Origin of the sequence: Lentzea kentuckyensis (assembly GCF_002150765.1) — a bacterium.
GTDB lineage: Bacteria > Actinomycetota > Actinomycetes > Mycobacteriales > Pseudonocardiaceae > Lentzea > Lentzea kentuckyensis.
Genome location: NZ_MUYM01000016.1, coordinates 1 through 56,325, shown reverse-complemented (window position 1 = coordinate 56,325; position 56,325 = coordinate 1). Strand labels below are relative to the sequence as shown.

The following is a 56,325-nucleotide window of genomic DNA, read 5'->3' as shown; positions in this document are numbered from 1 at the left end:
TAGTCGAGGCCCATCCGGGTCAGCGACTGGTCGAGCGAGCTCAGCAGGTACTTCCGGCTGCCCCACTCCCCGTACGGCCCCGGCCACATGTCGTAACCCGCCTTCGTCGAAATGACGAGCTCGTCCCGGTAAGGCCTGAGATCATCCTTCAGGATCTGCCCGAACGTGATCTCGGCCGAGCCGTACGGCGGGCCGTAGTTGTTGGCGAGGTCGAAGTGCGTGACACCGAGGTCGAACGCCCTCCGCGCAATCCCGCGGCCCGACTCGTATGGCCGGTCGCCGCCGAAGTTGTGCCACAGACCGAGCGAGATGGCCGGCAGCTTGAGGCCGCTGCGGCCCGTCCGCCGGTACGTCATCTGGTCGTAGCGCGCGCTATCCGCGAGGTAGGACATGGTGCCCACAATGTCACGTCCTAGTGAGACAGAGCAGGACATGAAACGCGCCGCCGAGGCGGGCGAAGTCCTCGATCTCTCACGTCGTGGGAACAACGTGCTGCGCGCCGAGGCGATCCGCGACCTGCTGGTCACCGGGAAGGTGGACCCGTCAGGGCTGAGACTTGACGGAGCCAGGATCGTCGGCGTGCTCAACCTGGACGAGATCACCTGCCAGGTACCTGTCATCTTCCGGAAATGCGTGTTGACCGCACCCGTTGTGGCGCGCCGGGCAACGATCCCGCTGTTCTGCCTGGACTCCGCGCATCTGGCAGGCCTGAACGCGACGGGCCTCCGCGCAGACAACCTGCTGATCCGGGACTCCAGGTGCACCGGCACGGTTCGGCTGGCCCACGCCGACATCGCGGCCGTGTGCGATCTCAGCGAAACGAGCATTCGCACCGGCGAGCACGGGTCGCTGTGCGCATCTGGCCTAGGGTTGGCCTGAACGTGCTGATCTACGGATCCCAGCTGCGCAATGCTCGCGGCGTCGCACTCAAAGCGGACCGCATGCATGTCGGCGGTAGCTTCCACCTCCGCGCAGGCACAGAGATCGTGGGCGCCGCAACCATCAGAAGCACCACTGTCGCCAGTCAGCTCAGCATCGTCGACACGACGATCACCAGCCCCGGCCCCACCGACTCCCTCTGTCTGGCACGCACGAGGATCGGCCGTTCCATCCAGTTGCCGTTCGAACCTCTGACCCGCAGCGAGGGCTTCACCGCCCACGTCGAGGGACTGTCCTATCCGGACCCGCCGATCGGGGACGGCGACTGGCTGCAGCTGCTCGACACCTACAGCCACGCCTATCAGCCGCAGGCCTACCAGCAGCTCGCGGCCGTGCACCGCGCCGCAGGGCACGAGGCGTACTCGCGCAAGGTCCTGATCGCCCAGCAACGGGACCTCCGCCGCAGAGGCGACCCCGGCAACAAGCTCTGGCACCGGATCCTCGGCCTCACCCTCGGCTACGGCTACAAGCCGTCCCGAGCGTTGATCGGGCTGCTGGCGACGTTCGTGCTCGCGCTCTGTCTCGTGTGGACAGCCGCCGCCCACAACGGCCTGACCCCGGCCAAAGATCGCCCAGCTGACGCCTGTTCACCGGTGAACAGAATCAGTCTTGCGGCCGATCTCGCGATCCCGCTCGTCAAGCTCGGCGGCACACCGAGATGCGAACTGGCGAACGGACCAGCCGGGCAGTGGGCGACCGGGGCAGGCTGGGTCATCCAGATCCTGGGATGGAGCTTCGCCACGCTGAGCGTCGCGGGCTTTACCGGGCTCGTTCACAAAAGCTGACGAAGTGTCACGTCGAATTGAGACGGGGGCCCGCCCACCTGGGCGAACCCCCGTTGCAAAAGAGCCGGCGAGGGGAATCGAACCCCTAACCTTTCGCTTACAAGGCGAGTGCTCTGCCAATTGAGCTACGCCGGCCTGGCTCGTGTTCGCGAACATGGTAAGCGTCCCTTGCGGTTGCTACCTGCGGCGAACGGTCTGCTCTCAGTGTGATCGGATTGCTCCGACCGGAGTCAGACCAACCAACTGAGTGGATCAATGCGCCGGACAGGCCGCCTTGACCAGGTCAGGAGGGTAATCGACGGACAGTGATCATGTCCTCCGTTTTGGGTCGCCCGATCGGAGGTGGCAGACGACACAGCAACAGTCGAACGACTCCTCACGATCACACGACGGAGGTGCGCGAGATTTCCACGAACAACCTGCACGGCCCCGCTCTGCCCGACGACACCACGGTTCACCTGGTACTCGATCTCGCTCTGAAGATCGGCGAGGTCCAGATGTCCAGCGGGGCGGGCGCGGCGGACGTAACAGCCACGATTCTCTCAGTCACCGAGAGCTATGGACTTCCGCACACGGAGGTCGACGTGATCTACACCTCTATCAGCGTGTCGTGCCACCGCGGGACAGAGGCGCCACCGATCACCGCGGTGCGGGTCGTTCGCCAACGCAGTCTCGACTACACGCGACTCGCGGCGGTCGAACACCTCGTGCGCAATCTCGGTCCCATTGAAGGCGCGCATGCCGAGCTCGAAGACATAACCAACGCGAAGCACCCGTACCCGCGCTGGGTCGCCACCGCCGCGTGGGGCGGGATGGCCGCGGCGGTCGCGTTCCTCGTCGGCGGCGGGTGGGAGCTCGCGATCACCGCCATGATCGTCACCGCCGTGATCGACCGGGTCGGCCGGGTCCTCAACCGCCGTGCGCTGCCGTTCTTCTTCCAGCAACTCGTCGGCGGTGCGCTCGGCACGGGTGCTGCGCTGACGGTCTTCGCCACGGGGTTGCTGCCCAACGTCCGGCCGAGCCTGCTGGTGGCCGTCGGGATCGTCGTGCTGCTGTCCGGGCTCGCGCTGGTGAGCACCGTGCAGGACGCGATCTCCGGCTACAACGTCACCGCCGCCGGCCGCACCGTCGAGACCGTGCTGCTCAGTGCCGGTCTCATCGCGGGTGTCGCCATCGCGATCCGCACTGCCGTCCACTTCGGACTGGACATCAGGCTCAGCGACCCGTTGCCCGCGTTGATCTCCGCGGTGCCGATGCAGTTCGCGGCCGGCGCGGCGACCAGTGCGTTCTTCGCGCTCGCCTGCTACGCCCAGCCACGCGCGCTCGTCGCCGCCGCCATCTCCGGCGCGATCGGCACCGCCTCGTACGGCCTGGTCACGAGCTTCGGCCTGGACGCGCTGCTCGGGTCAGCCGTGGCCGCCGCCATCACCGGGTTCGGCGGCGCGACCATGACCCGCCGGCTGCGCATCCCGACGCTCGTCGTCGTGCAGGCCGGGGTCGTCCCGCTGCTGCCCGGCTGGACCACGTACCGGGGTCTGTTCCAGCTCACCGCGGAGGGCGATCCGGCCGGTCTGAGCACGCTGGTGTTCGCGAGTGGTATTGCTCTCGCCCTGGCCGGCGGGGTGGTGTTCGGCGAGTATCTGGCCCAGCCGGTGCGGACCGGACTCGGTCGCCTGGAGCGGAAGTTCGCTGGTCCGCGCATGTCCGGGCCGCTCAAACCCACCAATCGTCGGTTGGAGTGAACCTCGCTGTGACGGGGGTTACACGAAACGCAGGGGCCACGCGACCGCACTAGCCTGGGCTTTTGTGAGCATGGACATTGGCGAGAACGGGGCGGAATTCGTAGTCGTGGCCAACCGGCTGCCGGTTGACCTGGAGCGCTTGCCGGACGGCACAGAGCGGTGGAAGCACAGCCCTGGAGGGCTGGTCAGCGCGCTGGAACCGTTCCTCCGCTCACACAGCGGCGCATGGGTCGGCTGGCCGGGTGTGGCCGACGCCGACGTCTCGCCGTTCGAGGACGACGGCCTGCTGCTGCACCCGGTGCCACTGTCGGCCAAAGAGGTCGAGGACTACTACGAGGGCTTCTCCAACGGCACCCTCTGGCCGCTCTACCACGACGTCGTCGCGCAGCCCGCGTTCCATCGGCACTGGTGGAACTCCTACGTACGGGTCAACCAGCGGTTCGCCGACGCGACCGCGAAGATCGCCGCGCAGGGCGCGACCGTCTGGGTGCAGGACTACCAGCTGCAGCTCGTTCCGGCGATGCTGCGCGAGCAGCGGCCCGACCTGAAGATCGGCTTCTTCCTGCACATCCCGTTCCCGCCGGTCGAGCTGTTCATGCAGCTCCCGTGGCGCACGGAGATCATCCGCGGCCTGCTCGGCGCCGACCTGGTGGGCTTCCACCGGCCCGGCGGCGCGCAGAACTTCCTCTGGCTGGCCCGCCGGCTCGTCGGCCTGGAGCCCAGCCGCGGCACTGTCGGTGTCCGGACCCGGCCAGGTGTCGTGCAGGTCGGCGACCGGACCGTGCGCGTCGGCGCGTTCCCGATCTCGATCGACAGCGCCGGGCTCGACGCGGTGGCGCGGCGCAAGGAGACGCAGACCCGCGCGAAGCAGATTCGAGCGGATCTCGGCAACCCGAAGCGCATCCTGCTGGGCGTGGACCGTCTCGACTACACGAAGGGCATCGACGTCCGGATCCGGGCTCTCTACGAGCTGATCGCGGACGGACGCGTTGACCCCGAGGACGTCACGATGGTCCAGCTCGCCACCCCCAGCCGGGAGCGGGTCGACCACTACAAGACGATGCGCCAGGACATCGAGCAGTCGGTGGGCCGGATCAACGGCGAGTTCGGACGGGTCGGCAAGCCCGTCGTGCACTACCTGCACCAGTCGGTGAACCGCGAGGAGCTCGTCGCGTTCATGAGCGCGGCGGACGTCATGGTCGTCACGCCTGTTCGGGACGGAATGAACCTCGTGTGCAAGGAGTACGTGGCCTGCCGATATGATCTTGGTGGAGCTCTGGTGCTCAGCGAGTTCGCCGGCGCTGCCGCAGAACTGACCAGTGCGTTCCTGGTGAACCCCCATGATCTGGACGGTGTCAAGAACGCACTGCAGGCCGCCCTCGACATCGATCCCGCAGAGGGCCGCCGTAGGATGCGCGCGCTGCGCCGACAAGTCCTCACCCACGACGTTGACCGCTGGGCAAGGTCGTTCCTGGAGGCGTTGGGCACGCAGACCTCGGTCTGAATCCTTTCAGATCCCATTGACCCCACGAGTGCTCCAGGAGGGGCGTTGACCGCCGAGGCCCTCCCCGCCGAACTGCGCCGAGCGATCTGTCAGCTCGCCAGGACCCCGCGACTGCTGGTCGCCAGCGACTACGACGGAACACTCGCGCCGATCGTGAGCGACCCGGAGCAGGCTCGCCCGCTTCCGGAGTCGGTGAACGCGCTGCGTTCGCTCGCGAGCCTGCACGAGACCACGTCAGCCGTGATCTCCGGCCGTGCGCTGCGCGATCTGGCCACCCTTTCCCGCCTGCCGGGCGAGGTCCACCTGGTGGGCTCGCACGGCTCTGAGTTCGATGTCGGCTTCGTCCACGCGCTGGACGCGAACGCCAAGGCGTTGCACCGCCGCATCGAGGCCGAGCTCGAAGAGATCGTCGACGGCCACGAGGGCGTGCACCTCGAGGTCAAGCCCGCGTCCGTCGCCGTACACGTGCGCCGCGCCGCGAGCGAGGCCATCGGCGAGGCCGTGCTCTCCGCCGTCCGCTCCGGTCCGTGCACCTGGGAAGGTGTGCAGGTCACCGAGGGCAAGGCGGTCATCGAGCTCGCCGTCGTCGAGACCGACAAGGGCCACGCCCTCGACATCCTGCGTCACCAGGTCGGCGCCACCGCGGCGATCTTCCTGGGCGACGACGTGACGGACGAGAAGGCGTTCGCCCGCCTGTCCGGCCCTGACCTGGGCATTCGCGTCGGTGCCGGCGAGTCGCTGGCCGAGCACTACGTGAACGACCCCTCGGACGTCGCCACCGTGCTGGCGTTCCTCCTGGAGGAGCGCCGGGCGTGGCTGCACGGCGACCAGGCCGTGCCGATCGAGCGTCTGACCATGCTCGCGAACGAGCGTTCGGTCGCGCTGGTCACGCCGGACGCCAAGGTCAACTGGCTGTGCCACCCGGAACCGGACTCCGCGGCGATCTTCGCGGACCTGCTGGGCGGTCCTGCCGCGGGCCACTTCTCGATCAAGCCGGAGCACGGGTCGCTGCCGCTGGGCCAGCGCTACCTGCCGGGCACGATGATCGTGGAGACCCGCTGGTCGCGGCTCCTGGTGACGGACTACCTGGAGCACGACCTCGCCTCGCACCGCACGGACCTGGTGCGCCGGATCTCCGGTTCGACCAACGCGGTGATCACGTTCGCGCCGCGGCCGGAGTTCGGTCAGGTGCCCGTGCGCTTCATCCGCGAGCGCGAGGGCCTGCGCGTCGTCGGCACCTCGGACCCGATGGTGCTGCGTTCGCCGGGCGTCGACTGGGAGATCACCTCCGACGGCGTCCAGGAGACCGCGCGCGCCGTGGTTCGTCCGCGTGAGGGTGCGCCGGTGTTGCTGGAGCTGCGTTGCGGCACCGACGACATCTCCGAGCACGCTGCCGCGGAGTCGGTCCGCCGTGACCGCGCGGCCGGCTACTGGTCGGACTGGGCGGCGGGGCTGAAGCTCCCGACCGTGCAGACGGACCTGGTGCTGCGCTCGGCCCTGACGCTGCGCGGCCTGGTGCACAAGGACTCCGGCTCGATCATGGCGGCGGCCACCACGTCGCTGCCCGAGGAGCTCGGCGGTGTCCGCAACTGGGACTACCGCTACTGCTGGCTGCGCGACGGCGCGATGACCGCCGCCGCACTGGTGTCCGTGGGCTCGTTCGCGGAGGCCGACGGCTTCCTGGCGTGGCTGCACGGCGTCCTGGAGACCATCCCCGGCCCGGAGCGCCTGCACCCGCTGTACACGCTGCACGGCACCCAGCTCGGTGCCGAGGCCGTGATCGACACGCTGCCCGGCTACGCGGGCTCGCGGCCCGTGCGCGTCGGCAACCTCGCGAACCAGCAGGTGCAGCTCGACGTGTTCGGTCCGGTCGTGGATCTCGTGGTGCAGCTCGCGTCCGCCCGCGGGTCGTTGTCGGACGCCGACTGGGCGATGGTCCAGGCGATGGCCGAGGCCGTCTCCCGGCGCTGGCACGAGCCCGACCACGGCATCTGGGAGGAGCGGCACGCGCCGCGCCACCACGTGTACTCGAAGGTCATGTGCTGGCTGACCATCGACCGCGCGATCAAGCTCGGCGAGCAGTTCGGCCGTGAGCTCGACCAGTCGTGGGTGCCGTTGCGCGACACCATCGCCACGGACGTGCTGAAGAACGGCTGGAACGACGAGGTCCAGTCCTTCACCACCGCGTACGACGGCGACGACCTGGACGCGGCCTCGCTGTTCGTCGGCCTGTCGGGTCTGATCGACCCGACCGACGAGCGCTTCCAGTCCACCGTGACGGCCATCGAGGCGGAGCTGCGGTCCGGCTCGACCGTGTACCGCTACCACCGCGACGACGGCCTGCCGGGCGACGAGGGCGGCTTCCACCTGTGCGCGGCGTGGATGATCGAGTCGTACCTGCTGACCGGCCGGCGCACCGAGGCCGAGGAGCTCTTCGGCCAGATCGTCGCGGCCGCGGGCCCCACCGGCCTGCTGCCAGAGGAGTACGACCCGGTCGCCGAGCGCTCGCTGGGCAACCACCCGCAGGCGTACTCGCACCTGGGCCTGATCCGCTGCGCCCAGCTGCTGTCGCAGTGATCTGACCGCACGCGGGGAGCTTTCGTGCACTTGGAGTGCACGAAAGCTCCCCGCGTGCACTTCAGGGGCGCGGCGGTACGCGCTCGATGATCGTCGCGATGCCCGGCGAACTGCCCTGCAGGGCGATCACGTCGCCTCTGATGAGGTGCGCCCACGCCGGCGGCACGAACGGCCGCAACCGGGCCGTGGCACGTTCACCCGGCCCCAGCACGGGCTTGGACTCGATCCACAACGCCGCCACCCGCTGGTACCTCCCGGTCACGTCCCACGTCGGCCGCTCTCCCCTGGCCTGCAACGGTTCCGCGTCGAGCCCGAGCACCAGCTCGACCCGCAGCACGCCCTGGATCGACTCGACGCACCGCCACTGGAACCACGCCTCGTCCTGGTCCATCTGCGTCGCCGCCTCGGTCAGCAGGGCCCAGTAGCGCGGCGTCTGCCAGGTGTGGCCGTCGAACTCCCCCAGCAGCTGGAGCACCAGCTCCCACTCTTCGAGCTCCAGGTAGTCGAGCAGGTCGGAGCTCCGCACCTCTGAAGGCGCCATGGCCGCCGCGAACCGCAACAACTCACCGATTTCGCGGTCGTGTCTCCCCAACACCCGCCTATTCGATCACGGTCGCGCAGGGACGTCGCAGCGGCTCACTCTTCGCCGCCGCGGGGATGGACCAGCGGCGAACTGGGTGGAGGCGGCGACGTCACACAGCGACGGGTTGAGGCGCAACAGCGGATCCGGCGCAACAGCCCGATCGGGCGCGCGAGGTGGTGGCTGCGGCACCACAACCTCCAGCCCAGCCACAACTGTTGCGAGCCGCCCAGCCCCCAGCCCGATCACCGCCAGGCCCGCCAAAGCAGCCCAGCCTCATCGCCCGGAGCGACCTCGGCAACAGCTCACTCCTCCTCGGTCTTGACCACCCGCATGTGCCGGTTCAACCCCAGCACCTCCAACGCCGACACCAGGTCGTTCGCCACCAGCGCCCGCACCCCGTCCGGCAGCGGCCCGTGGTCCGGCGGCACCAGTGCCTTCTTGAACCCCAGCCGCGCGGCCTCGGCCAACCGCTTCCCCACCCCGTTGACGCGCCGGATCTCCCCGGCCAGCCCCACCTCGCCCAGCACCACCAGGTCGGCGGGCAGCGCGATCTCCCGTTCCGCGGACGCCACCGCCAGCACCACGGCGAGGTCGGCGGCAGGCTCCACCAGGCGCATGCCGCCCACCGTGGCGGTGAAGACGTCCTTCTGGAACAGGTTGACCTTGCCGCGCTTCTCCAGCACCGCCAGCGCCATCGAGATCCGCGCGGAGTCGAGGCCGCTGACCGCGCGCCGGGGCGCCGGCAGGTTCGTCTTGGCCACCAACGCCTGCACCTCACCGAGCATCGGGCGCTTGCCCTCGACGATCACCGTCACGCAGGTGCCCTCGACGGCCTTGTCGCGACGGGTCAGGAACAACCCGGACGGGTCCGGCACCCCGACGATGCCGTCGTCGCGCAGCTCGAAGCAGCCCACCTCGTCCGCCGCGCCGTAGCGGTTCTTGATGCCGCGCAACAGCCTCAAGGTCGAGTGGCGATCGCCCTCGAACTGCAGCACCACGTCGACGAGGTGTTCCAGAACCCGCGGTCCCGCAACGGTTCCGTCCTTCGTGACGTGCCCGACCAGCACGATCGGCAGGCCGCGTTCCTTGGCCGTCGCGATCAGCCCTGACGCGACGGCACGCACCTGCGTGACGCCGCCGGGCCCGCCCTGGGCGCTCATCGTCGACATGGTCTGGATGGAGTCGACGATCAGCATGGACGGCTTGACCGCGTCCACCTGGCCGAGCAACGCGCTGAGCTCGCTCTCGGCCGCCAGGTACATCTCCGGGTGCAGGTTGCCGGTGCGTTCCGCGCGCAGCCGCACCTGGCCGGCCGACTCCTCGCCAGTGACGTAGAGGCAGCGGCCGTGCGACTCGGCCCAGCGGTGCGCCGTTTCGAGCAGCAGCGTCGACTTGCCCACACCGGGCTCGCCGGCCAGCAGCACGACGGCACCCGGCACCAGGCCGCCGCCGAGCACCCGGTCGAACTCGCTGACGCCGGTCGACAGCGCCCGCGCCGACTCGATGTCGACCTCGCCGATCGGGCGGGCCACCGACGTGGGCGCTCCCGCCACCACGCGGGTCGCCGGCGCCGTGCCGCGTTCCTCGATGCTGCCCCAGGCCTGACACTCGGGGCAGCGGCCGAACCACTTCGCCACCTCGTGCCCGCACTCGGCACAACGGAAGATCGGCCGCGCTGTCTTCGCCACGGGTCGAACGTTAGAGGAGAGGTCTGACAAAAAAGTTTCGCGGGCTTGTCGATCCGGCGTGGTGCCCGTTCGACGCATGAGTGGAAGGACACGACAGCCTGGAGGACAAAGTGACCACCGCAACCGCGACCCAGACCCGCAAGTTCGCCCTCGGCCGCTACGCCACCGTCGTCACCCGCGTGCTGACCGGCCTGCTGTTCACCACCACCGGCCTCAACGGCTTCATCATGTTCATGCCCGCCCCGGACCCCAGCACGATGGCTCCCGCAGGCGTCGCGTTCAGCGCCGCGCTCTACGCGACCGGCTACATGCTGCAGCTCGCGTCCGGTGTCCAGCTCCTCGCCGGCGTCCTGCTGATCGTCGGCCGGTTCGTGCCGCTGGCGCTCGCGCTGCTGGCCCCGATGGTCGTGAACATCTTCCTGTTCCACGTGTTCCTGGAGCCGAGCGGCATCGTCACCGCGCTGGTCGTGGTCGCCGCCGAGATCGGGCTGGCGTGGGCCTACCGCGACAGGTTCCGCCCGATGCTCAAGGCCTGATCCCAACGGAAAACGCCGCCCCCTCGCACTGAGGGAGCGGCGTTTCCGACGTTCAAGGGGTCAGTGACCGCCGGTCTCGTGGCCCTCGCTGACGCGCTTGTGCTCGGACGGCGCGATCGGCACCTCAAGAGTCAGCGTTCCGGCCTTCTCGAAGAGGAACGTGATCTTGACGGTCTGCGCGGCCACCACGTCGCGGTTGATCTTCTTCAGCGTGCAGCGGACCTGCAGCACCTCGAGGTCGTCCGGCAGCGCGGCCGACGACGAGGTCGGCGACACCGAGGACGAACCGGACGGGCGGCCGGAGGACGCGGGCGAACCGGACGACGGCGTCTCGGAGTTCGAGGTCGGCGACACCGAGGACGACGAGGCCGCGGACGACGAAGCCGGGTTGGACGTCGGCGTGACCGACGAGGAAGACGCGTGCGACGACTCCGAGGCGTGCGCGGAGGACGACGGCGCGGAGGTCTTCGTCGGCGCCTTCGAGGCGTCGTACTCGGCCTGCAGCGCGTACCGCGGCGGGATGTCCTTGCCGCCCAGGACCTCGGCCTCGCCCTCAGCGGCGTCGGACTTGATCGACAGCAGCTTGTCCGGGGTCTCCCCCGTGTTCGCGATGACGAAGGTGAGCGGCACGGCGTCACCCTCGCGGTACCGGTTGCCGTCCGGCGGGAAGGCCAGCATGACGTTGCGCACCGCGATCGGGCCAGCGTTACCGCTCGCACCGTCGACGGCGGCGACCTGGGTGTCGGTCTGGGTGATCTGACCGGCGCTGCAGCCGACCGCCACCAGGCCGAGGCCCGCGGCCAGCGCTGCCGTCACGATCATCCGGCGAGACACTCCTGAGTTCACGGCTCCAGCGTCCTTCCTAGGGAACAACCACCAGGCAAGGAGCCTAACCGGGACCCGAAAACCGGACTCGACGTGGTGCCAATCGATCTTGACAAGCCCGTACGTTGCACGCAAACAGGTGGTTTGTCAACCCCCCACACGGCCCTGACCAGCACTAACGGATCATCGACCTGCGATCGAAGGGTTGCTGGACGTGTTAGTATGGAGGAAGCGAAAGGGGCAGAGGACACATGGTTTTCAAGGTCGGAGAGACCGTCGTCTACCCGCACCACGGTGCCGCTCTCATCGAAGCAATCGAGACCCGCGTTATCAAGGGCGAGGAGAAGAAGTACCTCGTCCTCAAGGTGGCGCAGGGCGACCTCACCGTTCGGGTTCCCGCTGACAACGCCGAGATCGTAGGCGTGCGCGACGTTGTCGGCCAGGAAGGGCTGGACAAGGTTTTCGAGGTCTTGCGTGCTCCCCACACCGAGGAGCCGACCAACTGGTCTCGGCGGTACAAGGCCAACCTTGAGAAGCTCGCCTCCGGCGACGTGAACAAGGTTGCGGAAGTGGTGCGCGACCTCTGGCGGCGCGAGAAGGATCGCGGGTTGTCCGCCGGCGAGAAGCGGATGCTGGCGAAGGCGCGGCAGATACTGGTCAGTGAGCTGGCGCTGGCCGAGGGCACCGACGAGGACAAGGCCGAGGTTCTCCTCGACGAAGTTCTCGCCACCGCGTCGTAGGTTTTCAAAAACACAAAACACAGAGCATCGGACAAAGTCGCAACATGAGTGTTGTCGCGCTCGTGCCTGCGGCAGGGCGGGGTGAGCGTCTGGGCTACGGGATGCCCAAGGCGCTCGTGCCGGTCAACGGAGTACCGCTCCTGACCCGTGCCGTGCAAGGTCTGTTCGCGTCAGGCCAGGTTCAGCACGTGGTCATCGCCGCTCCACCGTCCGATGTGGACCTGGTGCACACTGCAACCGCCTCGCTGGCTCCGGCCGGTGGGGCGGTGCACGTGCTTTCAGGGGGTGCCGAACGCACCGACTCGGTGCGCCTCGCCCTCGAACACGCACTCCGCGTGATTCCGGACACCTCGATCGTTCTGGTTCACGACGCTGCTCGTGCCTTCACCCCTCCCGAGGTCGTCGCCGACGTCGTGGCCGCGGTGCGCGCCGGGCACGACGCCGTCATTCCCGTACTTCCGGTGGCCGACACGATCAAGCAGGTGGACGAGGTCGGAGTAGTCGTCTCCACACCTGACCGGGCCGGTCTGCGAGTCGTCCAGACCCCGCAGGGTTTTCGCGCCGAGACTCTCAAAGCCGCCTATTGCTCCGGTATCGCCGCGACTGATGATGCTGGTCTCGTAGAGAAAAACGGTGGCGTGGTCCACACGGTTCCCGGACACGCGCACGCCATGAAGATCACCACTCCGTTCGACCTCGCGGTCGCGGAGGCACTGTTCGCTGGAGGAAGCGCGTGAGGATCGGCCAGGGCGTCGACGTCCACCCGATCGAAGCAGGTCGTGAGTGCTGGATCGCCGGACTGCTGTGGGAGGGCGTCGACGGTTGCGCGGGTCACTCCGACGGCGACGTGGCCTCACATGCGCTGTGCGACGCCCTGCTCTCCGCGGCCGGCCTCGGCGACCTGGGTGAGGTCTTCGGCACATCGGATCCGCGCTGGTCCGGCGCGCACGGAGTGGTGCTGCTCACGGAGGTGCGCCGCCTCGTCGAAGAGGCCGGTTTCCGTGTGGGAAACGCCACAGTGCAGGTCATCGGCAACCAGCCGCGCATCGGCAAGCGCCGCGCCGAAGCTCAGAAAACGCTTTCCGAGGCCATCGGCGGCCCGGTCTCCGTGGCCGGCACCACCACCGACGGGCTCGGTCTCACGGGGCGAAACGAGGGAATCGCGGCCATCGCCACGGCGTTGCTGGTGGCATGGCAACCCTTTCAGAACAGCAGCGCAGTCTCCTAGACAGCGCCAACTACGCCACGGTCGCGACGCTGACCAAGGACGGCAGCCCCCAGACCTCGGTCGTGTGGATCAAGCGCGACGGCGACGACGTGCTGTTCTCCACCGTTGTCGGCCGCGCGAAGGAAGTTCACCTCAAGCGCGACCCGCGAGTCAGCATCACCGTGATCAACAAGGACAACCCGTACCAGTACACGGAGTTCCGCGGTGAGGCGTCACTGACGACCGAGGGCGGGCCGGAACTCATCAACGAGCTGGCGCACAAGTACATCGGCCAGGACTACGCGGGCGACGTCGGCACGGACAACGTCCGCGTGATCGTCCGCGTGCAGGTCGCCAAGACCACGGGCAACCTCTAGTCGGGAAGCTTGATGACGGCAGTGCCGCCGTCGAGGTCGATCCGGCTTCGCGGCGGTGCTCCGTCCCCCTCCTCGTCACGCCGCTGCCGTTCCTCCTTGCGGTGCTCGAGCTCGTCGCGCTTGGCGCCTTCGAACGTCGCTCCGAGCTCGTCGAAGCTGATCGTCGCGAGAGGTGTGCCGCCCTTCTTGCGCCGCACCACCCACTCGATCACTGCCAACACGAACAAAATCGTCACCACCCCCGGTAACGACATCGCCCAGATCATCCCCGCAGCCATATCTGGACAACTCCCCCCACAGGGCTGTGGTTCCCGCCACTAACATCCACACGGTGCCCAAGTACGACGTTTGCCTCTCCTTCGCCGGCGAAGACCGCGACTACGTCGAAGAGGTGGCCCGCCACCTCACCGAACTAGGCGTCTCCCGCTTCTACGACACCGACGAACAGGCCGATCTGTGGGGCAAGAACCTGGTCGAGCACCTCGACCAGATCTACCGCAAGGACTCGCGCTTCTGCGTGATGTTCGTGTCGGAGGCCTACGCGCGGAAGATGTGGACGAAGCACGAGCGGCAGGCGGCGTTCGACCGCGCGCTCGTCTCCGACACCGAGTACGTGCTGCCGGTTCGGTTCGACAACACCGAGATCCCGGCACTGCGCGCCGGGACCGGCTACCTCGACCTGGCCAACCGCACGCCGCGCGAGCTCGCCGTGCTGATCGCCCAGAAGGTCGGGGCCGCGGTCGGCCCACCGCCGCCGGGCTGGGAGTACCAGCTGTTCTCGGACACCGTGGCGCTGCACATGCGCAAGCTCAAGGACCAGCAGCTCAGTCACGAGATGGGCTTCGCGACGACCGTCCGCTCGTTCACCACCGACGTGGACGCGCTCGACTACTTCAAGACGCGCACCCGCGTGTTCGACGACACCGTCAACGGCATCGCCGACCTGCTCTCACCGGGCAAGCAGCAGTGGGCGTTCGGCCCGGCGGGACGGCCCGGCGACCGGGACAAGATCCGTCACCTGGCCAACCGCTTCGTGGAGTCGTACGAGGACCTGCTCAACTGGGCCGCGGACCTGCGCGGCACCCAGACGCCGGACCACCTCACCACCCTCTACAAGACCGCCGCGCGGCTGGCCGACGCGCCGCTCAAGCAGATCGAGGAGTTCGTCGAGCAGTTCGCGGCCGCGAGCGAACGCGGTGCGGGTGACCTGCAGCTGACGCTGTCCTACGACGCGTCACAGGTCGAGGCCGAGCTCAAAAAGGTCCAGACCACTTAGCCGTCGAGGACGTAGAGTCGGGGGCGTGACGATCAGCGCCGCGCTCTTCGACTTCTCCGGCACGCTCTTCCGGCTCGAGCACCCCGAGCTCGAGTCCAACGGTGACCTGATGCGTGCCCTCACCGCCCCGGTCGGCATCGCCGACGGCATGGACCCCGAACTCGTCGACTCGTGGCACCGCCGCGACCTCGACCCCGACGTCCACCGCTGGGTGCACGTGAGGGTGCTCAACGACGCGCTGGTGCCGAACGCCGAGGCGCTCTACGACCAGCTGCTGCACCCGGACTCGTGGCAGCCGTACCCGGACACCAAAGCGACGCTCGAACACCTGAAGGACGTCCCGGTCGCGGTCGTGAGCAACATCGGCTGGGACATCCGGGCCGTCTTCGAGCGCCACGGCCTCACCCACCTGGTGGACGAGTTCGTGCTCTCCTACGAAGAAGGCGTGATCAAGCCCGATCCGAAGATCTTCACCACCGCCTGCGAACGACTGGGCGTCGATCCCCGCAATGCCGTGATGGTCGGCGACAGCGAGGAGGCGGACGGTGGAGCGGAGGCGATCGGTTGCTCCTTCCGGCTCGTCAACCCGGTTCCGACGAGTGACCGGCCCAATGCTCTTTTGGATGTGGCCCGTACCATTCCCGTGTGAGCCTCCACATCTACGACACCGCGAGCCGGTCCATGCGGGAGTTCCACCCGCAGGTCAACGGAACGGCGTCGATCTACGTGTGTGGGGCGACCGTGCAGGGCGTACCTCATATCGGGCACGTGCGCAGCGGGCTGAACTTCGACGTGCTGCGCCGCTGGCTGGCGCGCGACGGTGCCGAGGTCACGCTGGTCCGCAACGTCACCGACATCGACGACAAGATCCTCACCAAGGCCGCTGAGAACGGCAAGCCGTGGTGGGCGTGGGCGTACGAGCACGAGCGCGCCTTCGAGGACGCCTACGACGCGCTGGGCTGCCTGCCGCCGTCGTACGCGCCGCGCGCCACCGGCCACATCACGCAGATGGTCGAGCTGATGCAGCGGCTGATCGACAAGAACCACGCGTACGACGTCGACGGCGACGTCTACTTCGACGTGCGCTCGTTCCCCGAGTACGGCGCGTTGTCCGGCCAGAAGCTCGACTCCGTCGAACAGGGCGAGACCGCGGTGCGCGGCAAGCGCGACCCGCGCGACTTCACGCTGTGGAAGTCCGCGAAGCCCGGTGAGCCGTCCTGGCCGACTCCGTGGGGCCACGGCAGACCAGGCTGGCACCTCGAGTGCTCGGCGATGGCCACGGAGTACCTCGGCGGCACGTTCGACATCCACGGCGGCGGGCTCGACCTGATCTTCCCGCACCACGAGAACGAGCAGGCCCAGTCGCGCGCGGCCGGTGACGGCTTCGCGAACTACTGGATGCACAACTACTGGGTGACGCTGTCCGGCGAGAAGATGGCCAAGTCGCTCGGCAACACCGTGTCCATCCCGGAGATGCTGAACAAGGTTCGTGCGCAGGAGCTGCGCTACTACCTGGTCGCGCCGCACTACCGCTCGCACATCGAGTACTCCGAAGGCGCGCTGGACGAGGCGGTGACCGCGTACGGCCGCATCGAGTCGTTCCTGCGGCGTGTCGTCGAGCGGGTCGGACGCGTCGATCTGCGCGGCGACATGTGCCCGGACTTCGTCGTTGCGATGGACAACGACCTGAACACGCCTCAGGCCGTGGCCGCACTGCACAACAAGGTGCGCCAGGGCAACACGGCGCTCGCCGACGGCGACCACGACAAGGCCCGTGAGGCGGCCGAGTGCGTTCGCCGGATGGCCGACATCCTCGGCGTCGACCCGTTGTCGCCGAAGTGGAACGACCAGTCGTCTGCCGACATCGGCATGCGGCAGGCGCTGACCACGCTGGTCGATCGGCTGCTCGTCGAGCGCCAGGAAGCCCGTAAGAGCAGGGACTTCGCACGCTCTGACGCGTTGCGCGACCAGCTGCTCGAAGCGGGCATCGCCGTCGAGGACACCCCCGACGGTCCGCAGTGGACTTTGAAGGACGACTGACTTCCGTGGCTGGCAACTCCAAGCGCAAGGGCGCGATGCGCAATCCGGGCTCGAAGAAGGGCGCGGTCGTCGGCTCCGGCGGGCAGAAGTCCAAGGGCCTGCAGGGCAAGGGTCCGACCCCGAAGGCGTCGGAGCGCCCGAACCACCCCGCGTACAAGCGGGCCACTCGGGCCGCGAAGACCGAGGCGGTCAAGACCCAGCGGCGCCAGAAGACCGAGAAGGCCCAGGCCGAGACCGTGGCGGGCCGCAACCCCGTCGTGGAGTGCCTGCGCGCGGGCACCCCGGCGACGGCGCTGTACGTGGCGCTGGGCATCGACGCGGACGACCGCGTGGCCGAGGCCGTGCGCCTGGCCGCTGACCGGGGCATCTCCGTGCTGGAGGTGGCCCGCGGCGAGCTCGACCGGATCACCGGCGGCGCGATGCATCAGGGCCTCGGCCTGCAAGTTCCCCCGTTCGAGTACGCGTCACCCGATGAGTTGCTCGAAGTAGCACAGCGTGCCGGTGTGCCGCCGCTGCTGGTGGCGCTCGACGGCGTGACGGACCCTCGCAACCTGGGCGCCGTCGTGCGTTCGGCCGCGGCGTTCGGTGCGCAGGGCGTGGTGCTGCCGCAACGGCGCAGTGCGTCGATGACGGCTGTCGCCTGGCGGACCAGCGCGGGCACGGCGGCCAAGATGCCGATCGCGATGGCCACGAACCTCACCCGCACGCTGCGCGACTGGGCAGAGGCAGGCCTGATGATCGTGGGCTTGGACGCTGACGGTGACGTGGACGTGGACGGTCTGGACCTCGCGACAGGCCCGCTGGTCGTGGTCGTGGGCTCGGAAGGCCGTGGTCTCGGGCGTCTGGTCAAGGAGACCTGCGACCAGACCGTGTCGATCCCGATGGCCACCGGCGTCGAGTCGCTCAACGCGTCCGTCGCCGCCGGTGTCGTGCTGGCCGAGATCGCGCGCCGCCGCCGGATCGTCGCCAAGGGCTGAGCCGGCCGAGGCCGATCAGACCGACTTGTCTGACGTTATCGGCTGGTTCGCGACGCCAAGCGCGCTCATTCACCGACGTTAGTGATCGTTTTCCTGCCTGCGAAACCGGTTTAGGTTCGCGGGCAGGAAAACGGCAAACTCCGGTTGCTGCCAACAAGTTGCGAGTAACCGCGCCGACAAACGGCGGGGTCTTTTACGCGCCACTCCCGAGCGCGGGTACGTTCTGCCTGATCACCAATTACCAGTTCCGCCGGGCAGGAGTCGGAGCCGATTGCACCGGTTGGCCGAGTAGGTGACACCCGTTTGGCACCGGTTGACACAGAACGTGACCATTTGGGGTCCAATCAGGCGACGACGAGGTCAACTGTGAAGAAGATCAGCGTCACGTTTCGCTATTGTAACTACTTTAGGTAACCAGCCTGCTCCGTTTAGGTACACACTGTGGTAGGACAGACGTTGAACGGTCAGGCAGCTTCTACCGTGATTGTCGTTAGAAATTGATTACCACCGGCGGGGGCGACGTGACTCGGCGTAGAGCGAATCAGGACGTGCTGATTCGTCGCGCGCAAGGCGCGGCTCGCCGAGGTCGCGCATGACGACGCGCGGCGCCCTCCGCGAGCTCGTGGGTTTGCGTGAGTTCCGCGCCATGTGGATCGGTTCGACCGTTTCGACCGCCGGTGACCAACTTGCCGCCGTCGCAATCTCACTGCTCGTATTCGAGCGAACACGATCCGTTGCGGCAACGGCCCTCACGTGGTCGCTGACGCTCTTCCCGCCGCTCATTTCGGGCCCGTTGCTCGGCTGGGTCGCCGACCGGTTCCCGCGACGCACGGTAATGGTGACGACCGCCTGGTTGCAGGCCGGACTCATGGCCGCGATGGCCATTCCGGGCATGCCGCTCTGGGCGATGATCGTGCTGCTCGTGACGGTGCTGGCGATCTCCTCGCCGTACCTCGCGGCCCAGGAGGCAAGCCTCCCCCACGTCCTGCCACCCCAGCGCTACGACGACGGCGTGGCGCTGTTCGGCACGTCCGTCGACATAGCTCAGATGGCGGGCCTCGCCGCCGCCGGCTTCCTCGTCGCCTACACCGGCCCTGGAGTGGCGCTCGCGATCAACGCCGGCACGTTCGCCCTGCTGGCGATCCTGGTGCAGCTCTCCGTGCAGCACCGCCCGGCCGCGGACCCGCTGGGCCGCAAGAAGAAGGACGACGAACCACGCGGCGTGCTGACCCTCATGGTGTCCGAGCCGCGCCTGAGGACACTGCTGGGCGTCCGCCTGCTCGCGGGCCTCGCGATGGTCCCCGAAGGACTCGCGGTACCGCTCGCGGCGAGCCTGAACGCGGTGTGGGCAGTCGGTCTGATCCTCGCCATCGAACCCGCGGCGAACGTGCTGGGCGTGGCGTTGCTCTTCCGGCTCGTGCGAGATCCGGCGAAGCGAGAACGGCTGATCGGTCCACTCGCGATCCTGTCGCTGGCACCGTTGATCATGTTCGCGTTCAACCCGAACCTGACGTGGACGATCGTATTGCTGGTGTTCGCCGGTATAGGCGGGGCTTATCACACGCCTGCCCGATCGGCCTGGATGCGACTGCTACCGGACCAGTACCGAGGAAGGGCTTATGGCATTGGGCGCGCCGCGTTGCGCTCGAGCCAGGGCGGAGGAATGGCGCTGGCCGGTGTCGTCGCCCATTCGATCGGCTCGATCACGGCGACGATCGCGGGAGCGGGCGGCATCGGACTGCTGCTGGCGACGCAGGCCACCTTCGCCTGGCGACGCGCCCGAGGTCGCAACGACTCGAAGGCGGTGGCAATCTGAAACAGAACGGTCACCAATAGCGATATCCGTAGTAGAGACACCATGATGATCCAAGGTGCGAATGAGTCGGTCGAGGAGAGGCGGCGTTCAGAAGTCACGGTTGTTGCACATGGAAGGACACCTCCTCGTTGCGACAAGCAGCAGCGCGGTGGTCTACGACCTGGTCAGCGGCGGCTTTGCTCATGATGTGCCATGAGCGTAGGGGGTCGTGGTGAAGAACAGTTTGACTGATCGCAGGCGATCGCGGGCACTCGGCTTGACTCCGATTCGCAACTGGGACCTTTGGACCGTTGCGCCTAGTGCGATCGCATACTTTTTCGTGCTCGAAGCGGCCGTGGCCGTAGCCTCCATCTGGCTGCTGACGAGGCTGACTTCGGTCTCGACCTCCGACTGGCTGCGCTTCGGCGCGCTCATCGCCGCGATCACGATCCACCTGACCATCGTCCGCAGAGCGGAAGAAGCCCGCCGCAACGAGGCCTCAGGCCCCCACATCGACCTGACCTCGGTCTGGACCTTCGCCGCCGCCGTGGCCCTACCGGGCGGCCTGGCCGTGATAGCCACGATCTGGATGCGCATCCTGATCCAGCCCATCGCCCGCCGCCAGCCGTACCGCTTCGTCTTCGGCACCGCCTCCATGCTCGCCTCCACCCTCCTTTCGTGGGCACTGGTCCACCTTTCGGGTGTCTCACTGGCAGCGACCGGAAACGTCCCCACCGACCTGGGCCTGGTGCTGGTTTTGGCCATCGCCGCGGTCCTCTACTGGTTCGTCCAGGTGATGACCGTCGCGGTCGCCTTCAAGATCGTGACCCCGAACTCGAAGGTCCTGGACTTCCTGGGCTCCAAGGTCGACAACATGCTCGAAATGAGCACCCTCGGCGCCGGCGCCATGCTGGGAATGCTCATGACCTCGCACTGGGTGGGCCCACTGCTCCTGACAGTCCCGGTGATCCTCGTGAACGCCCTCCTGTCCCGAGCCGGAGAACGCCGAGCCCACCTGGAACGCCTGCTGCGCGAACAAGAACAGCTACACCAACGCCTGGCGGCCGACGCCCACACCGACTACCGAACGGGCCTGCTCAACACCAACGGCCTGGCCGAGTACGCGGGCCGCCTGGCAGAACGCTGCCGCCTGGACAGCCAGCCGATGACCGTCCTGGTCATCGACCTGGACCACTTCAAGCGCATCAACGACACCTGGGGCCACCCAGCAGGCAACGCGGTCCTGGCCGAAGTGGGCCGAATCCTGCGCGAAAAACTCCGCCCAGGCGACGTAGCAGGCCGAGACGGCGGCGAAGAATTCGTCGTGGCCCTCAAGGACACCCCAGTGGCCCAAGGCGTGACGATCGCCGAACGCATCCGCGAGGCCATCGGCTCCCTGGCCGTCCCCACCACCGACAAGCACCGCAACGTCGTCACTTTGTACGGCCGCGAAATCCAGCCGCCAGAACCCGAAGGCGTGGAGCTGCAAGCAATCTCCGCCTCAATCGGCGTAGCCGTGATCCCGGACAACGGCCCGGACATGGCCACCGCCCAGCACTCGGCCGACGCAGCCCTCTACAAGGCCAAGGAAAGCGGCCGCAACCAGGTCCGCGTGGCAGGCCTGGACATCCCGCCGCGCCTGATGCCCGCTCCCCGCGCGGACGACATCACCAAGCCGATCACGTCCCGCACCGCCTAGCCAGCCCCGCAAGGTCGCGCAACACTGCTAGGCGGAACGTCGCTGCACAGCCCCAACGCCTCGGCACACGAGGTAGATCACAAAGCTGACCGCCGTGACGAGAGCGGAGACCGGAAGGCCCGGCTGAAGCGACAGCAGAATGCCGCCGACCGCCGCAATCTCGGCAAAAACAACCGAAAGTACGGTAGCCCGCAAAGGCGACGCCGTGATCCGCATGGCGGCCGCGGCCGGCGTGATCATCAACGCCAGCACCAGCAATGCGCCGACGACCTGAACCGAAAGCGCCGTCGCGACACCGACGAGCACCGCGAACACGATCGACAGGCCGCGCACCGGGACACCGCGCGAGATCGCGACGTCCGGGTCGACCGAGGCGAAGAAGAGCGGCCGGTAGATGAACGCCAGCACGGCGAGCACCGCGACCGACGACACCACCAGGAGGTTCAGGTCCGTCGAGTCGACGCCGACGATCTGACCGGTCAGCAGGCCGAACTTGTTGGAGGCACGGCCTTTGTAGAGCGCGAGCATGAGGATGCCCATGCCGAGCCCGAACGCCAGGATCGCGCCGATCACCGAGTCGCGGTCGCTCTCCCGGCGGGACAGCACGCCGAGCAGCACCGCGGCGACGATCGACCCGGCCAGCGCCCCGTAGCCGACACCGACGCCCAGCAGCAATGCCGCCGCGCCACCGGTGAACGCGAGCTCGCTGGTGCCGTGCACGGCGAACGCCATCTTGCGGGTCACGACCAACGGCCCGAGCACGCCCGCGACGAGCCCCAGCACGGCGGCCGCGATCAACGCGGTCCGCACGAAGTCCAGTTCGAGCAGATCCAGAAACGTCACGACGCGGCCTCCGCCGTCAGGTGGTGGGTCTGCTCCTCGCAGGCCCCGGCACCGACGACCAGGATCTGGTCGCGCACCCGCACGACCTCGACCGGCGTCCGGTACAGCTCGGACAGCGTCCGGGAGTTCATGACCTCGTCCGGCCTGCCGACCCGGAACCGCCCGCCGACCAGGTAGAGCACCCGGTCCACCAACGGCAGCACCGGGTTCAGCTCGTGCGTGACGAACAGAACGGCCGTGTCCGCCTCACGACGCCGTTTGTCGATCAGCTCGGAGACCACCCGCTGGTTCGCGAGGTCCAGGGACAGCAGCGGTTCGTCGCAGAGCATCACGGTCGGGTCGCCGACCAACGCCTGGGCGACGCGCAACCGTTGCTGCTCGCCGCCGGACAGCAGGCCGATCGGCTCGTCCGCGTACCGCGTGGCACCGACGGACTCGATCGCCGCGTCGACCCGGATCCTGCGCTCACGGCGGTGGCGCAGGCCGAAGCCCCACCGGTAGCCGTCGAGGCCGAGACCGACGAGGTCCCGGCCGCGCAACGTCATGGACTGGTCAAGCGCTCGCTGCTGCGGGATGTACCCGATGGCGCGGTTGCCGCCGGCCACCTCGACCGAACCCGACGACAGCGGCTGCAACCCGAGCAGCACCCTCATCAGGCTGGTCTTGCCGGACCCGTTCGGCCCGAGGACCGCGAGGAACTCACCGGGCTCGACGTCGAGGTCGAGCCCGTCCCACAACACCCTGTCCCCGTAGGACAGCCGGGCCCCGCGCAGCGAGATGGCACTCATGCTTTGAGGGCCTGCGACAAGGCGTCCACCTGCTTGCTCATCCAGTCAAGGTAGCCGGTCACGCCCTCCGGCAACGTCTCGGTGACCGCGACGATCGGAACGCCGGCCGTCTTGGCCTTCTCGACGAGGCCCTTCGTGACCTGGTTCTCCGTCTGCGTGTTGTCGATGAACACGTTCACCTGCTTGCCTTCGACCAGCTGGTTCATCGACGCGAGCGCGGCGGCCGGCACGTCAGACTCCTCCTCGACCGCCTTGCTGAACGCCTCGGGCGTCACGTCCTCGGCACCGGTCTCGTCGATCAGGTAGTGCGCGATCGGCTCGGTCGCGACGACCTTCTTGCCCTTGCCGATGCCGTCGACCTTCTTCTCCAGCTCCTCGAGCTTCGCGCTGAAGTCCGCGGTGTTCTTCTCGAACGTCGTCTTCTTGTCCGGCGCGATGGCGCCCAGCTCGTTCGCGGCCGCCTCGGCCACCGCGCGCACGGTGTGCAGGTCGTACCAGACGTGCTCGTTCACGCTGTGGTCGTGACCGTCGGCGTCGGGCGTCCCGGTCTGCGGCTCGGCGTGGTTCTCGCGCAGCGGGAACGCCTCGATCTTCTTGGTGGCGTCGCTGGTGATCAGCTTGGCGAAGAAGTCGTCGTAGCCGCCGCCGTTGAACACGACCAGCTTGGCGTCCTTGACCAGCGCGGCGTCCGAGGGCTTGCTCTCGTACGAGTGCGGGTCGGCAGACGGGTCGTCCAGCAGGGCCTTGACCTCGACGGCGTCGCCACCGACGGCCTTGACCACGCTGCCCCACACGTTCGTGGAAGCCACGACCTGGATCTTGCCGCTGTCGGCGGACGGCGTGGTCGTGCCACAGGCGGTCAGGCTCGCCACCGCGAGCGCGCCCACCAGAACGTTGCGGAGAGTCATCACGCCGTCCCTCGATCAGGTAATGGAAACCGTTGTCGAGTTCAGTTTAGAACACGAAAAAGCCCCCGGCGGTCACGCCGGGGGCTTTCGCGTGTGAATCACGCCTCCAGGCGCTCGCCCGATTCGGGGTGGAACAGGTGGATCTCGGTGTGGTCGCGCACGGCGACCTTGACGTTCTGACCCAGGGTCGGCGGCGTGCGGCCGTCGACGCGGACGACGAAGCGCTGCGACGAGTCGCCGATCTTCACCGCACCGTGCACGAGCGCGTCGGCACCGAGCTCCTCGACCAGCTCGACGGTCATGTCCATGCCCTCGTCACCCGACGGCACGATGCCCAGCGCCTCGGGCCGGATGCCGAAGGTGACCTCGTCCAGACCACCGGCGGCGTCGAGCGCGGCCCGGCTCAGCGGCACGATGATGCCGTCGAGCTTCGCGCCCTCGGACGAGATCGGCACGGTCTTGAGGTTCATGGCCGGCGAACCGATGAAGCCCGCGACGAACGCGTTGGCCGGGCGGTCGTACAGCGCGCGAGGCGTGTCGCACTGCTGCAGCAGACCGTCCTTGAGCACCGCGACGCGGTGACCCATCGTCATGGCCTCGACCTGGTCGTGCGTGACGTAGATCGTGGTGGTGCCGAGACGCTGCTGCAGGGCCGCGATGTTCGCACGGGTCTCGACGCGCAGCTTGGCGTCCAGGTTGGACAGCGGCTCGTCCATGAGGAACACGGAGGGCTCACGCACGATGGCGCGACCCATCGCGACACGCTGCCGCTGACCACCGGACAGCGCCTTCGGCTTGCGCTCCAGGTACTTGGTGAGGTCGAGCATCTTGGCGGCCTCTTCGACCTTCGCCTTGATCTCGGTCTTCGGCACACCGCGCAGCTTGAGCGCGAAGCCCATGTTCTCCGCGACCGTCATGTGCGGGTACAGCGCGTACGACTGGAACACCATCGCGATGTCCCGGCCCTTCGGCGGCACGTTGGTGACGTCCTTGCCACCGATCTGGATGGCGCCCTCGTCCACGTCCTCGAGGCCCGCGAGCATGCGCAGCGCCGTCGACTTGCCCGAACCGGACGGGCCGACCAGCACCAGGAACTCGCCGTCGGACACCTCGAGCGACAGCTCGTCGACCGCGCGGACCGGCGGGTTGCCGGAGAACACGCGTGACGCCTTGACGTAGGACACCTCAGCCATGTGACGCACCTTTCACCTTGTCTGGGCGCGACGTTAGGCATTGCAAGCGCTTACGGGAACAGACGTAAGCGCTTACGTTTCAGAAGGCTTTCGCGTTGCGGGCGGCCCAGTCGGCGAAACGGGTCGCCTTCCGCCCGGTCACCTGCTCCACCTGGCCGCTGACCTGCTGCTCCTCAACTGTCGGCGAACCAAGAATGGTCAGCGTCCCGTCCACAACGGGCGGAGGCATGAACCTCAGCATCTGCTCACGAGCCTCCTCAACGGACTGCTCCACGAACGGCAGCGAGAGCGCTTCCGCTCGTTCCCTCGGGGTCAAGGCCTCCGGACCGGTCAGCACATACGTCTGCCCCTCATGGCCGCCCTGAAGCGCGACAGCAGCCACGGCAGCGATGTCCGCCGGATCGACGAACGGCAGCGCCACGTCCGCGAACGGCGCCGCGGCCACCCCGCCGGCCCACGCGTAGGTGTTGGTGAAGAACCCGCTCGGCCGCAGGATCGTCCACTCCAGACTCGACTGCCGCACGTCCTCCTCGAACGACGCCATCCGCGAGTGCGGAATCATCCCCGGCCGCGTCCCGGCGCCCTGCGAGGACAACAGCACCACCCGCCGCACACCGCCGGACTTCGCCACGTCGAGCACGGACGCGATGTCCGTGTCCGGTCCTAAGAGATCGCCACCGAACAGCAGGAACAACGCCTCCGCACCGTCGACAACAGGCTCCAACGTCGAAGGCCGGGCGAGATCCACCCGAGGGCGTGACACCCCGACAGCCTTGTCCCCCAACAACTCCATCAACGGACGGCCGACGTTTCCGGTCGCCCCGGTCACCACGATCACGAGCATCTCCTCGGTTGTTTTGCTATCCCGGGGAAAGCTAACATTGTGAAGTTAGTAGGTACCTAGAGGAAAGTGACTATCCATGACGCCGGTACCCGAGCTGGCCTGCCCGATCGCACCCGTGGTCGACCTGGTCTTCAGCCGCTGGACGACACCGATCCTGTGGACGCTGAACGAGTACGGCCGCCAGCGGTTCGTGGAGCTGGAACGGCGGATCGGCACGATCACGCCGAAGGTCCTCACCCAGCGGCTGCGGCAGCTGGAGCGCGACGGCCTGATCACCAGGACCTACCACCCGGAGGTTCCTCCACGGGTGGAGTACGAGATCAGCGAGCTGGGGCGCAGTCTCGCGCCGATCTTCCACGGCCTCGCCGAGTGGTCGAAGCGCAACCTGGCCGAGGTCGACGAGGCCAGGCTGCGCTACGACGCGAACTAACCCTTCACGGCACCGGACGACAGCCCGGTCACCAGGAACCGCTGAACCAGGTAGAACACGATCACCGCGGGAATCGCGACCAGGATGGACGCCGCCGCGAGGTGGCCCCACTCGGTCCGGTTCTGCTGCACGAACACCTGCAGCCCGACCGCCAGCGTCTTCGAGTCGTCGGCGGCGGACAGGAACGCCGACGCGAACGCCACCTCGCCCCACGCGGTCAGGAACGCGTAGAACGACGTGACCGCGAGCCCCGGCTTGGCCAGCGGCATGACCAGCCGCCAGAACACGCCGAACGGCGAAAGCCCGTCCACCCGGCCGGCCTCGTCGATGTCCGTCGGGATGGTGTCGAAGTAGCCCTTGAGCATGTAGGTGCAGAACGGCACCGCGGTCGTGCAGTACACGAGCACGAGGCCGATCGAGGTTCCCTGCAGCCCCAACGCGATCAGGATGTTGTACAGCGGCACGATCAGCACCGCGAACGGGAACATCTGCACGACGAGGAACGACATCATCAGCGATCGCTTGCCGGGGAACCGGAAGCGCGACGCCGCGTAGCCCGTCGTCGCGGACAGGAACACCGCGATCACCGTCGTCAGCAACGCGATCAGCACCGAGTTGCCGAACCAGGTGAGGAACGCGCCCTTCTCGCCGCCCAGGATCCGCGTGTAGTTGTCCAAAGAGGACTCGTTGAACAACTTCGGCGAAGTCTCCACCGCACGGGCGTCGGGCTTGAAAGACGTGACGAGCACCCAGAAAACCGGGAACACGGCGACCAGCGACGCGATGATCAACCCGGCGTGCAGGCCGATCGAGGCCGCCAAGGACCGATCGCTGCGCTTGAGGCGGCGTTCGGGACGAACCATCTGCAACGAAGAAGCGTCGAGCGTCATCACCACACCTCGCCTTGCTTGCGCAGCGCACGGCGGTAAACCGTGGCGAAGACCAACAACACGGAGAGGATGAGCACGCCGTAGGTCGACGCGATCGCGTAGTCACGTGAGGCGCCGGAGAAGAAGCGCTCGAACGCGTACGTGACGAGGATGCGCGTGTTCGGGTTCGGCCCGGCGATCAGGTAGATCACCGGGAACATGTTGAACGTCCAGATGATGCCCAGCAGGATCACCGTCGACGACACCGAGCGCAGGCCCGGCAGCGTCACGTGCCGGAACCGCTGCCACGGCGTGGCGCCGTCCATCTCCGCGGCCTCGTACAGATCGCCGGGAATCGACTGCAGGCCACCGAGCAGCGCCACCATCATGAACGGCACGCCCAGCCAGACGTTGACGACGATCACCGCGAACAGCGCCCAGTCGGACTGACCCAGCCACACCGGGTCGGGCAGGCCGACCGCGCGCAGCAGCTGGTTGATGATCCCGTACTGCGCGTTGAACATGTACTTCCACGCGAACGCGCTGATGAACGCGGGCACGGCCCACGGCAGGATCAGCAGGACGCGGTAGAGCGTGCGGCCCTTGACCTCGCGGTTGAGCAGCAACGCCAGGCCGAGGCCGATCGTGTAGTGGAAGAACACGCAGCCGAACGTCCAGATCAACGTGCGGACCAGCGTTGCCCAGAACGCGCCGTACGACGAGTCGCCGGACAGCACGTTCAGGTAGTTCTTGAAACCAACGCCCTCGTAGCTCGCCGGCCGGTCGAGCACCGGGTTGGCGATGTTGGCCTCGTTGATGTTGGTGAAGGTGAAGAACACGCCCTGCGCGAGCGGGTAGAGCACCAACACAGCGATGACCACCACGACGGGCAGGACCATCGCGTACGCGTACCAGTGCCGTTCCAAGAACCGGCGCACCGAAATCTCTCCCTCCAGCAAGAGTCGTGAGCGGCCCGGCGAACCGGACCGCTCACGAGCTCACTCAGCCGATCGAGTACTCGGTGACGACGGTGTCCTTGTAGGCCTTGGCGACCTCGTCGAGCGCCGCCTTGGCCTCCTTCTTGCCGGCCAGCACGTCGGCGTAGGCGATCTTCAGCGGGTCGAACAGCTGGCCGCCCTCCGGGATCCACGGACGGGCGTGCGCGGCCTTGGCCACCGGCTCGAACGCGGACACGACGGCGTTGGCCTTCACGTCGGCGTTGCCGTACGCGGACTTGCGGGTCGGCAGCAGGCCGAGCTCCTTGGCGACCTGCGCCTGCGACTCGGCCGAGCTCATGCACTGGATGAACTTGATCGAGGACTGCTTGGCCTTGGTGCCCTGGCGGACCACGTAGTCGTGGCCACCGACCGGTGCGCTGCCCTTGCCCGCGCTGTCACCGGGAACCGGCGCGATGCCGAGGTTCGCCTTGTCGGTGAACGCGGCGCCCTTGAGGTAGTCGGCGACGGCCCACGGACCGTTGACGACCATCGCGGCCTCGCCGGACGAGAACGCGGCCTGCATGTTCGCGTAGGAGTTCGTCGGGTCGAGCGCGGTCGTCGCGGCCTTGGCGTCGAGCAGGCCCTTGGCGGTCTGCAGCGCCTTCACGTTCTTGTCCGAGTTGACCACGATCTTCTTGGCGTCCGCGTCGACCAGGTCGCCGCCCGCGCCGTAGATGAACGGCAGCGCGTAGTACGCGTCGTTGTTGAGGAAGAACGACTTCTCGCCGCCGAGCTTGGCGGCCGCGGCCTTGAGCTCGTCCCACGTCTTCGGCGGCTCGACGCCGGCGTCCGCGAGCTTCTTCTTGTTGTACAGCAGGGCGAGCGAGTCGGTGACCTGCGGAACGCCCCAGGACTTGCCCTCGTACTTCGTGGAACCCAGCGGGACCTCGAGGAAGTCGCCGGTGTCCTTGGCGAGGTCGGTGTCGGTCAGGTCGGCGACGAGGCCGTTCTTCGCGAGCTGCGGCACCCAGGCGACCTCGGAGCGGAACACGTCCGGCCCCTGACCGCCCTGCGCGGCGGTCTTGTAGTTGTTCAGCGCCTGGTCGAACGCGACGGTCTCGGTCTTGACCTTGTAACCGCCCTTCGTGGCGCAGTCGTTCGCGATCTTGGTGAACACCGGGCTCTCGTTGGGGCCACTGGTGTCCCAGAAGGTCACTTCGCCCGAGTCGGATCCGCTGTTGCTGCTCGATCCGCCGCTCCCGCAGGCGGTGAGCACGAGGGCGACACCCGTCGCCATGGCGGTCACGAGGGTTGTCCGTCGCATCGTTGCTGCCGTTCCCTCCAGCTGGGCCTCATCTCCGGGTGAGACGAGGGGTCTTGCAAGTTTTTGCGATAATGTTGCGGGCGATTTCACTACCAGAACCATGGTCAGGTCAAGACGTGGTCCGTAACCAAGCCGTAACGGCACTGTCTTGCAAACACTCGTTGCAAAATTTTTCTGAGCACGGCAAGCTTGCGCCCAAACCAGGCGTGACCAGGGAGGCAACGTGTCCGGACTGTCCGAGATCGCCAGGGCAGCCGGGGTGTCCATCTCGACCGTGAGCCGTGTCCTCAACAGGCGCGCAGGTGTGAACGAGGAGACCCGGCAGCGGGTGCTGTCGGTGCTCGCGGAGATGCCGTACACCCCGCGCGGGCTCGGTGCGTTGCAACGCACCGGCGTGATCGGCCTGCTCGTGCCCGAGCTCTCGAACCCGGTCTTCCCCGCGTTCGCCGAAGCCCTGGAGACGCGGGCGGCCCGCCTCGGCTACTCATCACTGCTGTGCAACACCCGCAGCGGCGCCCCGATGGGCGAGGAGGAGTACGTCCGGATGCTCCTGGCCCGCGGGGTCGAGGGCATGGTGTTCGTGTCACCGGAGATCACCAACGTCGAGGTGCCGCTCGGTCAGGCGCCCCGGCCGAGCTACTACGCGAAGCTCGTCGCGGACGGCGTCCACATGGTCTTCCTGAACGGTGCCACGCCCGCGCTGGACGTGCCCGACGTGACGGTGGACGAGCAGCTCGCGGGCTACATGGCCACCAAGCACCTGATCGAACTGGGCCACGAGCGGATCGGGTTCGTGTCGGGTCCGGCGCGGTCGCTGCCGTCGCGGCTGAAGCGCGCCGGATGGGCTGCCGCACTTGAGGAGAACCACCTGCCGGCGGGTTCGGAGTACGTCGCGCACGGGCCGTTCAGCCCGGAGGGTGGCGGACTGGCCGTGGCGCAGTTGCTCGACACCGTGACGCCCTCCGCGGTGATCTGCTCGTCCGACCACATGGCGCTCGGCGTGATGCGTGAGGCTCACCAACGGGGGATCTCGATTCCGGACGACCTGTCCGTCGTCGGGTTCGACGACATCCCGCTGGCTGCCTATTCGTCGCCCACTTTGACCACGCTCGCGCAGCCCATCGAGGAGATGGCGGCAGCGGCGATCGACGAGCTCGTGCTGCGCCTGGACCCGGATCGCCGCAGGCAGGGCACCGACAACTACACCCGCGTGTTCCGGCCGCGGCTCGTCGCGAGGGAATCGTCCGCGCCGCCGAAATGAGATGACCTGTTGACCTAATTGGTCTGGACCAAATTCTGAACAAGGCAGATGGGTCAACCAGCGCGGATGCGTCATTTGAGGGACGCAGGTCACCCTGGCTTCACGAATTGGTTCTGAACCGTTACGGTCCTTTCATGGCGCGGTCGATGCATGTGCGACGTCCGGCAACGTTGGCCTCTCTGGCCGCTGAGCTGGGCGTTTCCCGGACAACGGTGTCCAACGCCTACAACCGTCCCGACCAGCTCTCCCCCGAGCTGAGGCGGCGGGTGTTGGACACGGCCCGAAGGCTGGGTTATCCCGGCCCGGATCCTGTGGCGCGCTCGTTGCGCACGCGCAAGGCCGGTGCGGTGGGCCTGTTGCTCACCGAGAACCTCTCCTACGCGTTCCGCGACCCGGCGGCGATCGGCTTCCTCGAGGGGCTCGCGTTGGCGTGCGAGGACGCGGGGACCGGCCTGCTGCTGGTGCCCGCCAACCCCGAACGTGAGGACGTCGCGTCCGTCCACCGGGCCGGTGTCGACGGCTTCGTCGTCTACTCGGTCCCGGACGACGACCCGCACCTCGCCGCGGTGCTGGAGCGCCCGGTGCCCACCGTCGTCTGCGACCAGCCGGACCTCGGCACCGTGGACCGCGTCGGCATCGACGACCGCGGCGCGATGTACGAGCTCGCGAAGCACCTGATCGGGCTGGGCCACCGTCGCGTGGGCGTCGTGTGCATGCGCCTCGCGCGTGACCGCAACGACGGCTTCGTGACCGCGGACCGCCAGCACGCCGCGCACTTCCACGTGCAGCGCAACCGCCTGTCCGGCCTGGCAGAGGCGTTCAGCGAGGCCGGCGTCGACTGGTCGCAGGTGCCCGTGGTCGAGCGCTTCGACCACAACATGGCCTCCGGTGCGTCCGGCGCGGCCCAGGTGCTCGACAAGGACCCGCAGATCACCGCGTTGATCTGCACCTCGGACGTCTTGGCGCTCGGCGCGATGACCGAGGCGGCCCGGCGTGGCCTGCGCGTGCCGCACGACCTCACGGTGACGGGCTTCGACGGCATCCGCGCCGGCGAGGAGGCCGGGCTCACGACGGTTCGTCAGCCGGTGCTGGAGAAGGGCCGGGCGGCGGGCAAGCTGCTGCTCGACGCGAGCGAGCGGTCGCGGCCGCGGTCGGTGAACCTCGCGACCGAGCTGATCATCGGCAAGACCTCGGCGGGGCCGCGCGGCGGTGCCGAGGAGCGTTGGTTCGGGCCGTGAGGCTCAGTATTCCAACCTGAACACCACTGGTGAGCTGGCCTTTCCGGCCAGCTTCGCCACCAGCAGGTAGTCGCCGGGCCCCAGCCGGGTGTGCGCACCGCACCCCGGCTGCGAGGTGGAGCCCGCCCACTTCGTGCCGTAGTTGAAGATCTCCTTGGGCTGCATGACCCGCACCTCGGTGCCCGCGGTCGCCAGGCAGTGGTTGCTGGACCACAGCAACGTCGCCCCGTCAGCGCTCAGCACGGTGAGCTCGCGATGCTGGCGCCCGATGTCCTTGATGCACGGCACCGGCCCGTTGTTGGCCACGTCCATCGACAGTTCCGGCTGGTCACCGACGGTGTAGAAGGGCTTGTTGGCCTTCGCCACGACCCCGATCACGTCGTCCGGGCAGGGCTGCGGCGGCCCGGGAGGCGGTGGCGGCGGAGCCGGCGGCGTGGTCTGCGTCGGCGGCGGGGTGGTCGAGGACGACGCGGACGCCTGCTCGGACATGCTGGGCGGCGGGTTCGACGACGACGCCGCGGCGGCGTTGGCAGGCTGGGGTTGCGGATCGTCCGAGCCGAACATCCCGACGATCCAGATCACGAGCAGCAGTGTGGCCAGGGCGGCCCCGATCGCGGCGATGCGGCGGCGCCAGTACACCGTGGACGGCAGCGGACCTGTGGGCTCGATCACGGCCCGAACGTAGCCCGACCAGGTGGAATCCAGCGGTAGGCGAGCATCGCTCGATCCGGTGAACGTGATATTGACCCTCTTCCCCTTGTGAACGCCTGCTAACTCCGGTTCCAATCGACGCAGGGGTCCGCCGGTAGGCCATGGAGGGTGTCATGACCGCGATCGACGAACTGCTCAAGCGGAACTACGAGCTCGGGAACGTGGTTCCCGGAGACCGTTCGTCCGCGAAGCCGTCCCTGCAGGTGGCGATTCTGACCTGCATGGACTCGCGCATCCGGGTGTTCGAGATCTTCGGGTTGAAGCAGGGTGAGGCGCACGTGCTGCGCAACGCGGGTGGAGTCGTCACCGACGACATGATCCGCTCGCTGGCGCTCAGCCAGCGCAAGCTCGGCACGCGCGAGGTGCTGCTGGTGCACCACACGAACTGCGGCCTCGAGATGGTGACCGAGGACGACTTCAAGGACGAACTGGAGGCCGACACCGGCCTGCGCCCGACCTGGGCGGTCGAGGCGTTCAAGGTGGTCGAGCAGAGCGTGCGCGGCTCCATGGCCCGCCTGCGCCGCAGCCCGTTCATCCCGCACACGGACAAGATCCGCGGGTTCGTCTACGACGTGCACACCGGCGAACTCCGCGAGGTCGACGCCGCCGAGACGCAAGCCGCCTGATTTTCCCGCACGCGGGGGCCTTTCGTGCACTCGAAGTGAACGAAAGCTCCCCGCGTGCATTTGCGAGAATGGCGGCGATGAATCACGAGTTGCTGCTGGGCTGGTGGGACACCGCCGCCCGCGACCTGCCGTGGCGCCGTCCCACCTGCACCGCCTGGGGTGTGCTGGTCAGCGAGATCATGCTGCAGCAGACGCCGGTCGCCCGCGTCGAACCGATCTGGCACGAGTGGCTGGCGAAGTGGCCGGTGCCGTCCGCGATGGCCGCCGCCTCCCAGGGCGAGGTGCTGCGGATGTGGGGCAAGCTCGGCTACCCCCGGCGCGCGTTAAGGCTGCACGAGGCCGCTACCGCCATCGCGCGCGATCACGGCGATGTGGTGCCGTCGGACATCGAAACGCTGGAGTCGTTGCCCGGCATCGGCAGCTACACGGCTCGTGCGGTGGCCACGTTCGCGTACGGGCAGAAGTGCGCTGTCGTCGACACGAACGTCCGGCGCGTGGTGGCTCGCGCGGTGCACGGCGCCGGTGATGCCGGGCCGCCGTCGACCAAGCGCGATCTGCGGGACGTCGAAGCGATCCTCCCGGAGGCCCAGGACGACGCCGCGGTGTTCTCGGCGGCGTTGATGGAGCTCGGGGCGTTGATCTGCACGGCCAAGAACCAGAAGTGCGCCGACTGTCCCCTGTACACCGAGTGCGCGTGGCAACTGGCCGGACGGCCTGCCTACGCGGGGCCGGCGAAGAAGGTGCAGCAGTTCGCCGGGACCGACCGGCAGGTGCGGGGCAAGCTGCTGGACGTGCTGCGCGGGGCACCAGGACCGGTGCCCAGGGCGCAGCTCGACCTGGTCTGGCACGACATCACGCAGCGGGAGAAGTGCCTGGTCTCGTTGCTCGACGACGGGTTGCTGGAGCAGACGCGGGACGGCCTGTTCGCCCTACCTGGAGAGCACTGATGCACGCGCTGGTGGCGTTCTTCGACGACGAGGCGGACGCCAAGGTCCGTGAGCTGCAACGGCGCGTTGGCGCGAAGCACGAGTACCCGCCGCACCTGACGTACGCCGTCGCGAGCACCATCGGCCCCAAGGTCCGCAAGGAACTGCGCGAGGACCTGGAGCGGCTGTGGATGCCGGACCTCTGGCTGCACACGCTCAGCACGTTCTCCACGGTCGACAACGTGCTGATGCTCGCCGCCGTGGTCGACGCCGAGCTGCTGGCCGTGCACTCGGCGATCCACGACGTGCTGGCGGGCCACGTGAAGAACCCGAGCGCGTACTACCTGCCCGGCAGCTGGGTGCCGCACTGCACACTCGCCCAGGGCATCGACGACGACGCCATGAAGGCGGCGTTCGCGAAGGTGTTCCCGGTCGAGCCGATCCGCGCGAAAGTCCGTGAGGTGTCGATCGTCGACACTCAGACCGGCGAGATCGACGCGCTCAAAAAGGCCTCCACCGCACCGCGGTAGACCCACGGCGCGCTGGCGTGCACCACGTGTCCGGCTTCCGGCACGTAGAGGTACTGGCCATCCGAACGCCGCGCCGCCTCCTTCATCTGCCCCGGCAACTGGCCGCCCTGACCTGCCTCGATGACCAGCGACGGGCACTTCACCCGGTCGATCTGGTCCCAGTACGCCCGCGTGCCCCACTCGGCCGCGATCTCGTAGAGGTCGTCCATCGCGGCGATCAGGTGCCAGCCGTCCTCACGTTCCTCGAAGTACTCGGCGAACAGCGGCGCGCCGAAGAACTCCGTCACATGTCCGAGCGACTGAAACGGCACCGGCCAGGCGTCGAAGAGCCATTTCCACTCGTCGATGGTCCTGCCCCTGTTGTCCGGGGCGAAGTCCTCGACCACAATCGCGCGCACCAGGTCCGGACGGGCCGCCGCGAGACACCACGCGTGCAGCCCGCCCATGGAGTGCCCGATCACGACAGCGGGCCCGAGGTCCAGGTCCTCGATGGCGGCAGCGGCGTCGGCGACGAAGTCCTCGGTGCGAAACGGTCCCCGTTGCGGGTTTCTGCCGTGCCCGCGCTGGTCGATCCCGACGACACGGCCGAAGGGTTTGAGCCACTGCGCGACCGGCCACCATGCGGTGGCCCTGCTCATCAGGCCGTGCAGGAGCAGCACGCCTTGCCCCGTTCCGCCGAACTCCACCACCGACACAGGGATGATTAAACGCATGAAGGCCCGTCCGTACCTGATCGCCCTGGTGTTGCTCGTGCTCGTCGCCGGCCTTCTCGTCGTGTTCCGCACGCCGAGTGGCGACCCCGCGCAGCAGCAGCGTCAGGAAACGTCCGCGGCGGCCGCCGTGGAGGCCGGTGCCGGCGCGGGCGACGCGTACTACCCGACGGACGGCAACAGCGGTTACGACGTCACGCTCTACGACCTGACGATCACGTACGACCCGCAGTCGAAGCAGCTGCAGGGCGTCGCGACGATCAACGCGACCGCCACCGCGGACCTGTCGAGGTTCAACCTCGACCTGGAGGGCCTGAAGGTCAGCGACGTGAAGGTCGGCGGTCAGCCCGCGAAGTTCGCGCAGGAAGGCGACCACGAGCTGGTGATCACGCCCTCCGCACCGCTCGCCAAGTCCAAGCCGTTCACCGCGGTCGTCACCTACGGCGGTGAGCCCAAGGCCGTCGCCGACGCCTCCCTGGGCCGCAGCGGCTGGCAGATCTCGTCTACCGGCGGGGCTTTCGCCGCAGGTCAGCCGCACTCCGCGACGTCCTGGTTCCCGGCCAACGACACCCCGCGCGACAAGGCGGCCCTGAAGCTCGCGGCCCGCGTCCCGGACGGCTGGACTGCGGTCTCGAACGGCCTCGAGGGCCCGGTGACGCGCGACGGCGGCTGGACGACGTTCAACTGGTCGGAGGAGACGCCGCTCGCGACCTACCTGGTCACCGTGGCCATCGACAAGTTCGAGATCGTCCGCTCGAAGCTGCCGAACGGCACCCCGGTGCTCGACGCGTACGCCCCCGGCACGTCTGGGCAGAAGAAGCCGCTGCAGGCGGAGATGCCGGAGATCATCGCCTACCTGGAGACGAAGTTCGGCCCGTACCCGCAGCGCGCCGCCGGCAGCATCTGGGTGGCCGACCAGATCGGGTTCTCGCTGGAGACCCAGACCCGGCCGATCTACGCGTCGTGGGCCGACCTGGAGACGGTCGTGCACGAGAACGCCCACCAGTGGTTCGGCGACTCGGTGACGATCTCGAACTGGGCGGACATCTGCCTGAACGAGTGCCTGGCGTCCTACTCCCAGTGGATGTGGCTGGAGAAGGAGGGCACGAACCTCGACGAGCGCTACCGCAACCGCGTGGAGGAGCTGCGCAAGAGGTCGTCGTTCTGGGCGCCGAAGCTCTACGACATGGGCAAGGGCAACGAGTTCCGAGGCGTCTACGACAAGGGCCTCATGGGGATGCACGCGCTGCGCAAGCAGGTCGGCGACGACGTGTTCTTCAAGACCCTGCAGACGTGGACGGCCGAGCACCGTGACGGCAACGCGTCCTGGCCGGAGTTCGAGAACCTCTTCAAGAAGGTCTCCGGGCAGCAGCTGGACGGTTTCTTCCAGGCCTGGTTCCGCAACTCGGGCATTCCGGAAGATCAGTACCTGCTGCCTGTCGGAGTGCGGCGCTAGTGTGGGTGTCATGGCAGTCGTGAAGATCAACGCGATCAAGGTCCCCGAGGGCAACGGCCCCGAGCTGGAGAAGCGCTTCGCCGCCCGCCTCGGCGCGGTCGACGACCAGCCCGGCTTCCTCGGCTTCGAGCTCCTGCGGCCGGTCGCGGGCGAGGACCGCTACTTCGTCGTGACGCACTGGGAGACCCACGAGGACTTCGTCGCCTGGCGCGACGGGCAGGCCGGTGCGGCGGCGCACTCGGGTGAGCGCGCGAAGCCCGTGTCGACCGGCGCCGAGCTGCTGGAGTTCGAGGTCGTGCTGGGGAGCAAGCCCAAGCAGTGATCGAGCAGTCCTACGACCAGGCGGCTGAGCTGATCGCCGGCGCGGACGCGGTGCTCGTCTGCGCCGGCGCCGGCATGGGGGTCGACTCGGGTCTGCCGGACTTCCGCGGCACCGAGGGCTTCTGGCGGGCCTATCCGCCGTACGAGCGGCTCGGGCTGAAGTTCGAGGAGATCGCCGATCCCGTCCACTTCGCCGACGATCCCGAGCTGGCCTGGGGTTTCTACGGCCACCGGCTGGCGCTCTACCGCGCGACCGTGCCGCACGAGGGTTTCGCGATCCTGCGATCGTGGGGCGCCCGCGCGTTCACGTCCAATGTGGACGGTCAGTTCCAGCGGGCGGGTTTCGCGGACGTCGCCGAGGTCCACGGTTCGATCCACCACGCCCAGTGCGTGGAACCGTGCACCGACGAGATCTGGGAGTGCGAGTTCGACGTCACGGTGGATCCGGAGACGATGCGCGCCGTCGGCCCGTTGCCGTCGTGCCGGTTCTGCGGTGGCCTGGCGCGGCCCAACATCCTGATGTTCGGCGACTGGGGCTGGGTGCCGCACCGCAGCCAGGCGCAGCTCGACGCGCTGACCGAGTGGCGACGTTCGCACCGGAAGGTGGTCGTGATCGAGATCGGCGCCGGGACCGCGGTGCCGACCGTGCGGCGTCAGGCCGAGCTGGCGAGCGCGGCGTCCGGTTCGTTGATCCGGATCAACACCCGCGAGCCCGCCGTCCGCCACGGCCGGGGCGTCTCGTTGCCGGTGGGCGCCTTGGAGGCTCTCACAGCCTTGGCACGACGAACTGCGTGACGACGGCCCGGTGATCGCTGCCGGGCACGTCGAACACGTCCAGCTCGTCGACCGGGCAGCGGGTGTCCACCAGCACGTGGTCGATGGTGACCGGCGGCGGCCAGAACCCGCTGTTGCTGGGCCACGTGTGGATCAGCCCCTTGCCGACCTGGTCGGCGGCGTCCACGTAGCCCTTGTTCAGCAACCGCGTGATGCCGACGTGGTCGAGCGTCGCGTTGAAGTCGCCGGCGAGCACCCTGAGCGCGCCGGTCGAGTCGGGAGCGGGCAGTCCGGCCAGTTCCCGTTGCCACGCCTCCGGCCCCTCGGTGACGACCGGCGGCAACGGGTGCACCGAGACGACCTCGATGTCCTTGCCTGGCAGGTCCACGAGCGCGCCGGCCTGCTGCAACGTGCCCGGCGGGGTCAGATTCCGCTGTGAGAGCGGGTACTTCGAGGCGATGCCGCTGCCGGACCCGCCCGGCTCGTCCAGGAAGACCCGGTTCGGCAGCACCTGGTTGAGCCCCGCCCGTTCGAGATCGCGCACCATGTCCGGGGTCAGCTCCTGCATGGCCAGGATGTCGACCTTGCGCGCCTTGACCTCGCGCACGATGGCGCCGGCGTCCGCGATGCCCGTGAGCAGGTTCGCGGTCATCAGCCTGACCTGCTGCCCCACGCCGTTCGGCCGTGCGTCCGGAAACGCCCGCGGCACGACGTTCGCCACGAGCACGATCCCCACCAGCGTCATCGTCAGCCCGACGATCCACCTCTTGCGAAACAGCGCGAACAGCCCGATGAGCAGCCCCGCGACGGTGATGTACGGGGTCAACGAGGTCGTGGCGATCATGTACCGCGTGCCGTCGATGCCGAGCAGCCTGATCATGGCCGCCGCGACGAACCCCATCGCACACACGACCAGCCAAAACGTGGCGAAACCGCTCTTCTGAGGCTTCACCTCGGTGGTGACCACGTCGTGCATTGTGCCCGAGTGCGCGTCGGTCTCCGGTGTGGTGCTCACATCTGAAGGACGGCCGGGAGCGCACTCCCGTTGCGCGCGGAGGACTCGATGCTCCTCTACGCATCCGGCGACGTCAGCAAGGGACGCCGCCAACGACGCCCCCACCGACCTCGCTCCGCACTTCGTCCGCGAGATCCGCGCTGACTCAGACAGTGGCTGCCGGATGCCTCGGCCGCACACCGGGCATGCGGTCCAGCAGCCCGCAGATCGTGTCGACCACGCCCATCAGGTCATCGGGACGTACCTGGTCGTGCACGACCAGGTAGACGAAGCCCGCCTCGAAGGTCAGCGACATCCCGCCGGCCCAGCCGGGCAGGCCCTGCTCCCTGTCGATGAGCCAGTGCAGCGCGTCGAAGCCGAGCTCCCGGGCGGCCGCCGCGGGATCGCAGCCGTAGGCGGAGAACTCCTGGTCCATGGGGGGTGCCAGCGGCACGGGCAGCCACTGGACACCGTCCTGCTTCGCGGACTCCGGCGGGTTGCCGACGATCTGCTTCCGCTCGGACTCGAGCTGGCCGGGCGACAACGGCTGGCCGTTGTTGACGTTGTACTTGTTCGGCCGGATGACCTTCAACGGAGCCAGCGCCGCGGTGGCGATCTCGATGCGGTGCTCGTGCAGCCAACGCACGCCGAAACCACGTGCGTCGTAGCGGATCGACGCCTCGGTCACCCTGACGTGCCACGGACCGCGCTGGAAGTCGAGCGACAGGTCGAACTGCCGCTTCGAGCGGAACGCGATCGAGAACTCGTTCCGGAAGGGCTTGCAGAGCTCGGCAGTCCACATGGCCGCTTCGTCGGGGCCGAGCACCTTGCCACCCAGGCTCTGCGCCAACGGCGTCAGCGCGGCGATCTGCGCGTCCCGCCGCTTCCCGTGGCTGCGGAACTGGAGCCACCGCCGCGCGACCAGGAACAGGATCGCCGCAGCGGTCCAGGCCAGGAAGTACGGCGTGAGCACGACGTCGTGCCAGATCTTCACCAGAAGGTCCATGATCAGATGTCCAGAAACCCTTCGATGCGCTGCTTCGATTGATCAGTTCCGGTCCCGCCGGACTCGCCTGCCTTCTGCTGGATCGACGTGTTGCGAAGACCCTTCTCGTGGTACGGGTTGATCTGGGCCAACGCCTCGTTGCCGATCGCGTCGACCATCGACTTCCCGAAGCCGTTCTTCATCCGCTCGCCGACCGCGCCCTCGTGGCTGTTCAGCCTGGTGACCGGATTGCTCCTGAACGTCTGCCACTTCGTCTTGCCGGCGAGCGCGTCCGTGGCCTGCTGGCTGGCGACCTTCTTGTCCGCCATGGCCTTCTTGAAGTTGGTGCCCAGGTTCTTGGCCTTGGCCGCCAGGTTCCGCAGGAAGTCCATGATCTTGGTGAGCAGCTGCCGCAGCTTGGCGACGATGCGGGACACCCGGCTCGCGGTGGAGGCCACCCGGACGCCGGTCGCGGCACCCGCGGCGGCGGTCGACGCGCCACAGCTCGGCACGGCGGCGGCCAGCGCGGGGATCCAGATCATGATCAGCCAGGTGATCAGCTCGGAGAGGATCGCCTTGATGACGTCCTCGATGATCTGCATGACCATCGACGACATCATCAGCAGCTCGGCCAGTTCGCCCGCCTGCCCCGCGACGCCGTCGATGCCGCTGGCGAACTCGCCCAGCTTCGTGGCGGCGGCCTCCGAGGCGCTGCCGCCCCAGTTCGTGACGGTGCTCTGCAGGTCGTCGGTGAACCTCGTGCTCAGGTCGGAGATGCCCTGGGCGATCGCGCCGAAGTTCTCGCCCGCCTGCTGCAACGCCGGACCGTCGCCGCTGACGAAGTGAATCGCGTCTTCCAACGGCTGCACGACGCTGATCAGGAAGTTCAGCCCCTGCCCGACCAGCCAGCCGATCGGGTCCATCACCATGCCCTGGCCGAACTCGACGACCGACGTCACGAGCGCGCTGCCCTCGGCGCTCAGCCCGGCGACGCCACCGGTCTCGCCGGTCTTGCCGGCGGCCTCCTTCGCCTTGACGAAGTTGCCCCAGAGCGGAGCGTTCTCCTCCGCCTTCTGCCCCAGGGTCTTCTCGCCGACGGTGATCTTGACTTCGTTCTCGCCGCCCTCGTCGACGAAGAAGTCCTCTTCTGCCATGCCGGCCTTACCCCCTGTCGACCTGGATGCCGTCGAGGATCTTCTGCAGAGCCTCTTCCTGGTCCGCGTAGCCCTGTGCGGTGTCGCGGAACTTCCCCGCGCCGGAGTCCAGCCCTTCCGTCATCGCGGTGAGCGTCTCCTTGAGATCGCCGAGCATCTCCGTGTACTGCTGCTTCACGAAGATCCCGACGACGCCCCACGACTTGTCGCCGACGTCCGACTTGTCCACGAGACCCGTGACGCCGCCGGCGAACCCGCGGTGCTCCTGGAGCTTGTCCGCGTACGCCCGCAGCTCGTCCGGGCTGACGCTGTACCCGCTCACCGGCCGTCCTCGTCGTCGTAGAGGTTCAGGAACTTGCCGTCCTGTTTGGGCGGAGCGGCGGGCGGTCGCGGCGACCTGTCGTCCCATGCGTTGCCGCGCATGATGTTCTGGTCGGAGAAGTCGTCGTGCGGCTCGGGCGCGGGCCTGCGCGGCGGGGCGGGCTGCCGGACCGGCCCCTGGGACGCCTGCGGCGCGGGCGGCATCGGAGGACGCGGCGGCGCCGGAGCGGCGTGCGGTTGTGGTGCCGGCTCCTCCGCCGTGATGGTGCGAAGCTCCTCTTTGGACATTCCGAAGAGTTGCGCCTGGGTTTCGAGGACCTGGTCCGAGAGCTTCATGTCGTCGCCGACCGCGCCCTCGACGATGCCTGCCTGACGGCGGGCGGCTTCGGCGACCGCTTGCTGCAGCGTCGACATCAGTTCGGCGGCGAGGGCGTGCGGCGGCCGGCGCATGGCGAGATCGGTCAGCCTGATGGCCTTGATGCTGCCGGACGGGCCCGCCACGACGGTCACCGCTCTGTCCGCCGAGGTGGCCACGGCTTCCAACTCGGTCAGCTGTTGCTGCATCTCGCCGATGTTGGCGAACTGCTGGTCAACGCGCTGCATCCGGGACTGGAACTGCTCGAATTGAGCTACCAGTTGTTCGAACGCGGCCGACGGCACAAGGACCTCCTCCTGGGACACCTGCTCGCGCAAGATCACGTGAGCGGGCGCAATAGTGCCAGGAGCGGTTTGGGGGTCGCGGCGAAACGGACGAATCGGTGTGGACGAGTGACCCAGGCAACGTGCCGGGAGCCTCGACGAGCGACCCTGAAGACGAGACCGGCCCCCAGGCGGGTGCCTGGGGGCCGGTCTCACAACGCGACTAGATCACGATCACTCAGTCTCGGTCGCCGGAGCGTCCTGCGGCTCGGCGGCCGCCGCGGGCGCTGCGAGGTCGACCGGCGGGGCGTCCGGCACGCGGTTCGGCTTGGCCTCGCCGCGGAACACGAACTTCGCCTTGTCGTGCTGGTCCGACTCGCCGTCCCAGCCCTCGACGTCGGTGATGATGATCTGGCCCGGCTGGATCTCGCCGAACAGGATCTTCTCCGACAGGGTGTCCTCGATCTCGCGCTGGATCGTCCGGCGCAGCGGGCGGGCGCCCAGCACCGGGTCGAAGCCGCGCTTCGCGAGCAGGGACTTGGCACGATCCGTGAGCTCGATCGCCATGTCCTTGTTCTTCAGCTGCGTCTCGACGCGGGCGATCATCAGGTCCACCATCTTGATGATCTCGTCCTGAGTCAGCTGGTGGAAGACGATGATGTCGTCGATGCGGTTGAGGAACTCGGGGCGGAAGTGCTTCTTCAGCTCGTCGTTGACCTTGTTCTTCATCCGCTCGTAGTTGGACGCGGTGTCCTGACCCGAGGTGAAGCCGAGGCCGACGGCCTTGCTGATGTCGGACGTGCCCAGGTTCGACGTGAAGATGATGACGGTGTTCTTGAAGTCCACCGTCCGGCCCTGACCGTCGGTCAGGCGGCCGTCCTCCAGCACCTGGAGCAGCGTGTTGTAGACCTCCTGGTGGGCCTTCTCGATCTCGTCGAACAGCACGACGGAGAACGGCTTGCGGCGCACCTTCTCGGTGAGCTGGCCGCCCTCTTCGTAACCGACGTAACCGGGAGGGGCACCGAAGAGCCGCGACGCGGTGTAGCGGTCGTGGAACTCGCCCATGTCGATCTGGATGAGCGCGTCGTCCTCGCCGAACAGGAAGTTCGCCAGCGCCTTCGAGAGCTCGGTCTTACCGACACCGGACGGGCCGGCGAAGATGAACGAGCCGGAGGGGCGCTTCGGGTCCTTCAGGCCGGCGCGGGTGCGGCGGATCGCCTGCGACACGGCCTTGACCGCGTCGACCTGGCCGATGATCCGCTTGTGCAGCTCGTCCTCCATGCGGAGCAGACGCGTGGTCTCCTCCTCGGTGAGCTTGAACACCGGGATGCCGGTCCAGTTGGCGAGGACCTCGGCGATCTGCTCGTCGTCGACCTCGGCGACGACGTCCAGGTCACCGTCCTTCCACTGCTTCTCCCGCTCGGCCTTCTGGCCCAGGAGCTGCTTCTCCGCGTCCCGCAGCTTGGCGGCGCGCTCGAAGTCCTGCGCGTCGATCGCGGACTCCTTGTCGCGACGCACGTCCGCGATCTTCTCGTCGAACTCGCGCAGGTCTGGCGGCGCGGTCATCCGGCGGATGCGCATGCGCGCGCCCGCCTCGTCGATGAGGTCGATCGCCTTGTCCGGCAGGAACCGGTCGTTGATGTACCGGTCGGCCAGCGTGGCGGCGGCGACCAGCGCGGAGTCGGTGATCGAGACGCGGTGGTGCGCCTCGTACCGGTCGCGCAGGCCCTTGAGGATCTCGATGGTGTGCTCGAGCGACGGCTCGCCCACCTGGATCGGCTGGAAGCGGCGCTCCAGCGCGGGGTCCTTCTCGACGTGCTTGCGGTACTCGTCGAGCGTGGTGGCACCGATCGTCTGCAGCTCACCGCGAGCCAGCATCGGCTTCAAGATGCTCGCCGCGTCGATCGCGCCCTCGGCGGCACCCGCACCGACGAGCGTGTGGATCTCGTCGATGAACAGGATGATGTCGCCGCGTGTGCGAATCTCCTTGAGGACCTTCTTCAGGCGCTCTTCGAAGTCACCGCGGTAGCGCGAGCCCGCGACCAGCGAGCCGAGGTCGAGCGTGTAGAGCTGCTTGTCCTTGAGCGTCTCGGGCACCTCGCCCTTGACGACCATCTGCGCCAGTCCCTCGACGACGGCGGTCTTGCCGACGCCGGGCTCGCCGATGAGGACCGGGTTGTTCTTGGTGCGGCGGGACAGCACCTGCATGACCCGCTCGATCTCCTTGGTGCGCCCGATCACCGGGTCGAGCTTCCCTTCACGGGCCGAAGCCGTGAGGTTGCGCCCGAACTGGTCGAGCACCAGGGACGACGACGGCGTGCCCTCGCCACGACCCGGCGACTCCGACGAACCCTTCTCCGTCGAGTAGCCGGACAGCAGCTGCAGCACCTGCTGCCGCACCCTGTTCAGGTCGGCACCCAGCTTCACGAGGACCTGCGCAGCAACGCCTTCGCCCTCGCGAATCAACCCGAGCAGGATGTGCTCGGTGCCGATGTAGTTGTGGCCGAGCTGCAGCGCTTCGCGCAGAGACAGCTCAAGCACCTTCTTGGCGCGCGGGGTGAAGGGGATGTGTCCACTCGGAGCCTGTTGGCCCTGGCCGATGATCTCTTCGACCTGCTGGCGGACGCCCTCCAGCGCGATCCCCAACGACTCGAGCGCCTTGGCGGCGACACCTTCACCCTCGTGGATCAGACCCAGGAGGATGTGCTCGGTGCCGATGTAGTTGTGGTTGAGCATCCGTGCCTCTTCTTGGGCAAGGACAACCACCCGCCTCGCGCGGTCGGTGAACCTTTCGAACATTCGCACTCCCTGACTGCTGCGTCGGCGGTCCTCGGCTCCACCGATCTACCCTGGTGAGCGCGGCACCGTGGCTCCACTGTAGTGGGCGGTCCCGAGGCCTGTGGTTCCCATCAGCGGCAAGCCGCCTCCGGCAAACTCTGACGCCCCTATCAACGCAGGTCGGGAGCAACGGATTCCACAGATCGGGCGATGTCCGCTGAGCGCGAACAACCGACCACTGGGCGATACTCCTGTGACCGGCGCCACCACAACAGGCGAAAGAAGAGCGATCTTCGGTAAGGTTAGGCAAGCCTCATACCTGAGATAAGGACTTGCGCCGTTGACCGTACCTGCGAGGGTCTCACAGCAGAACCCGCGTGCGCTCACGCCACTGGCCGAATCCATCGCCCGCCTGAACGCCGCTGGCACCGAGATCCGCTTCGGCATGCCGACCGCCGACTGGGAGATCTGTTCCGACCTGCTGGCCGAGCCCGCGAGGTTCGACCTGTGGCGCAAGGACCTCGCCACCTGGCTGGCAGAGCAGTACGGCGAGTCCGACGACCGCGCCACCGCCGGCTACATCATGGGCTGGTACCTGCACATCCCAGGCCAACTGGCGGGCCTCCTGTTCCACACGGCCCGCCGAGTCCCCACCCTCAAACCCTCAGACCTGGCCTTCCGCCTGAACCCGGACGGCCGCCCGCACCCGGACGGCACCGCCGTCCTGTGCGACGAATTCGCCTGCCTCCCAGACGACCCGGCCTCAAACCACCCAGCCGCCACAGTCGTCCCCACCGAGGCCGCCCTGGCCGCACTCCTCCGCGCCCGCTACGCCGCCCACGCCGCCCAGTTCGTGGCCTCCTTCGGCCAAGTAGTCCGCTTCGGCCGCCGCCAACTCTGGGCGGCCGCAACCGACATGCTGGAATACGGCGCCTGGGCCGCAGGCCGGGTGTGCGGCGACGAGAACGCCGGCGTAACCGACGCCGCCCTGATCCTCCCCGAGAAACTCACCCCCTTCGTCTCCGCCTCAACCCTCCACATGACCGACGAGGGCTGGAAGCGCAAACGCAACAGCTGCTGCTTCCACTACGTGCTGCCAGACGCAGAGCCCTGCACGGCCTGCCCCCGCACCTGCTCCTGACTCAAGCCAATGGCGAAGCCGAGGCGACGCGACGCCGGAGGCGAGCTGCTCTTCGCCCCCTAAACCACCCGATGCCGAGACCCAACCGGCACCACCAACGGCGTCCCAGCAACCGGATCCTCGACAACCCGAGCATCCAACCCGAAAACATCCAGCAACATCTGCTCGGTAAGCACCTCGGCAGGCGCCCCCTGGCCCACAATCCGCCCATCCCGCATAGCCACGATCACATCGGCATACCGAGCAGCCAAGTTCAGGTCGTGCAGCACCATGATGATCGTCCGCCCCATGGACACATGCAGCTCCTGCACCAGATCCAGCACATCAATCTGGTGAGCAAGGTCCAAATAGGTAGTCGGCTCGTCCAGCAACAACAGATCCGTCCCCTGGGCAAGAGCCATCGAGATCCAGGCCCGCTGCCGCTGCCCTCCAGACAACTCGTCCACGGTCCGCTCGGCCAGGTCCGAGATCCCGGTCATCTCCAACGCAGCCTCAACAGCCGCCGCATCCTCAGCAGACCACTGCCGATACCAGGCCTGATGCGGATGCCGACCACGCGCGACCAGGTCGGCGACAGTCAGCCCCTCAGGAGCCGACGGCGCCTGAGGCAGCAACCCCAGCACCCGAGCGACATCCCGAGTGGCCATGCGATCAATGGCCTTGCCGTCCAGCAACACCGCACCGGACCGAGCCGGCAACAACCGCCCCAACGCCTTCAACAGCGTCGATTTCCCACACCCGTTGGGCCCGATCACCGCCGTAACGGTCCCACCAAGAACCGACAGGTCCAGGGTGTCGACGACCAGCCGCTCCCCGTATCCCACGCACAACGACGAAGCCTCAAGACGCACACTCATATCCGCGCCTCCCGGCGGCTTCGAACCAGCAGGAACATCAGATAGGGCGCCCCGAGCACAGCCGTGACCACACCCACCGGCAGCTCAACCCGATAAACCGTCCGCGCCACCAGGTCCGACAGCATGACCAGCGCCCCACCGATCACCGCGGACCCGAACAACGGCGGTTGAGCGGTACCGGCCAGCCGCAACGCGATCTGCGGAGTCGCCAACGCGACGAACGCGATAGGCCCAGCAGCAGCGGTAGCCACAGAAGCCAGCACGATCGCCAGAACGATGAGACCCGACCGCGCCCGGTTCACCCGCACACCAAGTCCGCGCGAGGTCTGGTCGTCGAACTGCAACGCACCCAGAACGTGCCCACCAACAAGAGCTACCGGCACCAGCACGACCAACGCCAGAGCGACCGGCACGACGTGCTCCCAGCCGCGGCCGTTCAGCGACCCGGTGATCCACACCATCGCGCGCCCGGCGTCCTGCACGTCGCCGACAGTCAGCAGGTACTGCGTGAAGTTGCCGGCCACCGCGGTGATCCCGATGCCGACCAGCACCATCCGGAAGCCCTCGATGCCCTGCCGCCACGCCAGCGCGTACACCAGGAGTCCAGCGACCAGCCCACCCGCGAGACCCGCCAACGGCAGCCCGTAAGCAGCCACGCTGCCGGTCACCACCCCCAGCGACCCGGAGAACGTGATCACCGAGACCGCTCCCGCACCGGCTCCCCAGGTCACCCCGAGGATGTCCGGCGACGCCAGCGGGTTGCGCACGATCGCCTGGAAGATCGCCCCGGACAGCCCCAGAGCGCCACCGACGAGCAGGCCGGTCAACGCGCGCGGCATCCGCAGTTCCATCACCACGAACTGGTCGCGCCGGCTACCTCCGCCGAACAGCACGTCCACGACCTGCGCCGCCGTCAGCGGGAAGTCGCCGATCATGATGTCGACGACGAACACCGCCGCCAGCAGTACCAGCGCCACCGCGACGACCAGCAACGGCCGGCGGCGCAGCCGGAACGAGCTCACACCGACCCTCAGCGCGGTCAAATCTTCACCAGCTTCTTGCGGCGCACCAGGTAGATGAAGAACGGCGCACCCAGCAGCGCCAGCATCACGCCGACCTCCACCTCGGACGGACGGGCCACCACGCGACCGGCGATGTCGGCCAGCAGCAGCAGGATCGCGCCGACCAGTGCGGAGAACGGCAGCAGCCAGCGGTAGTCCGGCCCGGTGAACGCGCGCGCCACGTGCGGCACCACGAGGCCGATGAACCCGATGGGCCCGCACGCCGCGACAGCCCCGCCCACCAGCAGCGTGATGGCGAAGATGCCCAACGACCGGGTCATCCCGACCCGCACGCCCAGCGACTTGGCCACGTCCTCGCCCAGCGACAGCGCGTTGAGCCCCGGCGCGTTGAACGCCGCGATGACCAGGCCGACGACGAGGAACGGCAGCACCTGCGTCAGCACCGACATGTCCCGGCCCGCGATGGCGCCGACCTGCCAGAACCGGAACGCGTCGAGCGACTGCTGGTCGAGCAGCACGATCGCCGACACCAGGCCGTGCATCAGCGCGGAGACCGCGGCCCCGGCCAGCGCCAGCGTCACCGGCGAAGGCCCGCCCCGCCCCGCCGACCCGAGCAGGAACACCACGAGGCTCGCGATCATCGCGCCGGCGAAGGCGAACCAGATGTAGCCGACCAGCGAGTCGATGCCGAGCAGGAAGATCGACAGGACCACGGCCAGCGCGGCGCCGTGCGTGACGCCGAGGATGCCGGGATCGGCCAGCGGGTTGCGCGTGTGGCCCTGCATCAGGGCGCCACCGACTCCGAGCGCGATGCCCACGGCGATGCCGATCAACGTCCGCGGGATCCGCAGCTCGCGGATCACCACGTCGTCCTCGACGCCGGTCGGCGTGAACAGGCCGTGCCAGACCCCGGACAGCGGGATCTCCTTCGAGCCGATCGCGATGCTCGCCAGGGACACGGCGACCAGCACGACCAGCAGGAAGAGCAGGCCGAACCACGGCTTACGGCCCAATGCCCACCCTCCGAATGCCCGACATATGATCCGCGAAAGACAGGTAAGCCTAACCGAATCTCCGGAGTCATCGATGCGAAGAACAGCTCTGATCAGTGTGGCGCTGCTCGCGCTCACCGCTTGTGGTCAGGCCGCCACGACGAACACGAGCGCACCCGCCGAACAGGGCTGGACGCCCGTGACGATCGAGCACGCGATGGGCAGGACCGAGATCAAGGACCGGCCGAAGAAGGTCGCCGCGCTCGACAGCAGTTACGTGGACGCCACGCTCGCCCTGGAGACCGAGGTCGTCGCGTACACCCGCTACCGCACCGACGGCCTGCCGGAGTACCTGGCCGACGACGCGGCCAAGTACGCGAAGAACGCCAAGGCGGTGGGCGACCTGGCGAACCCGAACCTGGAGGAGCTCGCCACCATCGGCCCGGACCTGATCGTGTCGGCGAAGGTCAGGCACGAGCAGATCTACGACAAGCTGAGCAAGATCGGCCCGACCGTGTTCAGCGTGACGACCGGACCGACCTGGAAGGACAACATCCGCCTGCTCGGCAGGGCGCTGGGCAAGGAGGAGCTGGCGAACAAGAAGATCGCCGACTACGAGGCGCGCGCGAAGAAGGTCGGCGACGCCATCCGCGCCAAGGCCGGCCACAACCCGTCCATCTCACTGGCGCGGTTCGTCGCGGGCGAGCCGACCGTCCGGCTCTACACGGAGAAGTCTTTCCCGGGCGGCGTGCTGTTCGCCGATGCCGGGCTCGCCCGGCCGCAGGGGCAGCCGACCTCGGAGAAGATCTCGGTCGACCTCAGCCAGGAGCAGATCTCGTCGCTCGACGCGGAGCGGATCTTCGTCTCCGCCTGGGCCGACCCCAAGGGCGAGACGCAGAAGATCAAGGAACAATATTCGGCAAACCCGTTGTGGGGGCAACTAAAAGGTCAGAAGCACGACGTCTCGGATGTCGTTTGGGTCTCTTCGGTCAGTCTTCAGGGCGCGCACGCGATGCTCGACGATCTCGCGAAGGGTTTCGGGGTCGATCCAGCGCGTAGTTGAACAGTCACCTAAATAACACGAAGGGGTTCCGGGATGATTCCCGGAACCCCTTCGTGTTTTACCGAATTTCAGCCCTGCTGGTGGTAGGCGTCGAGCACCTCGGCCGGGATGCGGCCGCGATCCGACACCTTCATGCCCTGCTTACGTGCCCACTCGCGAATGGCCTGGTTCTGCTCACGATCCGCCGATGCGGGGCGTGCCTTCACACCCGCCGGACGACCGGGCCCAACACGCTTGCGCCCACCCGCACGACGAGCACCACCGACGAAGTCGGCAAGAGCGTCCCGCAGTTTGCCCGCATTGCCCGAGGAAAGGTCGATCGTGTAGCTGACACCATCCAGTCCGAACTCGACGGTCTCCTCCGCAGTGGAACCGTCCAGATCGTCGACGAGGGTCACCGTGACCTTCTGCGCCATGCGTATCCTCCTGGACCCCGAATGCGCGGTCACCCGCGTCGCCAACTAAAGCCTTCTGCGAGGCAGGTTAGCGCACGGGTGCCGCATTGCACCTATCGACATCCGGAAAGTTACTCATTCAGGGCGAACGAGCGGGAACAAGATGGTCTCCCGGATACCCAGACCCGTGAGGGCCATCAGCAGCCGATCGATACCCATTCCGACGCCACCACTCGGTGGCATTCCGTACTCCAGTGATCGCAGAAAGTCTTCGTCGATCGGCATCGCCTCGACGTCACCGGCGGCGGCAAGGCGCGCCTGTGCTTCCAGGCGTTCCCGCTCGATGACCGGGTCCACCAGTTCGGAGTAACCGGTTCCGAGTTCGAATCCGCGAACGTAGAGATCCCACTTTTCGGCGACACCCGGCTTGCTGCGGTGCTGCCTGGTCAGCGGGGACGTCTCGACCGGGTAGTCGCGCACGAACGTCGGGGCGTACAGCGAGTCGCACACCAGGTGCTCCCACAGCTCCTCGACCAGCTTGCCGTGCCCGAACTTCGGGTTGACCTCGAGTTCGTGCCGGTCACAAAGCTTGCGCAGCACCTCGGCAGGCGTCTCGGGGGTGATTTCCTCACCAACCGCTTCGGACAACGACTCGTAGATGCTGAGCGTCGTCCATTCACCTGACAGGTCGTACTCGGTACCGTCGGCCAGCGTGACGATCTGCGAACCGGTCACGGCTTCCGCCGCTTCCTGGATCAGCTCACGGGTCAGTACCGCGTTCGAGTCGTACGTCGCGTACGCCTCGTAGTACTCCAGCATCGAAAACTCGGGCGAATGCGACGAGTCCACACCCTCGTTGCGGAAGTTGCGGTTGATCTCGAAGACCTTCTCGATGCCGCCGACCACGCAGCGCTTCAAGTACAGCTCCGGCGCGATGCGCAGGAACAGGTCGATGTCGAGCGCGTTCGAGTGCGTGATGAACGGACGCGCGCTGGCACCACCCTGCAGCGTCTGCAACATCGGCGTCTCGACTTCGAGGAATCCGCGCCGGTGGAACGAGTCGCGCAGTGAACGAACGACGTTCGCACGGGTCCGAACAGTGTCGCGGGCCGTAGGCCGCAGGATCAGGTCGACGTATCGCTGGCGAATGCGGGTTTCCTCGCCGAGTTCCTTGTGCGCGACCGGCAACGGACGCAGCGACTTCGACGTCAGCTGCCACCCGTCGGCCATCACGGAAAGCTCGCCACGACGCGAGCTGATGACCTCACCGTGCACGAAAACGTGGTCACCGAGGTCGACGTCGGTCTTCCACTCGGAAAGTGCTTCTTCACCGACACCGGCGAGGCTCAGCATCGCCTGGAGTTCGGTGCCGTCGCCTTCGCGCAACGTCGCGAAGCACAACTTTCCGGTGTTGCGCATGAACATCACCCGGCCGGTGATGCCGACGATCTGGCCGGTCTGCGTGTCGGGTTCGAGCTCGGGATGTGCGTCGCGAATCTCGCGCAACGTGTGCGTGCGCGCGACTTCGACGGGATAGGGCTCCTTGCCGGAAGCGAGCAGCCGCGCACGCTTTTCCCGGCGCACGCGCATCTGCTCTGGCAGGTCTTCTTCGCTGGTCACGAGGTTTTGCTTCGGCTGCTCACTCACGCCGAGAAGGGTACGGAAGGGCTTACCGGCACGGCGAACCGGATACCCCGCCCGATCCGCGACGCCCTAAGTTGGACGGATGGATCTACACGCGAGGCGAGCGGACTCGTTCGGCGCGCAGGCCGAGGCCTACGCCGAACACCGGCCTGACTATCCCGTGGCGGCGATCCGGTGGGCCCTGGAGCCCCTTGGCACCTCCGAGCGTCTGGACGTGCTCGACCTCGCCGCCGGCACCGGCAAGCTGACCGCGGTTCTCGTCGCGGAGGGCCACCGCGTGACAGCCGTGGAGCCCAACGAGCAGATGCTGTCCGAGCTGGTGCGCCGCGTTCACGACGTGCGCGCGCTGCCCGGTCACGCCGAGCACATCCCCGTTCCCGACCAGACCGTCGACGCCGTGTTCGTCGGCACCGCGTTCCACTGGTTCGACCAGGAGAAGGCGCTGCCGGAGATCGCCCGCGTGCTGCGGCCGGGCGGCGTGCTGGCGGCGATGTGGGTCGAGCCCGACCCGGACGCCGAGTGGATGACCGAGCTGGAACGGGTGTCGGCGAGCAGCGTCGAGTCCCAGCGGAACAGCCCGGTCGACATCATGGCGCACGCGTCGTTCGGACCGGTCGAGCGCAACGCGTTCCCTCACGCGCACCCCAGGGAATCGCCGGAAGCGGCCGTGGCCTGGATCAACACGCACTCGCGCATGCTCGTCATCGACGACGAGGAGCGGGCGGCCATCAACGACAAGATGCTCGCGTACCTGCGTGAGCGCCCGGAGACGTCGAACGGGCCGTTCGACGTCCCCATGCGTTCAGAGGTGTTGCGGATGGTGCGCGTCAGCGACTAACGCGTCGCCATGTTGCGCTCGAAGACGAGCCGCAACCCCAGCAGGGTCAGATCGGGCACGTGGTGCGCGATCGTCGACGACTCCGAGACGACCAGTGGAGCGAGCCCGCCCGTGGCGATCACCGTCACGGGGCCGGGGTCGGTCTGCTGGAGCTCCTCGGTGATCTTGCGAACCAGCCCGTCCACCTGGCCGACGAACCCGTAGACGATGCCGGACTGCAGGCACTCCACGGTGTTCTTGCCGATCACGTTGCGCGGCCTGACCAGCTCGACCTTGCGCAGCTGGGCGGCGCGGGAGGCCAGCGCGTCGACCGAGATCTCGATGCCGGGAGCCAGCGCCCCGCCGAGGAACTCGCCGCGCGACGAGATCACGTCGAGGTTCGTGGACGTGCCGAAGTCGACCACGATGCACGAGGTCGCGTAGAGGTGGTGCGCGGCCAATGTGTTGATCACGCGGTCCGAGCCCACCTCCTTCGGGTTGTCCACGAGCAGCGGCACGCCGGTCTTCACGCCGGGCTCGACCAGGATCTTCGGCACGGTGTCGTAGTAGCGGCCGAGCATCACCCGCAGCTCACGCAGCACCGCGGGCACGGTGGACAGCGCGGAGATGCCGGTGATCTTGTCGGCGTACTCGCCGAGCAGGCCGCGCATGGTCAGCGCGAGCTCGTCGGCGGTCATCCTGGCGTCGGTGCGCATCCGCCAGTCACGAACGAGCGGGGCGGTGTCACCCATCCCGTCGTACAGACCGAGCACGATGTTGGTGTTGCCGACGTCGATGGCGAGCAGCACGGTGCGATTCCTTAGTTCTCGGCCTGGATCAACGCGTCCAATGCGGTCGCCTCGACGGTCTCAGAAGACGGTGCCGGATTCTGGGCGCTCGTGGAGCCGTTCACCAGCCCGGAGCCTTCCGGGGCGTGCGCGGGGTCGGCACCGAGGTCGACGACCTTGTTGTCGGCGTCCACGAACACGACCCGCGGCCGGTAGGTGCGCGACTCGGCGTCGTCCATCTGCCCGTAGGCGATGAGAATGACGATGTCGCCGGGGTGCACGAGGTGCGCCGCCGCACCGTTGATGCCCAGCACACCGGTGCCGCGCTCGCCGGGGATGACGTAGGTCTCCAGCCGCGCGCCGTTGGTGACGTCGACGATGGCGACCTGCTCGCCCGCCAGCAGGTCGGCGGCCTCCATCAGGTCCTCGTCCACCGTCACCGAGCCGACGTAGTGCAGGTCGGCCTGCGTCACGGTGGCGCGGTGGATCTTGGACTTCAGCATCGTGCGGAACATGTCATTCCCCCTACTCGTCGCCTTCGCCGAGCAACACCGCGATGTTGTCGATCAGGCGGGTGGAACCGACGCGGGCCGCCACGAGCAACCGGGCGTCGCCGTTCTCCGGCGCGGGACCGAGGTCGACCCCGCGCAGCTCCAGGTAGTCCAGCTCGATCTCGGGCGTCTGCGCCAGCACGTCGTGCGCGGCCTTGAGCACCGCGTCCGCGCCCTGCGAGCTCACGTGGGCGCCGGCGGTGAGCGCGGCCGACAGCGTGACGGCCTGGTGCCGCTGCTCCTCGTTCAGGTAGGCGTTGCGCGACGACAGCGCCAGGCCGTCGTGCTCGCGCACGGTCGGCACGCCGACGACGTCGAGCGGGAAGTTCAGGTCGCGCGCCATCTTGTGGATCAGCTGGAGCTGTTGGTAGTCCTTCTGCCCGAACACCGCGTACGTGGGCTGCACGATGTTGAACAGCTTCGAGACGACCGTGAGCACGCCCGCGAAGTGGCCGGGCCGGACCACACCTTCGAGCTCGTCGCCCAGCGGACCGGGGTGGACGGTCACCTGCGCACCGGCCGGGTACATGTCCTCGACCGACGGCGCGAAGACGATGCCGACCCGCTCCTCCCGGCAGATGTCCACATCGGACTCGAACTGGCGCGGGTACTTGGCGAGGTCCTCGTTCGGCCCGAACTGCAACGGGTTCACGAAGATCGACACGACGACCACGGTGTTCTGCATGACCTGGGCCTCGCGGATCAGCTGCCGGTGGCCCGCGTGCAGGGCGCCCATCGTGGGCACCAGCGCGACGTTGCGACCGGCGTTGCGCAGCGCCCTGATCACCCTGTTCAGGCGGGCGGGGTCGCGGTGCACCGTGACGTCGTCCGGGCGGTAGTCGTCCTTGGTGAGTGGCTTGGTCACGTCAGTCCTCAAGAGTGGTGCGAACGTCGTTGGCCGCGTCGGGCTTGAGCAGCCCGGAGTGTTCGGCCCGCTCGGCGGTGCGGCGGGCGAGCACGCGGTAGCTGGGCAGGGTCTCGGGTGCCTGCTCGGCGAGCACGTCGAGGTGCTTGCGCAAGGTACCCGTGTCGCCGCGGGCGACCGGACCGGTGAGGGCACGGTCACCGTGGCGCAGCGCGTTGTCGAGCGCGGCGGACAGCAGTGGGCCGAGCAGTCGTTCGGCGTTGGCGATGTTGGCGTTGGTCAGCAGGTCGGCGGCGTCGCGGACCAGCGTGATCAGGTGGTTCGCTCCGTGCGCCAGTGCCGCGTGGTAGAGCGGGCGGACGGCCTCCGGGACCCGGATCGGCTCGGCGTCCATCTCCACGACCAGCGCCTCGCCGACGCTCCAGGCCACCTCGTCGCCGTCCGCGGCCGTGACGCCGACGCACGCGGCGCTCATCCGCTGCAGGTCCTCGGCGCGGCCGGTGAAGGTCATGACGGGGTGCAGCGCGAGCGTGAGGGCACCCAGCTGAGCCGCGGGTTCGAGGACTTTCACGCCCTGCGCGCCGCTGGTGTGCACGATGATCTGCCCCGCGCGCAACGAGTTCGTGGCGATCAGGCCCTTGACCAGGCCCGCGAGCTCGTCGTCCGGCACGGCCAGCAGCACGAGGTCCGCTCGCTGGGCGACCTCGGTGGGGTCCTCGATCGGAACGCCGGGCAGTAGTTCTTCCGCGCGGTCGCGGGAGGCCTGGGAGACGGCGGTCGTGCCGACCACCACGTGGCCCGTCCTGGCCAGCGCGGCGCCCAGCACCGAACCGACCCGGCCTGCCGAGATGACACCGACGGCGAGCCTGGCCGGACGTGGGGTCGCGTCCATGCGACTAACTCCTTCAGACGTTCCAGTCCCTAGTGCGGGTACCAGACGACGCCGCCGAGGGTAATCCCGCCGATCCTGACCTGAGGCCGGTCGGTGACGGGATTCACCGCCGAGCCGCGGCCCTGGCTGCGTGCAGGGTGTCGAGCAGCACGCCGTGGCGGTGCTCGGCGCTCTGGCCCGCCGTGCCCTGTTCGATCCGGTGCCGCAGGAAGGCCAGTTCGGTGACCGCGATCTGGTAGCTCCGCACGGCCTTGACCGACGCGTCACCGGACTTGCGTTTGACCGCTCTGAGCCAGTTCTTGCGACCGTTGAGGCTGGCCAGCAGGGCCACCTCGCTGTTGGCGATCCACCGGTTCTGCGCCATCGCGGCGAGCTGCCCTGCGACGATCCGCTGCTCCCGGCGCCGCTGCCAGACCACGATCGCGACGGCGCCGGGAGCAGCGGATC

General features: G+C 67.9%; 58 protein-coding genes, 1 tRNA gene and 1 pseudogene (1 of these 60 only partly in view). 28 read left to right on the top strand and 32 right to left on the bottom strand.

Annotated elements, in window-relative coordinates; all coding sequences use genetic code 11:
• Positions 1-392, bottom strand: partial view of an L-glyceraldehyde 3-phosphate reductase gene (gene mgrA / locus B0F77_RS09960; RefSeq protein WP_086662711.1) — the 5' end (the start) only. 637 nt of this gene lie to the left of the window's left edge; the window shows 392 of its 1,029 coding nt (coding positions 1-392); it begins with the start codon at positions 390-392; its stop codon lies beyond the left edge, outside the window.
• Positions 393-402: 10 nt separating this feature from the next.
• Here mgrA and B0F77_RS09955 point away from each other — a divergent pair, with 10 nt between their 5' ends.
• Together B0F77_RS09955 and B0F77_RS09950 are read left to right on the top strand one after the other, a co-directional pair.
• Complete coding sequence (locus tag B0F77_RS09955) at positions 403-879, top strand: hypothetical protein (protein WP_143466662.1); 477 nt, start codon at positions 403-405, stop codon at positions 877-879.
• A gap of 107 nt (positions 880-986) precedes the next feature.
• A complete protein-coding gene (locus B0F77_RS09950) occupies positions 987-1,724 on the top strand; it encodes a hypothetical protein (protein WP_143466661.1) in 738 nt (245 codons plus the stop codon).
• Positions 1,725-1,786: 62 nt separating this feature from the next.
• On the opposite strand, the gene B0F77_RS09945 is transcribed toward B0F77_RS09950, so the two are convergent.
• Positions 1,787-1,859, bottom strand: a tRNA-Thr gene (locus B0F77_RS09945).
• 260 nt (positions 1,860-2,119) lie between these two features.
• Between B0F77_RS09945 and B0F77_RS09940 the strand changes: the two genes are divergently transcribed.
• The 3 genes from B0F77_RS09940 to otsB all read left to right on the top strand — a co-directional run bounded on the left by B0F77_RS09940 (position 2,120) and on the right by otsB (position 7,547).
• Entirely contained in the window at positions 2,120-3,466 is a 1,347-nt protein-coding gene (locus B0F77_RS09940) for a threonine/serine exporter family protein (protein WP_245847925.1), read from the top strand.
• Positions 3,467-3,536: 70 nt separating this feature from the next.
• Positions 3,537-4,970, top strand: a complete 1,434-nt coding sequence (locus B0F77_RS09935; protein WP_086662522.1) for an alpha,alpha-trehalose-phosphate synthase (UDP-forming) — start codon at positions 3,537-3,539, stop codon at positions 4,968-4,970.
• 45 nt (positions 4,971-5,015) lie between these two features.
• A complete protein-coding gene (otsB, locus tag B0F77_RS09930; RefSeq protein WP_086662521.1) occupies positions 5,016-7,547 on the top strand; it encodes a trehalose-phosphatase in 2,532 nt (843 codons plus the stop codon).
• A 61-nt stretch (positions 7,548-7,608) separates the two neighbouring features.
• Here the strand turns inward: otsB and B0F77_RS09925 are convergent, their stop codons facing one another.
• Positions 7,609-8,142, bottom strand: coding sequence for a hypothetical protein (locus B0F77_RS09925; RefSeq protein ID WP_086662520.1), 534 nt, complete (start codon positions 8,140-8,142; stop codon positions 7,609-7,611).
• A 290-nt stretch (positions 8,143-8,432) separates the two neighbouring features.
• Complete coding sequence (gene radA / locus B0F77_RS09920; RefSeq protein WP_245847924.1) at positions 8,433-9,818, bottom strand: DNA repair protein RadA; 1,386 nt, start codon at positions 9,816-9,818, stop codon at positions 8,433-8,435.
• A 110-nt stretch (positions 9,819-9,928) separates the two neighbouring features.
• Between radA and B0F77_RS09915 the strand changes: the two genes are divergently transcribed.
• On the top strand, positions 9,929-10,354 hold the full coding sequence (locus B0F77_RS09915; RefSeq protein WP_086662709.1) for a hypothetical protein: 426 nt from the start codon (positions 9,929-9,931) through the stop codon (positions 10,352-10,354).
• A 60-nt stretch (positions 10,355-10,414) separates the two neighbouring features.
• Here B0F77_RS09915 and B0F77_RS09910 read toward each other — a convergent pair whose 3' ends face one another.
• A complete protein-coding gene (locus B0F77_RS09910) occupies positions 10,415-11,176 on the bottom strand; it encodes a hypothetical protein (protein ID WP_086662518.1) in 762 nt (253 codons plus the stop codon).
• A 254-nt stretch (positions 11,177-11,430) separates the two neighbouring features.
• On the opposite strand from B0F77_RS09910, the gene B0F77_RS09905 reads away from it, so the two are divergent.
• Genes B0F77_RS09905 through B0F77_RS09890 form a run of 4 tightly spaced genes read left to right on the top strand, consistent with a single transcriptional unit; the run spans position 11,431 to position 13,503 of the window.
• Positions 11,431-11,919 carry a CarD family transcriptional regulator gene (locus tag B0F77_RS09905; RefSeq protein ID WP_012782996.1) on the top strand — a complete coding sequence of 163 codons (489 nt, stop codon included), beginning with the start codon at positions 11,431-11,433 and terminating at the stop codon, positions 11,917-11,919.
• Between the two features lie 44 nt (positions 11,920-11,963).
• Complete coding sequence (gene ispD, locus B0F77_RS09900) at positions 11,964-12,656, top strand: 2-C-methyl-D-erythritol 4-phosphate cytidylyltransferase (protein WP_086662517.1); 693 nt, start codon at positions 11,964-11,966, stop codon at positions 12,654-12,656.
• The gene (gene ispF, locus B0F77_RS09895; RefSeq protein ID WP_086662516.1) at positions 12,653-13,147 is read left to right on the top strand and encodes a 2-C-methyl-D-erythritol 2,4-cyclodiphosphate synthase; all 495 of its coding nucleotides are present in this window, start codon (positions 12,653-12,655) and stop codon (positions 13,145-13,147) included. The genes ispD and ispF overlap by 4 nt, the downstream gene beginning before the upstream one ends.
• Positions 13,111-13,503, top strand: a complete 393-nt coding sequence (locus B0F77_RS09890; RefSeq protein WP_086662515.1) for a PPOX class F420-dependent oxidoreductase — start codon at positions 13,111-13,113, stop codon at positions 13,501-13,503. The genes ispF and B0F77_RS09890 overlap by 37 nt, the downstream gene beginning before the upstream one ends.
• Here the strand turns inward: B0F77_RS09890 and B0F77_RS47025 are convergent.
• Positions 13,500-13,724: a DUF6191 domain-containing protein gene (locus B0F77_RS47025; RefSeq protein WP_158102657.1), complete on the bottom strand. Its 225-nt coding sequence runs from the start codon at positions 13,722-13,724 to the stop codon at positions 13,500-13,502. The two genes, B0F77_RS09890 and B0F77_RS47025, sit on opposite strands and share 4 nt — an antisense overlap.
• A 110-nt stretch (positions 13,725-13,834) precedes the next feature.
• Between B0F77_RS47025 and B0F77_RS09885 the strand changes: the two genes are divergently transcribed.
• The 6 genes from B0F77_RS09885 to B0F77_RS09860 all read left to right on the top strand — a co-directional run bounded on the left by B0F77_RS09885 (position 13,835) and on the right by B0F77_RS09860 (position 21,290).
• A complete protein-coding gene (locus B0F77_RS09885; protein ID WP_158102656.1) occupies positions 13,835-14,779 on the top strand; it encodes a toll/interleukin-1 receptor domain-containing protein in 945 nt (314 codons plus the stop codon).
• A gap of 25 nt (positions 14,780-14,804) precedes the next feature.
• Positions 14,805-15,428, top strand: coding sequence for an HAD family hydrolase (locus tag B0F77_RS09880; RefSeq protein ID WP_086662513.1), 624 nt, complete (start codon positions 14,805-14,807; stop codon positions 15,426-15,428).
• Positions 15,425-16,819: a cysteine--tRNA ligase gene (gene cysS / locus B0F77_RS09875; RefSeq protein ID WP_086662512.1), complete on the top strand. Its 1,395-nt coding sequence runs from the start codon at positions 15,425-15,427 to the stop codon at positions 16,817-16,819. The genes B0F77_RS09880 and cysS overlap by 4 nt, the downstream gene beginning before the upstream one ends.
• A 5-nt stretch (positions 16,820-16,824) precedes the next feature.
• Positions 16,825-17,796, top strand: a complete 972-nt coding sequence (gene rlmB / locus B0F77_RS09870; protein WP_086662511.1) for a 23S rRNA (guanosine(2251)-2'-O)-methyltransferase RlmB — start codon at positions 16,825-16,827, stop codon at positions 17,794-17,796.
• A 592-nt stretch (positions 17,797-18,388) separates the two neighbouring features.
• A complete protein-coding gene (locus tag B0F77_RS09865) occupies positions 18,389-19,612 on the top strand; it encodes an MFS transporter (protein ID WP_086662510.1) in 1,224 nt (407 codons plus the stop codon).
• Between the two features lie 319 nt (positions 19,613-19,931).
• On the top strand, positions 19,932-21,290 hold the full coding sequence (locus B0F77_RS09860; protein ID WP_245847923.1) for a GGDEF domain-containing protein: 1,359 nt from the start codon (positions 19,932-19,934) through the stop codon (positions 21,288-21,290).
• A 27-nt stretch (positions 21,291-21,317) separates the two neighbouring features.
• Here the strand turns inward: B0F77_RS09860 and B0F77_RS09855 are convergent, their stop codons facing one another.
• The 5 genes from B0F77_RS09855 to B0F77_RS09835 all read right to left on the bottom strand — a co-directional run bounded on the left by B0F77_RS09855 (position 21,318) and on the right by B0F77_RS09835 (position 25,866).
• Positions 21,318-22,133, bottom strand: coding sequence for a metal ABC transporter permease (locus B0F77_RS09855; RefSeq protein WP_086662509.1), 816 nt, complete (start codon positions 22,131-22,133; stop codon positions 21,318-21,320).
• Complete coding sequence (locus B0F77_RS09850) at positions 22,130-22,921, bottom strand: metal ABC transporter ATP-binding protein (protein WP_086662508.1); 792 nt, start codon at positions 22,919-22,921, stop codon at positions 22,130-22,132. The genes B0F77_RS09855 and B0F77_RS09850 overlap by 4 nt, the downstream gene beginning before the upstream one ends.
• Entirely contained in the window at positions 22,918-23,829 is a 912-nt protein-coding gene (locus B0F77_RS09845; protein WP_086662507.1) for a metal ABC transporter solute-binding protein, Zn/Mn family, read from the bottom strand. Before B0F77_RS09845 ends, B0F77_RS09850 begins: the two co-directional genes overlap by 4 nt.
• Before the next feature lie 98 nt (positions 23,830-23,927).
• Positions 23,928-25,022 carry an ABC transporter ATP-binding protein gene (locus B0F77_RS09840; RefSeq protein ID WP_086662506.1) on the bottom strand — a complete coding sequence of 365 codons (1,095 nt, stop codon included), beginning with the start codon at positions 25,020-25,022 and terminating at the stop codon, positions 23,928-23,930.
• A gap of 79 nt (positions 25,023-25,101) precedes the next feature.
• Positions 25,102-25,866, bottom strand: coding sequence for an SDR family oxidoreductase (locus B0F77_RS09835; protein WP_342746785.1), 765 nt, complete (start codon positions 25,864-25,866; stop codon positions 25,102-25,104).
• Positions 25,867-25,942: 76 nt separating this feature from the next.
• Between B0F77_RS09835 and B0F77_RS09830 the strand changes: the two genes are divergently transcribed.
• The gene (locus B0F77_RS09830; protein ID WP_086662505.1) at positions 25,943-26,296 is read left to right on the top strand and encodes a winged helix-turn-helix transcriptional regulator; all 354 of its coding nucleotides are present in this window, start codon (positions 25,943-25,945) and stop codon (positions 26,294-26,296) included.
• Here B0F77_RS09830 and B0F77_RS09825 read toward each other — a convergent pair.
• From B0F77_RS09825 to B0F77_RS09815, 3 genes are all read right to left on the bottom strand, one after another.
• A complete protein-coding gene (locus tag B0F77_RS09825; RefSeq protein WP_086662706.1) occupies positions 26,293-27,186 on the bottom strand; it encodes a sugar ABC transporter permease in 894 nt (297 codons plus the stop codon). The genes B0F77_RS09830 and B0F77_RS09825 overlap by 4 nt on opposite strands.
• A complete protein-coding gene (locus tag B0F77_RS09820) occupies positions 27,186-28,064 on the bottom strand; it encodes a carbohydrate ABC transporter permease (protein ID WP_086662705.1) in 879 nt (292 codons plus the stop codon). Before B0F77_RS09820 ends, B0F77_RS09825 begins: the two co-directional genes overlap by 1 nt.
• A gap of 103 nt (positions 28,065-28,167) precedes the next feature.
• Positions 28,168-29,427, bottom strand: coding sequence for an extracellular solute-binding protein (locus B0F77_RS09815; protein WP_086662504.1), 1,260 nt, complete (start codon positions 29,425-29,427; stop codon positions 28,168-28,170).
• A 223-nt stretch (positions 29,428-29,650) separates the two neighbouring features.
• Between B0F77_RS09815 and B0F77_RS09810 the strand changes: the two genes are divergently transcribed.
• Together B0F77_RS09810 and B0F77_RS09805 are read left to right on the top strand one after the other, a co-directional pair.
• On the top strand, positions 29,651-30,688 hold the full coding sequence (locus B0F77_RS09810; protein WP_086662503.1) for a LacI family DNA-binding transcriptional regulator: 1,038 nt from the start codon (positions 29,651-29,653) through the stop codon (positions 30,686-30,688).
• A gap of 134 nt (positions 30,689-30,822) precedes the next feature.
• Entirely contained in the window at positions 30,823-31,926 is a 1,104-nt protein-coding gene (locus B0F77_RS09805; protein WP_086662502.1) for a LacI family DNA-binding transcriptional regulator, read from the top strand.
• 3 nt (positions 31,927-31,929) lie between these two features.
• Here B0F77_RS09805 and B0F77_RS47795 read toward each other — a convergent pair whose 3' ends face one another.
• Positions 31,930-32,598, bottom strand: coding sequence for a hypothetical protein (locus tag B0F77_RS47795; RefSeq protein WP_086662501.1), 669 nt, complete (start codon positions 32,596-32,598; stop codon positions 31,930-31,932).
• Between the two features lie 152 nt (positions 32,599-32,750).
• Here B0F77_RS47795 and B0F77_RS09795 point away from each other — a divergent pair, with 152 nt between their 5' ends.
• The 3 genes from B0F77_RS09795 (at position 32,751) to B0F77_RS09785 (ending at position 34,719) form a co-directional block, all read left to right on the top strand.
• Complete coding sequence (locus B0F77_RS09795) at positions 32,751-33,263, top strand: beta-class carbonic anhydrase (protein ID WP_086662704.1); 513 nt, start codon at positions 32,751-32,753, stop codon at positions 33,261-33,263.
• Between the two features lie 77 nt (positions 33,264-33,340).
• Entirely contained in the window at positions 33,341-34,210 is an 870-nt protein-coding gene (locus tag B0F77_RS09790; RefSeq protein WP_086662703.1) for an HhH-GPD family protein, read from the top strand.
• Positions 34,210-34,719, top strand: a complete 510-nt coding sequence (locus B0F77_RS09785; RefSeq protein WP_086662500.1) for a 2'-5' RNA ligase family protein — start codon at positions 34,210-34,212, stop codon at positions 34,717-34,719. Before B0F77_RS09790 ends, B0F77_RS09785 begins: the two co-directional genes overlap by 1 nt.
• Here the strand turns inward: B0F77_RS09785 and B0F77_RS09780 are convergent.
• The gene (locus B0F77_RS09780) at positions 34,668-35,432 is read right to left on the bottom strand and encodes an alpha/beta fold hydrolase (RefSeq protein ID WP_211293738.1); all 765 of its coding nucleotides are present in this window, start codon (positions 35,430-35,432) and stop codon (positions 34,668-34,670) included. The two genes, B0F77_RS09785 and B0F77_RS09780, sit on opposite strands and share 52 nt — an antisense overlap.
• Between B0F77_RS09780 and B0F77_RS09775 the strand changes: the two genes are divergently transcribed.
• Genes B0F77_RS09775 through B0F77_RS09765 form a run of 3 tightly spaced genes read left to right on the top strand, consistent with a single transcriptional unit; the run spans position 35,431 to position 38,001 of the window.
• Entirely contained in the window at positions 35,431-36,885 is a 1,455-nt protein-coding gene (locus tag B0F77_RS09775) for a M1 family metallopeptidase (protein ID WP_086662499.1), read from the top strand. The genes B0F77_RS09780 and B0F77_RS09775 overlap by 2 nt on opposite strands.
• 10 nt (positions 36,886-36,895) lie before the next feature.
• On the top strand, positions 36,896-37,207 hold the full coding sequence (locus B0F77_RS09770) for an antibiotic biosynthesis monooxygenase family protein (RefSeq protein WP_086662701.1): 312 nt from the start codon (positions 36,896-36,898) through the stop codon (positions 37,205-37,207).
• A complete protein-coding gene (locus tag B0F77_RS09765) occupies positions 37,207-38,001 on the top strand; it encodes an SIR2 family NAD-dependent protein deacylase (RefSeq protein WP_169730913.1) in 795 nt (264 codons plus the stop codon). The genes B0F77_RS09770 and B0F77_RS09765 overlap by 1 nt, the downstream gene beginning before the upstream one ends.
• On the opposite strand, the gene B0F77_RS09760 is transcribed toward B0F77_RS09765, so the two are convergent.
• From B0F77_RS09760 to B0F77_RS09735, 6 genes are all read right to left on the bottom strand, one after another.
• Positions 37,973-38,995 carry an endonuclease/exonuclease/phosphatase family protein gene (locus B0F77_RS09760; RefSeq protein WP_245847921.1) on the bottom strand — a complete coding sequence of 341 codons (1,023 nt, stop codon included), beginning with the start codon at positions 38,993-38,995 and terminating at the stop codon, positions 37,973-37,975. The genes B0F77_RS09765 and B0F77_RS09760 overlap by 29 nt on opposite strands.
• Before the next feature lie 145 nt (positions 38,996-39,140).
• Positions 39,141-39,980 carry a hypothetical protein gene (locus tag B0F77_RS09755; RefSeq protein ID WP_086662498.1) on the bottom strand — a complete coding sequence of 280 codons (840 nt, stop codon included), beginning with the start codon at positions 39,978-39,980 and terminating at the stop codon, positions 39,141-39,143.
• 2 nt (positions 39,981-39,982) lie between these two features.
• The gene (locus tag B0F77_RS09750; RefSeq protein ID WP_086662497.1) at positions 39,983-41,113 is read right to left on the bottom strand and encodes a WXG100 family type VII secretion target; all 1,131 of its coding nucleotides are present in this window, start codon (positions 41,111-41,113) and stop codon (positions 39,983-39,985) included.
• 7 nt (positions 41,114-41,120) lie between these two features.
• Positions 41,121-41,435 (bottom strand): ESX-1 secretion-associated protein, encoded by a 315-nt coding sequence (locus tag B0F77_RS09745; RefSeq protein ID WP_086662496.1) that lies wholly within the window; start codon positions 41,433-41,435, stop codon positions 41,121-41,123.
• On the bottom strand, positions 41,432-42,133 hold the full coding sequence (locus B0F77_RS09740; protein ID WP_245847920.1) for a YbaB/EbfC family nucleoid-associated protein: 702 nt from the start codon (positions 42,131-42,133) through the stop codon (positions 41,432-41,434). The genes B0F77_RS09745 and B0F77_RS09740 overlap by 4 nt, the downstream gene beginning before the upstream one ends.
• Before the next feature lie 174 nt (positions 42,134-42,307).
• A complete protein-coding gene (locus B0F77_RS09735; protein WP_086662495.1) occupies positions 42,308-44,872 on the bottom strand; it encodes an ATP-dependent Clp protease ATP-binding subunit in 2,565 nt (854 codons plus the stop codon).
• Between the two features lie 319 nt (positions 44,873-45,191).
• On the opposite strand from B0F77_RS09735, the gene B0F77_RS09730 reads away from it, so the two are divergent.
• A complete protein-coding gene (locus B0F77_RS09730) occupies positions 45,192-45,992 on the top strand; it encodes a (2Fe-2S)-binding protein (protein WP_086662494.1) in 801 nt (266 codons plus the stop codon).
• A 59-nt stretch (positions 45,993-46,051) separates the two neighbouring features.
• Here the strand turns inward: B0F77_RS09730 and B0F77_RS09725 are convergent, their stop codons facing one another.
• From B0F77_RS09725 to B0F77_RS09715, 3 genes are read right to left on the bottom strand one after another with little or no spacing between them, the layout of a single operon-like run.
• Positions 46,052-46,849 (bottom strand): ABC transporter ATP-binding protein, encoded by a 798-nt coding sequence (locus tag B0F77_RS09725; protein ID WP_086662493.1) that lies wholly within the window; start codon positions 46,847-46,849, stop codon positions 46,052-46,054.
• Positions 46,846-47,892, bottom strand: a complete 1,047-nt coding sequence (locus B0F77_RS09720) for an iron chelate uptake ABC transporter family permease subunit (protein WP_086662492.1) — start codon at positions 47,890-47,892, stop codon at positions 46,846-46,848. Before B0F77_RS09720 ends, B0F77_RS09725 begins: the two co-directional genes overlap by 4 nt.
• Positions 47,889-48,884, bottom strand: coding sequence for a FecCD family ABC transporter permease (locus tag B0F77_RS09715; RefSeq protein WP_245847919.1), 996 nt, complete (start codon positions 48,882-48,884; stop codon positions 47,889-47,891). Before B0F77_RS09715 ends, B0F77_RS09720 begins: the two co-directional genes overlap by 4 nt.
• A gap of 73 nt (positions 48,885-48,957) precedes the next feature.
• Here B0F77_RS09715 and B0F77_RS09710 point away from each other — a divergent pair, with 73 nt between their 5' ends.
• Positions 48,958-49,926, top strand: coding sequence for an ABC transporter substrate-binding protein (locus B0F77_RS09710; protein WP_086662696.1), 969 nt, complete (start codon positions 48,958-48,960; stop codon positions 49,924-49,926).
• Positions 49,927-49,994: 68 nt separating this feature from the next.
• Here B0F77_RS09710 and B0F77_RS09705 read toward each other — a convergent pair whose 3' ends face one another.
• Both B0F77_RS09705 and lysS read right to left on the bottom strand, forming a co-directional pair.
• On the bottom strand, positions 49,995-50,342 hold the full coding sequence (locus tag B0F77_RS09705) for a histone-like nucleoid-structuring protein Lsr2 (protein WP_045317204.1): 348 nt from the start codon (positions 50,340-50,342) through the stop codon (positions 49,995-49,997).
• Positions 50,343-50,456: 114 nt separating this feature from the next.
• Positions 50,457-51,911 carry a lysine--tRNA ligase gene (lysS, locus tag B0F77_RS09700; RefSeq protein ID WP_086662695.1) on the bottom strand — a complete coding sequence of 485 codons (1,455 nt, stop codon included), beginning with the start codon at positions 51,909-51,911 and terminating at the stop codon, positions 50,457-50,459.
• A gap of 136 nt (positions 51,912-52,047) precedes the next feature.
• Between lysS and B0F77_RS09695 the strand changes: the two genes are divergently transcribed.
• A complete protein-coding gene (locus tag B0F77_RS09695; protein ID WP_086662491.1) occupies positions 52,048-52,803 on the top strand; it encodes a class I SAM-dependent methyltransferase in 756 nt (251 codons plus the stop codon).
• Here B0F77_RS09695 and B0F77_RS09690 read toward each other — a convergent pair.
• From B0F77_RS09690 to B0F77_RS47790, 5 genes and pseudogenes are all read right to left on the bottom strand, one after another.
• Positions 52,800-53,591, bottom strand: coding sequence for a type III pantothenate kinase (locus B0F77_RS09690; protein ID WP_086662490.1), 792 nt, complete (start codon positions 53,589-53,591; stop codon positions 52,800-52,802). The genes B0F77_RS09695 and B0F77_RS09690 overlap by 4 nt on opposite strands.
• Positions 53,592-53,602: 11 nt before the next feature.
• Positions 53,603-54,085: an aspartate 1-decarboxylase gene (gene panD / locus B0F77_RS09685; protein WP_086662489.1), complete on the bottom strand. Its 483-nt coding sequence runs from the start codon at positions 54,083-54,085 to the stop codon at positions 53,603-53,605.
• 10 nt (positions 54,086-54,095) lie between these two features.
• Positions 54,096-54,986 carry a pantoate--beta-alanine ligase gene (gene panC, locus B0F77_RS09680; RefSeq protein ID WP_086662488.1) on the bottom strand — a complete coding sequence of 297 codons (891 nt, stop codon included), beginning with the start codon at positions 54,984-54,986 and terminating at the stop codon, positions 54,096-54,098.
• Position 54,987: 1 nt separating this feature from the next.
• The gene (locus B0F77_RS09675) at positions 54,988-55,878 is read right to left on the bottom strand and encodes a Rossmann-like and DUF2520 domain-containing protein (protein ID WP_086662487.1); all 891 of its coding nucleotides are present in this window, start codon (positions 55,876-55,878) and stop codon (positions 54,988-54,990) included.
• Positions 55,879-55,981: 103 nt separating this feature from the next.
• A pseudogene (locus B0F77_RS47790) lies at positions 55,982-56,325 on the bottom strand (PrsW family intramembrane metalloprotease); the annotation flags it as partial.

Coding starts and splice junctions, on each gene's coding strand:
- B0F77_RS09935 (WP_086662522.1), top strand. CDS start 3,537: ATGGACATTGGCGAGAACGGGGCGGAATTCGTAGTCGTGGCCAACCGG.
- B0F77_RS09755 (WP_086662498.1), bottom strand. CDS start 39,980: ATGGACCTTCTGGTGAAGATCTGGCACGACGTCGTGCTCACGCCGTAC.
- panD (WP_086662489.1), bottom strand. CDS start 54,085: ATGTTCCGCACGATGCTGAAGTCCAAGATCCACCGCGCCACCGTGACG.
- lysS (WP_086662695.1), bottom strand. CDS start 51,911: ATGCGCGTGCGCCGGGAAAAGCGTGCGCGGCTGCTCGCTTCCGGCAAG.
- B0F77_RS09835 (WP_342746785.1), bottom strand. CDS start 25,866: ATGCTCGTGATCGTGGTGACCGGGGCGACCGGAAACGTCGGCCGTCCG.
- B0F77_RS09790 (WP_086662703.1), top strand. CDS start 33,341: ATGAATCACGAGTTGCTGCTGGGCTGGTGGGACACCGCCGCCCGCGAC.
- B0F77_RS09725 (WP_086662493.1), bottom strand. CDS start 46,849: ATGAGTGTGCGTCTTGAGGCTTCGTCGTTGTGCGTGGGATACGGGGAG.
- B0F77_RS09825 (WP_086662706.1), bottom strand. CDS start 27,186: ATGACGCTCGACGCTTCTTCGTTGCAGATGGTTCGTCCCGAACGCCGC.
- B0F77_RS09795 (WP_086662704.1), top strand. CDS start 32,751: ATGACCGCGATCGACGAACTGCTCAAGCGGAACTACGAGCTCGGGAAC.
- B0F77_RS09845 (WP_086662507.1), bottom strand. CDS start 23,829: ATGACTCTCCGCAACGTTCTGGTGGGCGCGCTCGCGGTGGCGAGCCTG.
- B0F77_RS09905 (WP_012782996.1), top strand. CDS start 11,431: ATGGTTTTCAAGGTCGGAGAGACCGTCGTCTACCCGCACCACGGTGCC.
- B0F77_RS09775 (WP_086662499.1), top strand. CDS start 35,431: ATGAAGGCCCGTCCGTACCTGATCGCCCTGGTGTTGCTCGTGCTCGTC.
- B0F77_RS09735 (WP_086662495.1), bottom strand. CDS start 44,872: ATGTTCGAAAGGTTCACCGACCGCGCGAGGCGGGTGGTTGTCCTTGCC.
- B0F77_RS09910 (WP_086662518.1), bottom strand. CDS start 11,176: ATGATCGTGACGGCAGCGCTGGCCGCGGGCCTCGGCCTGGTGGCGGTC.
- B0F77_RS09830 (WP_086662505.1), top strand. CDS start 25,943: ATGACGCCGGTACCCGAGCTGGCCTGCCCGATCGCACCCGTGGTCGAC.
- B0F77_RS09820 (WP_086662705.1), bottom strand. CDS start 28,064: ATGGTCCTGCCCGTCGTGGTGGTCATCGCTGTGTTGGTGCTCTACCCG.
- B0F77_RS09850 (WP_086662508.1), bottom strand. CDS start 22,921: ATGAGTGCCATCTCGCTGCGCGGGGCCCGGCTGTCCTACGGGGACAGG.
- B0F77_RS09710 (WP_086662696.1), top strand. CDS start 48,958: ATGCGAAGAACAGCTCTGATCAGTGTGGCGCTGCTCGCGCTCACCGCT.
- B0F77_RS09705 (WP_045317204.1), bottom strand. CDS start 50,342: ATGGCGCAGAAGGTCACGGTGACCCTCGTCGACGATCTGGACGGTTCC.
- B0F77_RS09675 (WP_086662487.1), bottom strand. CDS start 55,878: ATGGACGCGACCCCACGTCCGGCCAGGCTCGCCGTCGGTGTCATCTCG.
- B0F77_RS09815 (WP_086662504.1), bottom strand. CDS start 29,427: ATGCGACGGACAACCCTCGTGACCGCCATGGCGACGGGTGTCGCCCTC.
- ispD (WP_086662517.1), top strand. CDS start 11,964: ATGAGTGTTGTCGCGCTCGTGCCTGCGGCAGGGCGGGGTGAGCGTCTG.
- B0F77_RS09695 (WP_086662491.1), top strand. CDS start 52,048: ATGGATCTACACGCGAGGCGAGCGGACTCGTTCGGCGCGCAGGCCGAG.
- B0F77_RS09805 (WP_086662502.1), top strand. CDS start 30,823: ATGGCGCGGTCGATGCATGTGCGACGTCCGGCAACGTTGGCCTCTCTG.
- B0F77_RS09840 (WP_086662506.1), bottom strand. CDS start 25,022: ATGGCTGAGGTGTCCTACGTCAAGGCGTCACGCGTGTTCTCCGGCAAC.
- B0F77_RS09955 (WP_143466662.1), top strand. CDS start 403: ATGTCACGTCCTAGTGAGACAGAGCAGGACATGAAACGCGCCGCCGAG.
- B0F77_RS09865 (WP_086662510.1), top strand. CDS start 18,389: ATGACGACGCGCGGCGCCCTCCGCGAGCTCGTGGGTTTGCGTGAGTTC.
- B0F77_RS09780 (WP_211293738.1), bottom strand. CDS start 35,432: ATGCGTTTAATCATCCCTGTGTCGGTGGTGGAGTTCGGCGGAACGGGG.
- B0F77_RS09890 (WP_086662515.1), top strand. CDS start 13,111: ATGGCAACCCTTTCAGAACAGCAGCGCAGTCTCCTAGACAGCGCCAAC.
- B0F77_RS09785 (WP_086662500.1), top strand. CDS start 34,210: ATGCACGCGCTGGTGGCGTTCTTCGACGACGAGGCGGACGCCAAGGTC.
- B0F77_RS09770 (WP_086662701.1), top strand. CDS start 36,896: ATGGCAGTCGTGAAGATCAACGCGATCAAGGTCCCCGAGGGCAACGGC.
- B0F77_RS09750 (WP_086662497.1), bottom strand. CDS start 41,113: ATGGCAGAAGAGGACTTCTTCGTCGACGAGGGCGGCGAGAACGAAGTC.